Annotated in this window: 42 protein-coding genes; 23 read left to right on the forward strand and 19 right to left on the reverse strand. The window is 70.5% G+C overall.

Annotated elements, in window-relative coordinates; all coding sequences use genetic code 11:
* Both AB0B58_RS39960 and AB0B58_RS39965 read right to left on the reverse strand, forming a co-directional pair.
* A partial coding sequence (locus AB0B58_RS39960; protein WP_360235759.1) for an SDR family NAD(P)-dependent oxidoreductase occupies positions 1-6,113 on the reverse strand: 6,113 nt, incomplete at its 3' end.
* A 119-nt stretch (positions 6,114-6,232) separates the two neighbouring features.
* Positions 6,233-7,132 (reverse strand): ACP S-malonyltransferase, encoded by a 900-nt coding sequence (locus tag AB0B58_RS39965; protein WP_360235762.1) that lies wholly within the window; start codon positions 7,130-7,132, stop codon positions 6,233-6,235.
* A gap of 327 nt (positions 7,133-7,459) precedes the next feature.
* Here AB0B58_RS39965 and AB0B58_RS39970 point away from each other — a divergent pair, with 327 nt between their 5' ends.
* The 5 genes from AB0B58_RS39970 to AB0B58_RS39990 all read left to right on the forward strand — a co-directional run bounded on the left by AB0B58_RS39970 (position 7,460) and on the right by AB0B58_RS39990 (position 14,220).
* The gene (locus tag AB0B58_RS39970; protein ID WP_360235765.1) at positions 7,460-8,209 is read left to right on the forward strand and encodes an alpha/beta fold hydrolase; all 750 of its coding nucleotides are present in this window, start codon (positions 7,460-7,462) and stop codon (positions 8,207-8,209) included.
* A gap of 29 nt (positions 8,210-8,238) precedes the next feature.
* A complete protein-coding gene (locus tag AB0B58_RS39975; RefSeq protein WP_360235768.1) occupies positions 8,239-11,013 on the forward strand; it encodes a LuxR family transcriptional regulator in 2,775 nt (924 codons plus the stop codon).
* A gap of 260 nt (positions 11,014-11,273) precedes the next feature.
* Positions 11,274-11,900, forward strand: coding sequence for a thioesterase domain-containing protein (locus AB0B58_RS39980; protein ID WP_360235771.1), 627 nt, complete (start codon positions 11,274-11,276; stop codon positions 11,898-11,900).
* Between the two features lie 98 nt (positions 11,901-11,998).
* Positions 11,999-13,432 carry a class I adenylate-forming enzyme family protein gene (locus AB0B58_RS39985; RefSeq protein ID WP_360235774.1) on the forward strand — a complete coding sequence of 478 codons (1,434 nt, stop codon included), beginning with the start codon at positions 11,999-12,001 and terminating at the stop codon, positions 13,430-13,432.
* Positions 13,429-14,220: a carbon-nitrogen hydrolase family protein gene (locus tag AB0B58_RS39990; protein WP_360235777.1), complete on the forward strand. Its 792-nt coding sequence runs from the start codon at positions 13,429-13,431 to the stop codon at positions 14,218-14,220. The genes AB0B58_RS39985 and AB0B58_RS39990 overlap by 4 nt, the downstream gene beginning before the upstream one ends.
* A gap of 4 nt (positions 14,221-14,224) precedes the next feature.
* Here the strand turns inward: AB0B58_RS39990 and meaB are convergent, their stop codons facing one another.
* The 3 genes from meaB to AB0B58_RS40005 are packed head-to-tail and all read right to left on the reverse strand — an operon-like array spanning position 14,225 to position 19,199.
* The gene (gene meaB, locus AB0B58_RS39995; RefSeq protein WP_360235780.1) at positions 14,225-15,226 is read right to left on the reverse strand and encodes a methylmalonyl Co-A mutase-associated GTPase MeaB; all 1,002 of its coding nucleotides are present in this window, start codon (positions 15,224-15,226) and stop codon (positions 14,225-14,227) included.
* Positions 15,223-17,388 carry a methylmalonyl-CoA mutase gene (scpA, locus tag AB0B58_RS40000; protein ID WP_360235783.1) on the reverse strand — a complete coding sequence of 722 codons (2,166 nt, stop codon included), beginning with the start codon at positions 17,386-17,388 and terminating at the stop codon, positions 15,223-15,225. The genes meaB and scpA overlap by 4 nt, the downstream gene beginning before the upstream one ends.
* Positions 17,385-19,199 (reverse strand): methylmalonyl-CoA mutase family protein, encoded by a 1,815-nt coding sequence (locus AB0B58_RS40005; protein WP_360235786.1) that lies wholly within the window; start codon positions 19,197-19,199, stop codon positions 17,385-17,387. Before AB0B58_RS40005 ends, scpA begins: the two co-directional genes overlap by 4 nt.
* 370 nt (positions 19,200-19,569) lie before the next feature.
* Between AB0B58_RS40005 and AB0B58_RS40010 the strand changes: the two genes are divergently transcribed.
* Positions 19,570-20,547 carry a hypothetical protein gene (locus AB0B58_RS40010; protein ID WP_360235789.1) on the forward strand — a complete coding sequence of 326 codons (978 nt, stop codon included), beginning with the start codon at positions 19,570-19,572 and terminating at the stop codon, positions 20,545-20,547.
* 90 nt (positions 20,548-20,637) lie between these two features.
* A complete protein-coding gene (locus AB0B58_RS40015; protein ID WP_360235792.1) occupies positions 20,638-21,447 on the forward strand; it encodes an META domain-containing protein in 810 nt (269 codons plus the stop codon).
* Positions 21,448-21,513: 66 nt separating this feature from the next.
* Here AB0B58_RS40015 and AB0B58_RS40020 read toward each other — a convergent pair whose 3' ends face one another.
* Complete coding sequence (locus AB0B58_RS40020) at positions 21,514-22,251, reverse strand: hypothetical protein (RefSeq protein WP_360235795.1); 738 nt, start codon at positions 22,249-22,251, stop codon at positions 21,514-21,516.
* Positions 22,252-22,363: 112 nt separating this feature from the next.
* Here AB0B58_RS40020 and AB0B58_RS40025 point away from each other — a divergent pair, with 112 nt between their 5' ends.
* From AB0B58_RS40025 to AB0B58_RS40040, 4 genes are read left to right on the forward strand one after another with little or no spacing between them, the layout of a single operon-like run.
* Positions 22,364-23,062 (forward strand): DUF3592 domain-containing protein, encoded by a 699-nt coding sequence (locus tag AB0B58_RS40025; protein WP_360235798.1) that lies wholly within the window; start codon positions 22,364-22,366, stop codon positions 23,060-23,062.
* Between the two features lie 46 nt (positions 23,063-23,108).
* Positions 23,109-23,333 carry an AlpA family phage regulatory protein gene (locus AB0B58_RS40030; RefSeq protein WP_360235801.1) on the forward strand — a complete coding sequence of 75 codons (225 nt, stop codon included), beginning with the start codon at positions 23,109-23,111 and terminating at the stop codon, positions 23,331-23,333.
* Positions 23,334-23,392: 59 nt separating this feature from the next.
* The gene (locus AB0B58_RS40035; RefSeq protein WP_360235804.1) at positions 23,393-23,608 is read left to right on the forward strand and encodes a hypothetical protein; all 216 of its coding nucleotides are present in this window, start codon (positions 23,393-23,395) and stop codon (positions 23,606-23,608) included.
* A gap of 14 nt (positions 23,609-23,622) precedes the next feature.
* Positions 23,623-24,162 (forward strand): putative immunity protein, encoded by a 540-nt coding sequence (locus AB0B58_RS40040; protein ID WP_360235807.1) that lies wholly within the window; start codon positions 23,623-23,625, stop codon positions 24,160-24,162.
* A gap of 51 nt (positions 24,163-24,213) precedes the next feature.
* On the opposite strand, the gene AB0B58_RS40045 is transcribed toward AB0B58_RS40040, so the two are convergent.
* Positions 24,214-26,364, reverse strand: a complete 2,151-nt coding sequence (locus AB0B58_RS40045) for an esterase-like activity of phytase family protein (protein ID WP_360235810.1) — start codon at positions 26,362-26,364, stop codon at positions 24,214-24,216.
* 229 nt (positions 26,365-26,593) lie between these two features.
* Between AB0B58_RS40045 and AB0B58_RS40050 the strand changes: the two genes are divergently transcribed.
* The 5 genes from AB0B58_RS40050 to AB0B58_RS40070 all read left to right on the forward strand — a co-directional run bounded on the left by AB0B58_RS40050 (position 26,594) and on the right by AB0B58_RS40070 (position 30,464).
* The gene (locus AB0B58_RS40050) at positions 26,594-27,109 is read left to right on the forward strand and encodes a hypothetical protein (RefSeq protein ID WP_360235813.1); all 516 of its coding nucleotides are present in this window, start codon (positions 26,594-26,596) and stop codon (positions 27,107-27,109) included.
* Between the two features lie 102 nt (positions 27,110-27,211).
* On the forward strand, positions 27,212-27,745 hold the full coding sequence (locus AB0B58_RS40055) for a ribbon-helix-helix protein, CopG family (RefSeq protein ID WP_360235816.1): 534 nt from the start codon (positions 27,212-27,214) through the stop codon (positions 27,743-27,745).
* 73 nt (positions 27,746-27,818) lie between these two features.
* Positions 27,819-28,664: a DUF4097 family beta strand repeat-containing protein gene (locus AB0B58_RS40060; protein ID WP_360235819.1), complete on the forward strand. Its 846-nt coding sequence runs from the start codon at positions 27,819-27,821 to the stop codon at positions 28,662-28,664.
* A gap of 28 nt (positions 28,665-28,692) precedes the next feature.
* Entirely contained in the window at positions 28,693-29,652 is a 960-nt protein-coding gene (locus AB0B58_RS40065; RefSeq protein WP_360235822.1) for an ATP-binding cassette domain-containing protein, read from the forward strand.
* Entirely contained in the window at positions 29,649-30,464 is an 816-nt protein-coding gene (locus tag AB0B58_RS40070; protein WP_360235825.1) for an ABC transporter permease, read from the forward strand. The genes AB0B58_RS40065 and AB0B58_RS40070 overlap by 4 nt, the downstream gene beginning before the upstream one ends.
* 129 nt (positions 30,465-30,593) lie before the next feature.
* Here AB0B58_RS40070 and AB0B58_RS40075 read toward each other — a convergent pair whose 3' ends face one another.
* From AB0B58_RS40075 to AB0B58_RS40090, 4 genes are all read right to left on the reverse strand, one after another.
* Positions 30,594-31,916: an SMI1/KNR4 family protein gene (locus AB0B58_RS40075; RefSeq protein ID WP_360235828.1), complete on the reverse strand. Its 1,323-nt coding sequence runs from the start codon at positions 31,914-31,916 to the stop codon at positions 30,594-30,596.
* Positions 31,917-32,111: 195 nt separating this feature from the next.
* Entirely contained in the window at positions 32,112-32,345 is a 234-nt protein-coding gene (locus AB0B58_RS40080; RefSeq protein ID WP_360235831.1) for a TM2 domain-containing protein, read from the reverse strand.
* A gap of 488 nt (positions 32,346-32,833) precedes the next feature.
* The gene (locus tag AB0B58_RS40085; protein ID WP_360235834.1) at positions 32,834-33,133 is read right to left on the reverse strand and encodes a hypothetical protein; all 300 of its coding nucleotides are present in this window, start codon (positions 33,131-33,133) and stop codon (positions 32,834-32,836) included.
* Between the two features lie 29 nt (positions 33,134-33,162).
* Positions 33,163-35,373, reverse strand: a complete 2,211-nt coding sequence (locus tag AB0B58_RS40090) for an ATP-dependent RecD-like DNA helicase (protein WP_360235837.1) — start codon at positions 35,371-35,373, stop codon at positions 33,163-33,165.
* A gap of 483 nt (positions 35,374-35,856) precedes the next feature.
* On the opposite strand from AB0B58_RS40090, the gene AB0B58_RS40095 reads away from it, so the two are divergent.
* Positions 35,857-36,978, forward strand: coding sequence for a hypothetical protein (locus tag AB0B58_RS40095; RefSeq protein WP_360235840.1), 1,122 nt, complete (start codon positions 35,857-35,859; stop codon positions 36,976-36,978).
* Positions 36,979-37,283: 305 nt separating this feature from the next.
* On the opposite strand, the gene AB0B58_RS40100 is transcribed toward AB0B58_RS40095, so the two are convergent.
* The 3 genes from AB0B58_RS40100 to AB0B58_RS40110 all read right to left on the reverse strand — a co-directional run bounded on the left by AB0B58_RS40100 (position 37,284) and on the right by AB0B58_RS40110 (position 38,603).
* On the reverse strand, positions 37,284-37,595 hold the full coding sequence (locus AB0B58_RS40100; protein ID WP_360235843.1) for a hypothetical protein: 312 nt from the start codon (positions 37,593-37,595) through the stop codon (positions 37,284-37,286).
* 83 nt (positions 37,596-37,678) lie between these two features.
* Positions 37,679-38,278, reverse strand: coding sequence for a hypothetical protein (locus tag AB0B58_RS40105; protein ID WP_360235846.1), 600 nt, complete (start codon positions 38,276-38,278; stop codon positions 37,679-37,681).
* Complete coding sequence (locus tag AB0B58_RS40110; protein WP_360235849.1) at positions 38,265-38,603, reverse strand: PadR family transcriptional regulator; 339 nt, start codon at positions 38,601-38,603, stop codon at positions 38,265-38,267. The genes AB0B58_RS40105 and AB0B58_RS40110 overlap by 14 nt, the downstream gene beginning before the upstream one ends.
* 398 nt (positions 38,604-39,001) lie before the next feature.
* Here AB0B58_RS40110 and AB0B58_RS40115 point away from each other — a divergent pair, with 398 nt between their 5' ends.
* Together AB0B58_RS40115 and AB0B58_RS40120 are read left to right on the forward strand one after the other, a co-directional pair.
* Positions 39,002-39,340 carry a hypothetical protein gene (locus tag AB0B58_RS40115; protein WP_360235852.1) on the forward strand — a complete coding sequence of 113 codons (339 nt, stop codon included), beginning with the start codon at positions 39,002-39,004 and terminating at the stop codon, positions 39,338-39,340.
* Between the two features lie 366 nt (positions 39,341-39,706).
* On the forward strand, positions 39,707-40,150 hold the full coding sequence (locus AB0B58_RS40120) for a hypothetical protein (protein ID WP_360235855.1): 444 nt from the start codon (positions 39,707-39,709) through the stop codon (positions 40,148-40,150).
* A 547-nt stretch (positions 40,151-40,697) separates the two neighbouring features.
* Here the strand turns inward: AB0B58_RS40120 and AB0B58_RS40125 are convergent.
* The 3 genes from AB0B58_RS40125 to AB0B58_RS40135 all read right to left on the reverse strand — a co-directional run bounded on the left by AB0B58_RS40125 (position 40,698) and on the right by AB0B58_RS40135 (position 43,014).
* A complete protein-coding gene (locus AB0B58_RS40125) occupies positions 40,698-40,931 on the reverse strand; it encodes a hypothetical protein (protein ID WP_360235858.1) in 234 nt (77 codons plus the stop codon).
* Between the two features lie 223 nt (positions 40,932-41,154).
* Complete coding sequence (locus tag AB0B58_RS40130) at positions 41,155-41,964, reverse strand: LuxR C-terminal-related transcriptional regulator (RefSeq protein ID WP_360235861.1); 810 nt, start codon at positions 41,962-41,964, stop codon at positions 41,155-41,157.
* A gap of 663 nt (positions 41,965-42,627) precedes the next feature.
* A complete protein-coding gene (locus tag AB0B58_RS40135; protein WP_360235864.1) occupies positions 42,628-43,014 on the reverse strand; it encodes a hypothetical protein in 387 nt (128 codons plus the stop codon).
* 273 nt (positions 43,015-43,287) lie between these two features.
* Here AB0B58_RS40135 and AB0B58_RS40140 point away from each other — a divergent pair, with 273 nt between their 5' ends.
* From AB0B58_RS40140 to AB0B58_RS40150, 3 genes are all read left to right on the forward strand, one after another.
* Positions 43,288-45,279: an ATP-binding protein gene (locus AB0B58_RS40140; RefSeq protein ID WP_360235867.1), complete on the forward strand. Its 1,992-nt coding sequence runs from the start codon at positions 43,288-43,290 to the stop codon at positions 45,277-45,279.
* Between the two features lie 143 nt (positions 45,280-45,422).
* Entirely contained in the window at positions 45,423-47,258 is a 1,836-nt protein-coding gene (locus tag AB0B58_RS40145) for a sensor histidine kinase (RefSeq protein ID WP_360235870.1), read from the forward strand.
* Positions 47,255-47,914, forward strand: coding sequence for a response regulator transcription factor (locus tag AB0B58_RS40150; protein ID WP_360235873.1), 660 nt, complete (start codon positions 47,255-47,257; stop codon positions 47,912-47,914). Before AB0B58_RS40145 ends, AB0B58_RS40150 begins: the two co-directional genes overlap by 4 nt.
* A 358-nt stretch (positions 47,915-48,272) precedes the next feature.
* Here AB0B58_RS40150 and AB0B58_RS40155 read toward each other — a convergent pair whose 3' ends face one another.
* Positions 48,273-48,497 (reverse strand): hypothetical protein, encoded by a 225-nt coding sequence (locus AB0B58_RS40155; RefSeq protein WP_360235876.1) that lies wholly within the window; start codon positions 48,495-48,497, stop codon positions 48,273-48,275.
* A 223-nt stretch (positions 48,498-48,720) separates the two neighbouring features.
* Between AB0B58_RS40155 and AB0B58_RS40160 the strand changes: the two genes are divergently transcribed.
* Positions 48,721-49,830 (forward strand): hypothetical protein, encoded by a 1,110-nt coding sequence (locus tag AB0B58_RS40160; RefSeq protein WP_360235879.1) that lies wholly within the window; start codon positions 48,721-48,723, stop codon positions 49,828-49,830.
* Positions 49,831-50,017: 187 nt separating this feature from the next.
* Here the strand turns inward: AB0B58_RS40160 and AB0B58_RS40165 are convergent, their stop codons facing one another.
* The gene (locus AB0B58_RS40165; protein ID WP_360235882.1) at positions 50,018-50,218 is read right to left on the reverse strand and encodes a hypothetical protein; all 201 of its coding nucleotides are present in this window, start codon (positions 50,216-50,218) and stop codon (positions 50,018-50,020) included.
* Positions 50,219-50,411: the final 193 nt, after the last annotated feature.

The following is a 50,411-nucleotide window of genomic DNA, read 5'->3' on the forward strand; positions in this document are numbered from 1 at the left end:
TCCGACCGGCGCTCCAGCACCAGCATCCCGACGCCCTCGCCCCACGCGGTGCCGTCGGCGGCCGCGGCGAACGACTTGCACCGCCCGTCGGCGGCGAGGCCGCGCTGGCGGGAGAAGTCGACGAAGGTGTCCGGGGTGGCCATGACGGTGACACCGCCGGCCAGCGCCATCGAGCACTCGCCGCGGCGCAGCGACTGCGCGGCCAGGTGCAGCGTCACCAGCGACGACGAGCAGGCGGTGTCGACGGTGACCGCCGGCCCCTCCAGCCCGAAGGTGTACGACACCCGGCCGGAGGCCACGCTGTACGAGTTCCCGTTGCCGACGAAGTCGGCCACCTCGGCCGGCAGGTCGCGGATGCGGGAGGCGTAGTCGCCGTACATGACGCCGACGAACACGCCGGTCTGGCTGCCCCGGACCGTGGCGGGGTCGATGCCGGCCCCCTCGAACGCCTCCCACGACGTCTCCAGCAGCAGCCGCTGCTGCGGGTCCATCGCCAGCGCCTCCCGCGGGCTGATCCCGAAGAACGCCGGGTCGAACAACGCGGCGTCGTGCAGGAACCCGCCCTCGCGCACGTAGCTCGTACCGGGCCGGTCCGGGTCGGTGTCGTAGAGCCGTTCGATGTCCCAGCCACGGTCGACGGGGAACTCGGTGATGCCCTCGCCCGCGGCCGCGACCATCCGCCACAGGTCCTCGGGTGACCGGACGTCGCCCGGGTAACGGCAGCTCATGCCGACGATGACGACCGGGTCGTCGTCCGCGACGCCGGACGGCGCGGCCGTCGCCGGCACCGCCTCCAGCCGCCCGGTGAGCTTGGCGAGCAGCTCGCGGGCGACGGCCGCCGGGGTCGGGTGATCGAAGGTGAGGGTGGCGGGCAGCCGCAGCCCGGTGACCTCAGTGAGCCGGTTGCGCAGCTCCACCGCGCTCAGCGAGTCGAAGCCGATCACCCGGAACGCCTGGTCGGCACCGATGGCGGCGGCCTCGGAGTGCCCCAGAACCAGCGCCACCGTGCGCCGGACCAGGTCCCTCAGGTACGGCGCGCGGGCGTCCTCGTCGAGCGCGGCGAGGCGGCCGGCCAGCGACCCTGGTCCGGCCGATCCGTCGGCGGCGGCCCGGCGGGCAGCCGGGCGGACCAGCCCGCGCAGCACCGCCGGCACCCGACCCGTCGCGCGCACCGCCGCCAGGTCCAGCGGGACGGGCGCGACGACCGGCCGGCCGGTGGCGAGCGCGAGGTCGAACAGTTCGAGGCCCAGGGCGGTGCTCAGCGGCAGCGCGCCGGTGCCGGCGATGCGGCGGCGGTCGGAGTCGGTGAGGTGCGCGGTCATGCCGCTGCGGTGGTCCCACAGCCCCCACGTCAGCGCGACGGCGGGCAGGCCGTCGGCGTGCCGGTGCCGGGCCAGGCCGTCGAGGAAGGCGTTCGCGGCGGCGTAGTTGGCCTGCCCGGGACCGCCGAACAACCCGGCGTCGGAGGAGAACAGCACGAACGCGGCGAGCGGCAGCTCGCGGGTCAGCTCGTGCAGGTGCAGCGCGGCGTCCACCTTGGGCCGCAGCACGGCGTCGACCCGTTCGCCGGTCAGCGCCTCCAGCACGCCGTCGTCCAGCACGCCCGCGGCGTGCACGACGGCGGTCAGCGGGTGCTCGGCCGGCACCGCGGCGAGGGTGCGGCGCAGCGCCTCGCGGTCCGCGGCGTCGCAGGCGGCGATCTCGACGGCGGCGCCGAGCCCGGCCAGCTCGGCGGCGAGCTCCGTGGCACCGTCGGCCGCCGCGCCGCGGCGCCCGGCCAGCAGCAGGTGCCGTACCCCGTGCTCGGTGACGAGGTGGCGGGCCACCAGGGCGCCGAGGCCGCCGGTGCCGCCGGTGATCAGGACGGTGCCGGTGGCGTCGAGGCGCGGATTGCCCGGCGCCGGGTCCGCGGGGATCCGGGCGAGGCGGCGCGCGTACGCGACGCCGTCGCGGACCGCCACCTCCGGCTCGCCGGTGCCGATCGCGAGGGCGACCCCTGCCGACACCGTCGTGGTGTCGTCAAGGTCGACCAGCAGGAGCCGGTCCGGGTGCTCGGCCTGCGCCGACCGGAGCAGCCCGCGCACGGCGGGGCCGGCCAGGTCGTCGGTGGCGCCGCGGTTCACCAGGGCCAGCCGGCTGCCGGCGTTCCCGTCGTCGGCCAGCCACCGCTGTAGCCGGTCGAGCGCGTCGCGGACCGCCCGGTGCACGTCGTCGGCGGTGTGCCCGGCGTGCTCGAGCTCGAGGATCCGCCACCCGTCGCCGACGGCCGCCGGGGCGACGCCGGCCAGCCGCACCTCCTCCAGGTGGTACAGCGACTCGTGCAGCACTCCGGCCGGGGCGGCGAGCTGATCGGCCGAGACCGGCCGCGACGTCAGGGCGTCGACGACTGCCAGTACGGCGCCGGAGCCGTCGAAAAGGGTCAGCGTCACCGTGTCGGTGCCGGCGGGCGCCATCCGTACGAGGGCCCGGGCGGCGCCGGACGCCCGCAGCGAGACGCCGCCGAAGGAGAACGGCACGCGCACGCCGTCGTGGCCGGCGAGCAGGCTGGTGGTGTGCAGCGCGGCGTCGAGCAGCGCCGGGTGCAGGCCGTACCCGTCGGCGGCGACGCCGTCGGGCAGCGCGACCTCCGCCAGGACCTCCGCGCCGCGCCGCCACGCCGCCCGCAGTCCCTGGAACGCGCGCCCGTACCCGTATCCGGACTCGGCAAGCGTGGGATAGAAGCCGGACAGGTCGATCGGCTCGGCGCCGTCCACGGACCACGGCGACGGCTCGCTGCCGCCGGCGGCGTCGGGCGCGAGCGTGCCCGCCGCGTGGCAGGTCCAGACGTCGCCCGCCGAGGAGTAGATCTCGACCGGGCGCCGCCCGTGTTCGTCGGCGCCGCCGACCACCACCCGCACCGCCGCGCCGTCCCGGCCGGTGATCATCAGGGGTGCCTGCAGGGTCAGCTCGGTGACCGCGCCGCAGCCGACCTCGTCGCCGGCGCGGACGGCCAGTTCGACGAAGGCGGTGCCGGGCAGCAGCACCTGACCGAGCACGGCGTGGTCGGACAGCCACGGCTGGGCGGCCGCGGAGACGCGGCCGGTGAGCACGACGCCGTCGGAGTCCGGCAGCGCCACCACGGCGGCGAGCAGCGGGTGCCCGGTCGCGGCCAGGCCGAGCCCGGCCGGGTCGGTGCCGGCGGCGGCGCCGTCGAGCCAGAACCGGCGGCGCTGGAACGCGTACGTCGGCAGCGGCACCCCGGCGGCCGAGGCGCCGGGCAGCACCCGGTCCCAGTCCGGGTCGGCGCCGCGCACATAGGCGGTGCCCAGCGCGGTCAGCGCGGTGGTCACCTCCGGGCGGCCGGACCGCAGCACCGGCACGAACACCGCGCCGTCGTCCGGGTCGACGCACTGCTGGCCCATCCCGCTCAGCACGGCGTCCGGTCCCAGCTCGACGAAGGTCCGCACGCCCTGCCCGGTCAGGTAGGTCACCGAGTCGGCGAACCGCACCGCCTCCCGGACGTGGCGCACCCAGTAGTCGGGCGAGCAGATCTCCTCGGCCGTGACCTCCCTGCCGGTCAGGTTCGACACGATCGGGATCCTCGGCGCGGAGTAGTCCAGCACCCGCGCCACCCAGCGGAACTCCGACAGCATCGGCTCCATCCGGGACGAGTGGAACGCGTGGCTGACGGAGAGCCGCCGGGCCCGCCGCCGGCGCGCCTTCCACAGCGACACGAGCTCGTCCACCGCGGCGGCCGCCCCGGAGACCACGACCGCCGTGGGACCGTTCACCGCGGCGATGTCCACGGTGGCGGACAGCAGGGGCCGCACCTCGTCCTCGGAGGCCTCCAGGGCGGCCATCGCGCCGCCGGCGGGAAGCGCCTGCATCAGGCGGCCGCGCAGGGCGACCAGGGCGGCCGCGTCGGTCAGCGACAGCACCCCGGCGACGTGCGCGGCGACGATCTCGCCGACGGAGTGCCCGGCCAGGAAGTCGGGCCGCACGCCCCACGACTCGAGGAGCCGGAAGAGCGCGACCTCGACGGCGAACAGGCCGGCCTGTGTCCACACCGTCTGGTCGAGCAGGTCGCCGCCGTCGAACACGACGTCCCGTACCGAGCCGCCGAGGTGCAGGTCGAGCGCGGCGCAGGCGGCGTCGAACGCGGCCGCGAAGACCGGGTACGCCCCGTGCAGTTCGCGTCCCATCCCGGCGCGCTGTGCGCCCTGGCCGGTGAAGAGGAAGGCGACCGGGTCCTCGGACCGGACGCCGGTCACCGTGCCGGCCGCGGTGCCGTCGGCGGCGAGTTCGCCGAGCGCGCGCCGCAGGTCGCCGGTGCCGTCGGCGATGACGGCGGCGCGGTGACCGAGGTGTGCCCGGGTGGTGGCCAGGGCGGCGGCGAGGTCGCCGGGCGCGGCCTCGGGCAGGTTGCCGGCGAGCCGGGCGGCCTGTGCGCGCAGGGCCGGCTCGCCGGTGCCGGACAGCGGGAAGAGCAGGGGGCCGGTGAGCGGCCGCGAGGGTACCGGGTCGGTGTGCGGCGCCTCCTGCAGGATCAGGTGGGCGTTGGTGCCGCTCATGCCGAACGAGGACACCGCGGCCCGGCGCGGGCGGTCGCCGGCCGGCCAGGGCCGGGCGGCGGTGAGCAGCCGCACCGCGCCGGCGGACCAGTCGACGTGCGGGGTCGGCTCGTCGACGTGCAGGGTGGCGGGCAGGGTCTCGTTGGCCAGCGCCAGCACCATCTTGATCACGCCGCCGACGCCGGCCGCCGCCTGGGTGTGCCCGAGGTTCGACTTGAGCGAGCCGAGCCAGGCCGGCTCGGACCGTTCGCCGCCGTACGTGGCGAGCAGCGCCTGCGCCTCGATCGGGTCACCGAGCCGGGTCCCGGTGCCGTGCCCCTCGACCGCGTCCACGTCGGCCGGCGCGAGGCCGGCGTCCGCCAGCGCGGCCCGGATGACCCGGACCTGGGCGGGGCCGTTCGGCGCGGTGAGCCCGTTGGACGCGCCGTCGGAGTTGATCGCGGTGCCGCGGATCACGGCGAGCACCCGGTGGCCGTGCCGCTCGGCGTCGCTGAGCCGCTCCAGCACGAGCACGCCGACGCCCTCGGACCAGGCGGTGCCGTCGGCCGCCGCGGCGTACGGCTTGCACCGCCCGTCGGGGGCCAGGCCCCGCTGGCGGGAGAAGGCGAGGAAGCCGGCCGGGCTGGCCATCACCGCGACGCCGCCGGCCAGGGCCGTGTCGCACTCGCCGCGGCGCAGCGCGCTGGTGGCCAGGTGCATCGCGACAAGCGAGCCGGAGCAGGCGGTGTCGACCGTGACGGTCGGCCCCTCCAGGCCGAAGGTGTACGCCAGCCGTCCGGAGACCACGCTGGCCGCGTTGCCGGTGAGCAGGTAGCCCTCGAGACCGTCGGTCGCGTCGGCGAGGCGGGGGCCGTACTCCTGGGTCTCGGCGCCGATGAACACGCCGGTCCGGGTGCCGCGCAGGCTGTGCGGGTCGATGGCCGCGTGTTCCAGCGCGGCCCAGCTCGTCTCCAGCAGCAGGCGCTGCTGCGGGTCGGTGGCCAGCGCCTCGCGCGGGTTGATGCCGAAGAACGCCGCGTCGAACTCGTCGGCGTCGTGCAGGAAACCGCCGTGCCGGGTGTACGTCGTACCGGGGTGCTCCGGATCGGGATCGTAGAGAGCCGCGACGTCCCAGCCGCGGTTCGCCGGGAATTCGGTGATCGCGTCGCCGCCCGCCGCCAGCAGCTCCCAGAGCCGGTCCGGCGAGTCCACGCCGCCGGGATAGCGGCAGCCGATGCCGACGACGGCGATCGGTTCGTCCGCGGCGGGGGCCGCCGGCGCCGGTTCGCCGGATTGCACCGGCGGCGCGCCGAGTTCGGCGGCGATCCGGTCGGTGACGGCCCGTGGTGTCGGATGGTCGTAGGCGAGGGTCACCGGCAGCGCCAGCCCGGTCGCCTCGACGAGCCGGCGGTGCAGGTCCACCGCCGCCAGCGACGCGAGCCCGAGGTCCATGAAGGACTGGTCCGGTCCGATGTCCTCGACCGCGTCGCCGAGGGCCGCGACGGCCTGGGCGCGGACGAACCGGAGCAGCCGGCGCCGGGAGTCGTCGGCGTTCGCACGGAAGTTGCCGAATTCGCGCGTCATGTTGTCTACCCCGCAGCTCAGGCGAAAAGGTCTCGGACAGCGGTCGATCACGAGGCTAGGCAGGCATTTCGGCCCGCCCCACCCCTAGCGCCCCCTGATCTGAGGGGGCGGGTGGCCGGTCAGCTCGCGGGCACGAACAGCTCGCGGGCGACGCCCTTGGGGTCCAGTGCGATGACCTCGAAGGCGCGGGTGGTGACGCCGAGCCGCCGGAACAGGTTGTCCGGGCCGGCGAAGACGAGCCGGTTGACGCCGAGCCCGAGCAGGCCGTCGACGACGGCCGGCCACTGGACCGGCCGGTCGAAGGTGTCCAGCAGCATGGCGCGCATGTCCTCGGCGGTGCGCACGACGCTGCCGTCGGTGTCGGAGAGCAGGGTCTGCCGCGGTGCCCGCACGTCGTAGCGGTCCAGCACCTCGAGCTCGGCGCGCAGGCGCAGCCGGCCGAACGCCCTCGCGTGCACCGGCGGGCGCATGGTGTACATCGAGTACCCGCCCATGGCGCCGACCGCGGCCTTCAGCTCGTCCAGCAGTCCCTCCCGGACGGAGAGCATGAGCATGCCGTCGTCGAGCCGCCCGGAGAGGTCGTGGAACTCACCGCGGTCGGTGAGCGTGGCGAGGTACTCGGCCAGCGCGTCCCCGGGCACCCGGGTGACGGTGTGGGTGACCACGTCGGTGTACTCGGTGCGGAAGTAGTCCAGCTCCAGCTCGGCGAGCTGGGCCGTCATCCGGATCACGTCCGGGAAGCTCAGCGCCCCGACGTACGCGGCCGCCGCCTTCTGCCCGAAGCTGGGCCCGGCGCAGATCTCCGGGCGTTCGCCCAGGCTCTGCTCGGCCCGGTCGGCGAGGGCCAGCGAGTTCACCACGAAGGCCAGCTGGGTGTAGACGGAGTAGTCCTCCTCGGCGTCGTAGAACCGCTGCAACAGGTCGTACCCGAGGACGTCGCTGGCCTGCTCCAGGCGGCTGCGCGCATGCGGGTCGAGTACCATGAACCGGCCGACGGCGGCGAAGCTCGACGGCCCCATTCCGGGAAATACAATGGCGGTTCTCTCGGGCATCGGTCCCCATTTCACGTACGCAGGAATGACCGACCCTAGGCGACTCCGGCACCACCATTCAGCCCCTAGCCGCCCCTACCGTCGGGTTGACGACCGTCCCGGCCCGGTGCCCGATTCACGTCAGCGAACGGGTAAAGCAGCAGCTCAGCGCGCCATCCGTTAACTACACTTACACTGAAAATAGTTTCGCGTTTTTCTGGGCTTACAACATAGGGGTTCCCCCTGATCATCCCCGCTCCCTAACATCCACGGTGCTGCATGTCAATTATTCGGTGGTCCGGGGGCTGAGTCACGATGACAATCAATACAGCGAAAAATACAGTCGTACGTCAATTCCATCCGGCGCCGCAGGCACCGGCCCGGCTGGTCTGCCTGGCACACGCGGGCGGCTCAGCGTCGGCCTACCTGCCGCTCTCGCGCGAGCTGTCACCCCGCGTCGACGTACTCGCCGTGCAGTACCCCGGGCGCCAGGACCGCCGCGCCGAGCCCTGCCTGACCGACATCAGCGACCTCGCCGCCGAGGCGGTGACGGCGATCCTGCCGTTCCTCGACCGGCCCACCGCCCTCTTCGGACACAGCATGGGCGCGACGGTGGCGTTCGAGGCGGCCCGGCTGCTCGAGCGCGAGCACGGCCACACGGTGACGCGGCTGTTCGTCTCCGGGCGGCGGGCGCCCTGCACCACCCGGCCCGAGAGCGTGCACCGGCGCGACGACGACGGCCTGCTCGCCGAAATCAGGCTGCTCAGCGGCACCGACTCGGCGATCCTCGCCGACGACGAGATCATGCGGATGGCGCTGCCCGCGCTGCGCGGCGACTACACGGCCATCGAGACGTACCGCCCGGAGCCGGGTGCCGTCACCGCGGCGCCGATCACCGTGCTGACCGGCAGCGACGACATCCGCACCTCGGCCGACGAGGCGGCGGCCTGGGCGCGGCACACCACCGCCGGGTGCGCGGTGCACACGTACACCGGCGGGCACTTCTTCCTCACCGGGCACCGCGCCGCCGTCGCCCGGCTCGTCGCGCGCCACCTGCTGGGCTGACCGCCAACCCCTGAGCCGGACGGACACGAATGTTCACACCTGCCAAGCTGGCCGACCGGGAGGAACACCAGCACCGCCTGCACGCGCTGCTACGCGACTCCCTGCACGGCCGGGGCCACACGATGCTGGTCACCGGCGCGGTGGCCAGCGGCAAGACCGCAATGCTCACCGCGGTCGCCGACCAGGCCGCCGCCATCGGGGCGATGCTGCTGGAGACCTCCTGCGCACCGGCCGAACGGGAGCTCCCGTTCGGACTGATGAACCGCCTGCTGGACAGCGCGAGCGAGGCCTCGGCCGAGTTGGACGACTGCCGCAGGGCGCTGGAGCGCCAGCACGGCCGGGAGTCCGGGGACTGCGCGATCCGCGCGGCGGCGGAGCTGGCCGCGGCGCTGCTGCGGCTCACCGCCGCCCGCCCGGTGGTGATCACCGTCGACGACGTCGACCACGCCGACGACGAGTCCGCCGGGGTGCTGCTGCAGCTGAGCCGCCGTACCCGGCACGCGCCCCTGCTGCTCGTGCTCTCCGAACGGGTCCGGCCCGCGCGCGACCGCCTGCCGCTGCACGCCGAGCTGGCCCACCAGCCGCACTTCCGGCAGCTGCGCCTGGGCCTGCTGACGCCGTCGGGCACCGAGGGGTTGCTCGCCGAGCACCTCGCACCCGACGCGGCACAGCGACTGGCCCCCGAGCTGTACGCCAGCACGGGCGGAAACCCGCTGCTGGTCCGCGCGCTGGTCGAGGACAGCACCCGGGAACCCGGGACACCCGAGATCCGGCTGGTCCGCTCCGACGGCTACAGCCAGGCGGTACTCGGCTGCCTGCACCGGCACGGCCCACAGACCGTGGCGGTGGCCCGGGGACTCGCCGTGCTCGGCCCGTCCGGGCGGGCGCAGACCCTCGCCGACCTGCTCGGCCTGCACCCGCGCTCGGTACTGGACGAGTTGACCGCGCTGCGGCTGTCCGGCCTGGTCGACAAGTGGGCCTACCGGGACGCCGCCGCCCGCGACGCCGTCCTCGACGCCGTGCCGCCCGCAGAACTCGCCGCCCTGCACCGCCGCGCCGCCGACCTGCTGCACGGCGCCACCGGCGCCCCGGTCGACGTGGCCCGGCACCTGATCGGCGCCGACGCGGAACCGGCCGGGTGGATGACACCGACGCTGCGCGACGCGGCCGGGCACGCCCTCGCCGGCGGCGATCCGCGGCTGGCCCGCGACTGCCTGGAGCTGGCCCTGCGCTCCTCCGGAGACCCGTCCGAGCGGGCCGCCATCCGGATCCGGCTGGCGGGGCTGATCTGGCGCAGCGCCCCGGCCGCTGTCGCGGAGCATCTGGACGCCCTGGCCGACGACGCCCGCGCCGGCCGCCTCGAGGGCCCGGACGTCGTGCTCACCATCGGCTACCTGGCCTGGCTCGGCCGGATGGACACGGCGGCCGGGCTGGTGTGCGAACTGGTCGGCGCCGGAACCGTACCGGTCGGTGCGCTGGCCGCCGCCGCCCGGTGGCTCGCCATGTTCAGCCCGCCAATGCGGCCGCGCCTCGAGGAGCTGCGCCTGCTGCCGGACGGCCCGCTGACCGCGGACGGCGCCGCGGGCACCCCGGACGACGCGTACCTGCACGCCGCGCACGCGGTCTCCACGGCGCTGGCCACGGGCTCCTCCGCCGAGGCCGTGCTGGTGCTGCAGCGGTACCACCTGAACGACGCAACCGTGCAGCCGCTGATGTTCGCCCTGTGTGCGCTGATCTACGCCGGCCGGCTGGACCTGGCCGCCGCCTGGTGCGACCGGCTGGTCGGCGAGTGCACGGCCCGGCACGCGCCCGCCTGGCAGGCGATGCTGACCGCGACCCGCGCCGAGATCCTGCTGCGCCGCGGCGAGCTCACCCAGGCGGTGCAGCAGGCCCGCACCGCGCTGGGCCGGCTGCCGGTGCAGAACTGGGGAGCCGGGCTGGCCTTCCCGGTGGGGACGCTTATCGAGGCGTACACCGGCGTCGGGCGCCCGGACGACGCGCTCGGCCTGCTGGCGCTGCCGGCGCGGGAGCTGCTGCAGACGCTGCCCGGGGTGCGCTACCTGCGGGCCCGCGGCCGGTGGCGGCTCGCCACCGGGCGCAGCCACGCCGCGCTCGGCGACTTCATGGCCTGCGGCGAGTTCCAGGAGCGGTGGGGCATCGACTCCTCGGGGCTGGCAGCCTGGCGCCTGGACGCGGCGGAGGCCTGGCTGGCGCTCGGCGACGCCGACCGCGGGTCCAGCCTCGGCGGCCGCCAGCTGCGCCGGGTCCGGCCCGGCCAGGACGGGCTGCGGGCGGCGGTGCTCGGGGTGCTCGGGCGTACCGGCGACCCGCACAGCCGGCTGCAGGCGCTCGGCGAGGCGGTGGAGATCCTCGAACGCGACGGCGACCGGGTTCAGCTCGCCACGGCGCTGGGCGAGCTGGGCCGGGCGTACCGCGAGTTGGGCAACTTCCACCGTGGCCGGACGCTGATCGGCAAGGCCTGGTACGTCGCCAAGGCCTGCGGCGCCGAACCGCTGTGCGACCTGCTGATGCCCCAGCACGCCGAGGCCGAGCTGGAGGCGGCGGCCGGCGATCCGGCGGAGGCGGAGGGGCTCACCGAGGCCGAGATGCGGGTGGCCGTCCTGGCGGCGCACGGGCACACCAACCGGGAGATCTCCGCGAAGCTGTTCATCACGATCAGCACCGTTGAGCAGCACCTCACGCGGGTGTACCGCAAGCTCAACGTGAAGCGGCGGCGCGATCTGCCGCTGAGCCTGGCCGGCAGCGGCGGCGAGCCGGCCGGGGCGCGGCTCGACGTGGGCTGACCCGCGATTTGTTTCGAGGGCGCCGTCGCCGGAGAAGATCCGGTGACGGCGCCCTCGTCGTGTCCGGAACCCCCTATCGGACCCCAGAACAGATGCTTACGAGTAGGGCCGGCGGCGGCATATCGGAAATAATATCTCCACCCGGACCTCCTACGCCGGACGGAGGCCGCCGGCGCACCTCCCGGGTTAGCGTCATCGAACCCCAAGCGGAAAGCGTCGCCCGGCGGCAGACCGCCGCCGGGCGACCGGAAGGAACCAACGTGCCCGAAGCGTCCCCGGACGATGTGGAGATCCTGCTGGCGATGCCGTCCGGGCGGCGCTCCAGTTTCCGGCTGGTCTGCTTCCCGCACACCCTGGAGACCACCGCGTCGTACCTGGCGCTGGCGGATCTGCTGCTGCCCACCGTCGAGGTGCTGGCGATCCGCTACCCCGGGGTGTCCACCGGGCCGCAGCGGCGCATCCCGGACACCGAGGACCTGGTGGACAGGTGCTGCGCCGCGCTGTCGCAGTGGACCGACCGTCCCCTGGCGGTGCTCGGGCACCGGGCCGGCGCCTACCTGGCGTACCGGGTGGCCGGCCGGCTGGCGGCCGAGGCCGGCGCGCACATCTCCGTGCTGTTCGCCGTCGACCGCGCCGGCCCGCCCCGCACCGCCGGCGAACCGATGCTCAGCGAGCGCGTCGTCGCCGTGCTGAGCGACCGGGACGCGGCCGCCGCCACCGCCGCCGCCGGCTGGGCGGCCTGCACCACCGGCACGGTCGACGTCGAGCGCGTCGCCGACGCGCAGCGGTACCTGCACGGCGATCAGCGCGCCCTGGCGAACCTGATCCACGACGAGTTGCTGGCCGCACCCGTAGCCGGGGCACCCGGGCAAGAGCAGGGCCGATAGGGGCGCGGCAAGGGTGCTGCGCGGTTCACGCACTCCCTAGCGTCATTCTCGAACCCGCTGCGCCGGGCGGCCGGGTACGAGGAGGAGTCGTGCGCCGCATGGAACCCACCGTTTTCGCCGCCGACAGCGTGCAGACCCTGACCGAGTTCGAGGGCGACGCGCTGCGCGTGGCCGAGGTGCTGCGCGAGCGGGGCGTCGCGCTCGGCACCCGGGTCATCCTGAAGGCCGACAACTCGGCCGCCTACCTCAAGACGCTCTTCGCGCTGCTGCACGTCGGCGCCTCGGTCGTCCTCGCCGACCAGCAGGAGCACGTCGCCGACACCCGGGCCGTCGCCGCGCAGAGCGGCGCGAAGCTGCTGCTTGTCGACGACGACGCGCCGGTCGCCGAGGACCTCGCCCCGGTACGCCTCTACGAGCTGCTGGTCGACGCGGCCGGCCTGGCGGGCGCCGACGGCCGCCTCGACTTCGACGACTGGGCCGCGCTGCCGGACGGGCTGATCATGCGAACCTCGGGCTCCACCGGCACCCCGAAGTGCGTGGTGAAGTCCGGCGGGGCGTTCCTGCGCAACCTGGAGCGCAACGCCGCCCAGGTCGGCCACGTCGGCGACGACGTGCTGCTGCCGCTGCTGCCCTTCGCGCACCAGTACGGCCTGTCCATGGTGCTGATCGCCTGGCAGGTGCGCTGCTCGCTGGTCATCGCGCCGTACCGGCGGCTGGACCAGGCCCTGCGGATGGCCGGCGACGCCGGCGTCACCGTCATCGACGCCACCCCGGCCAGCTACCGCAGCATGCTGAACCTGGCCACCCGCCGGGCCGCGCTGCGCGCGGGCCTCGACGGCGCGCGGATGTTCTGCGTCGGCGCCGCCCCGCTCGACGCGTCCCTCGTGGGCGGCTACGTCGCCGAGTTCGGCCGGCCGCTGCTGGACAGCTACGGCAGCACCGAGCTCGGCAACGTCGCCTTCGCCACGATCGACAACCCGGTCGAGTGCGGGCGGGCGATGCCCGGCATCGGCGTGCGCGTCGTCGACGACCTGGGCCGTCCGCTGCCGGCCGGTGAGGCCGGGGAGATCGAGGTCGACACCCCGGACGGCCTGACCGGGCACCTCGCCGACGACGGGGCCCTGCTGCCGGCCCCGGGCGGCTGGGCGCGGACCGGCGACCTGGGGCGGCTGGACGCCGACGGGAACCTGTCGGTGCTGGGGCGAAAGCACGCCGTGCACCGGATGGGGTACACGCTCTATCCCGACCTGATCGAGCGGCGGGTCGCCGACGCCGGGCACCGGGTGCGGGTGGTGGCGCTGCCCGATCAGCGCGCCGGCGTGACGCTGACGTTCTTCGTGGAGGACGAGGCCGGCAACGACGCACAGCACTGGCGCGACGCGCTGCACGGGCTGCTGCCGGCGTACGAGCGGCCGAACCGGGTCGCGGTGCTCGAGCGGTTCCCGCTCAACCGCAACGGCAAGGTGGACAAGCTCCAGTTGCGGAAGCTGGCCGCCGAGGCGGAGGCCGTACCGGCGGCGGCCGGGCGATGAGGATCGCGTGCTGGCAGGCCGCCTGCGAGCCCGGCGTGCCGCGGATGCTGGACCGGCTGCGGCAGGCCGCCGCGAGCGCCGCCGCGGGCGGCGCCGAGCTGCTGATCACCCCGGAGATGTCCGTCGGCGGCTACCCGCTGGGCCGCGACAGCATGGCCGCGGCCGCCGGCCCGGCCGACGGTACGGCGTGCCGCGCGGTCGAGGGCATCGCGCGCGCGGCGGACATCGCGATCGTGCACGGCTGGCCAGAGACCGCCGGCGCCGCGCTGCACAACTCGGTCCGGCTGGTCGACCGCAACGGCTCCGGTCTCGCGGCCTACCGCAAGACACACCTGTACCGGCCCGCCGAGCCGCACTTCACCCCCGGCGGCGACGGGGTGGTGCAGGCCCGCCTCGGCGCTCTCAAGGTGGGGCTGCTCATCTGCTACGACGTGGAGTTCCCCGAGGCGGTACGCGCACACGCCCTGGCCGGCACCGACCTGCTTGTGGTGCCGACCGCGCTGATGACGCCCTGGGAGTTCGTGGCGCGCACCCTGGTACCCGCCCGGGCCTTCGAGAGCCAGCTGTACGTGGCGTACACCAACTGGATCGGCGTCAACGAGGGCATCCGGTTCTGCGGGCTGACCACGGTCGCCGCGCCCGACGGCGGCCTCACCACGGTCGACGAGCCGGGGGAACGGCTGCTGTTCGCCGACGTGGATCCGGCGGTGATCGCCGCCGCCCGGGCCACCACCACCTACCTGCCGGACCGCCGCCCCGAGCTGTACGGCCCGGTCACCGCGCACTGACCGGCTACCCGCCGGTCCGCCGCCCGCAGGCGGCGACGATCTGCTCGCAGCCGTGCGCGACGTCCACCGTTCCGGCGCTCACCGCCGCCTCCACCCGGGCCACCACGTCCGCGACCTCGGGATCGGCGGTGAGCACGTCCAGCAGCGCGGCCCGTACCGTCGCCCGCAGCCGCGCCACCCGGCGGTGCCGCCGGCGATCCGCCAGGACGCCGGACGCCGCCTGGCCGTCGCGGTGGGCGCGGAGCTGTTCCCACAGCTCCGCGATGCCGGAGCCGTCCGCCGCGCTGCAGGTCAGCACGCTCGGTGCGGTCACACCGGACCCGCCGTGCACGAGCCGCAGCGCCGCGGCCAGTTCGCGGGCCGCGACCCGGGCGCCGGCGAGCTGGGCGCCGTCGGCCTTGTTGACCGCGACCACGTCGGCCCGCTCCAGCACGCCCCGCTTGATCGCCTGGAGGTGGTCGCCGGTGCCGCCGACGGTGACGAGCAGGAAGGTGTCGGTCAGGTCGGCGACGGCGGTCTCGGACTGGCCGACGCCGACGGTCTCCACGAGCACGACGTCGTAGCCGGCGGCCTCGACGACGACGATGACGTCGTGGGTGTCGCGGGCGACGCCGCCCAGCGTCCCGGCGCTCGGCGAGGGGCGGATGAAGGCGGCGGGATCGGCGGCCAGCCCGGCCATCCGGGTCCGGTCGCCGAGAATGCTGCCGCCGGTACGCGGCGACGACGGATCCACCGCGAGCACGGCGACCCGGTGACCGAGCGCGGTCAGCCGCCGGCCGAGGACGTCGATCAGCGTGGACTTGCCCGCGCCCGGCACCCCGCTGATGCCGATCCGGTGCGCCGTCCCCGCGTACGGGCTCAGCAGCCGCAGCAGCCGCCGGGCCCGCGCACGGTCGGCCGGCAGGTTCGACTCCACCAGGGTCAGCGCCCGCGCGACCGCGGCCCGGTCACCCGCGCGGACCGCGTCCGCGTACGCCTCGGCGTCGACCGTTCCCGGTGCGGTCACGCCCGGCGCAGCCGGCGGGACAGCTCGGCGAGCACGCTCGAGGCGGCGTCGGCGAGAACCGTGCCGGGCGTGAACACCGCGCTCACCCCGGCGTCGCGCAGCGCCGCCACGTCGCCCGGCGGCACCACACCGCCCACGACGAGCATGATGTCGTCGCGGCCGGCGCCGGCCAGTTCCCCGCGCAGCTGCGGCACGAGCGTCAGGTGGCCGCCGGCCAGCGAGTTCACGCCGACGATGTGCACGTCGGAGTCGACCGCCTGGCGTGCCACCTCGGCGGGGGTCTGGAACAGCGGGCCGACGTCGACGTCGAAGCCGAGGTCCGCGAACGCCGTCGCCACCACCTTCTGACCGCGGTCGTGCCCGTCCTGCCCCATCTTCGCGACGAGGATCCGCGGCCGCCTTCCGTGCGCGGCGGCGAACGCGTCCGCGGCGGCGCGGGCCGCGAGGATGCCGGCGGTGTCCCCGGCCTCGGCGCGGTACACCCCGGCGACCGTGTGCACCTCGCCGGCGTGCCGGCCGAAGGCCCGCTCCAGCGCCGTCGACATCTCCCCGACGGTCGCGCCGGCGCGCGCCGCGTCGATCGAACGGGCCAGCAGGTTGTCGGCCGGCCCGCCGTCGCGGCGCCCGGCGGCCGTGGCGGCGGCAGCGGCCTCGAGGGCGGCGAGCGCCTCGGCGCAGGCCGCGCCGTCGCGCCCGGCGCGCAGCGCGCGCAGCCGGTCGATCTGCCGCTGCCGCACCGCCGTGTTGTCCACCTTGCGGACCTCGAGCTGCTCCTCCGCCTCGGGCGGGTACAGGTTGACGCCGAGGATCGGCTGCGTGCCCGCGTCGATGCGGGCCTGCGTGCGGGCCGCCGCCTCCTCGATGCGGCGCTTGGGGATGCCGGCGGCGATCGCCCGCGCCATCCCACCGGCCGCACGCACCTCGGCCAGGTGCCCACTCGCCCGCTCGGCCAGCTCGTGGGTCAGCCGCTCCACGTACGCGCTGCCGCCCCAGGGGTCGATCACCCGGGTGGTGCCCGACTCGTGCCGCAGCAGCAGTTGCGTGTTGCGGGCGATCCGCGCCGAGAACTCGCTCGGCAGCGCCAGCGCCTCGTCGAGCGCGTTCGTGTGCAGCGACTGGGTGTGCCCCTGCGTCGCGGCCATCGCCTCCACGCAGGTGCGTACCACGTTGGTGTAGACGTCCTGCGCCGTCAGCGACCAGCCGGAGGTCTGGCAGTGTGCGCGCAGCGCCAGCGACTTGGGATCGGTCGCGCCGGACGCGCCGACCAGGCGCGCCCAGAGCAGCCGCCCGGCGCGCAGTTTGGCGACCTCGGTGAAGAAGTTCGTGCCGACGCCCCAGAAGAAGGACAGCCTCGGTGCGAAGTCGTCCACCGCCAGCCCGGCGCGGCGGCCCGCCTCGAGGTACTCGGCGCCGTCCGCGAGTGTGTAGGCGAGCTCGAGGTCCGCGGTGGCTCCGGCCTCCTGCATGTGGTAGCCGGAGATGGAGATCGAGTTGAACCGGGGCATGCGGGCGGCGGTGTACGCCAGCACGTCCGAGACGATCCGCATGGACGGGCCCGGCGGGTAGATGTAGGTGTTGCGGACCATGAACTCCTTGAGGATGTCGTTCTGGATGGTCCCGGCGAGCCGCTCCGCCGGCACGCCCTGCTCCTCGGCGGCCACCACGTAGAGCGCCAGGATCGGCAGGACCGCGCCGTTCATGGTCATGGAGACGCTGGTGCGGTCGAGCGGGATGCCGGCGAACAGCTCACGCATGTCCATGATGGAGTCGACGGCGACCCCGGCCATGCCGACGTCGCCCGCGACGCGCGGATGGTCGGAGTCGTAGCCGCGGTGCGTCGCCAGGTCGAACGCGACCGAGAGGCCCTTCTGCCCGGCGGCCAGGTTCCGGCGGTAGAAGGCGTTGGACTCCTCGGCCGTGGAGAAGCCGGCGTACTGCCGGACCGTCCACGGCTGGGTGGTGTACATCGTCGGGTAGGGCCCGCGCAGGTACGGCGGCAGGCCCGGCAGCGTGCCGAGGTCGAGCCCCTCGAGGTCGCCGGCGGTGTACCGGGGTCGCACGGCGATGCCCTCGGGCGTCCGCCATGGTTCCCCGGTCGTCCACCGGCCGGCCGCGGCGGGCGGATCGCCGAGCGGCACGGTGGAGAAGTCCGGAATGGTCATCGCACCCCCAGGTCGTCGAGCGTCGCGCCGAGCGCCTCGGCCGCGTCGCATCCGTCGTGCAGGTAGCCGGTGACGCCGTCGTGGCCGGCGGGCGTTCCGGCCGCCCAGACCCGGACCGCGCCCGCGGCCCGCAGTGCCCGCGCGAGCGGCCCGGCCGCCGTCTCGTACGCGGCATCCGGTCCGCACAGGCAGGCGACCGGCGTTCCCGAGGCCCGCCAGGCGGCCACGGTGGTCTCGACGTCACCGCCGTCCGGCGCCGCGGTGGTCAACAGGCCCGCGGCGGCGAAAAGGTCCGCCGCGGCATCGGTACGGGCGGTACGCGCGGCGGGCGGCCCGAGCGGCACCAGCAGCACCGACGGCCGCACGCCGGTGGCGGCGGCGTGCTGGTCGACGCGCAGGCGCAGCGCCTCGAACACCTCGGCGTACCGGCGTTCGGGCAGGCCGGGGCCGGGTGCCGCCGCCGGCCGGACCGGACCGGGCAGCCGCTCCTCCGGGTCGGCGAACCGGCTGACCCCGACGATCGGTGCCCGCCGCCGGGCGATGTCGTCGCGCCGGGCGGCCCACGCCTCGTCGAGCCAGCCGGCGACCAGCCCCGCGTCCAGGGCGGCCGCCATGCCGCCGGCCCGCTCGATCGTCCGGAACCGGTCCCAGGCGCGGACCGCGAGGTCCTCGGTGTACCGCTCGACGAACCAGGAGCCGCCGGCCGGGTCCGCGACCCGGTGCAGGTGCGCCTCCTCGCGCAGGACGGCCTGGGTGTTGCGGGCGAGACGGCGGGCCGGTTCGCCGGAGCCGCCGAGGCAGGCGTCGAACGGCCGCACGGTGACGGCGTCCGCGCCGCCCAGCACGGCGGCGAAGCAGGCGACCGTCGTACGCAGGATGTTGCTCCACGGGTCCCGCGCGGTCATCATCGCGAGCGAGGTGACGGCGTGCTGGCGCTGGGCGCCGGCGTCCGCGACGCCGCATTCCCGGGCCACCCGGGCCCACAGCCGGCGGGCGGCGCGCAGCAGCGCGATCGTGTCGAACTGGTCCGCCCCGGCCGGGTAGCGGAACTCGAGCTGTCCCAGCGCCCGCGCCGGTTCCAGCCCCGCGTCCGCCAGCCGGCGCAGGTACGCCACCCCGGTGGCGATCGAGCAGGCGAGCACGTCGGCGTTCGAACCGCCGGCGTCGTGGTACCCGGTGACGTCCACCGTGGACGCCCGGACGCCCGGCAGGTCGGCGTCGCAGCGGACGGCGAGGTGGGTGAGCACGCCGTCGTCCGCCGGCGCGCCGGTACGGGCCCGCAGCGCCAACGGATCGGCGCCGAGGTTGCCGGTCAGCGCCGCCGGGGCGATCCCGTGCCGGCGGGCCGCGTCGAGCAGCAGCCCGGCGGCGCGCTCGGTACCGGCGCCGGCGTCGAGGACGACCGCGGTCGAGTCCAGCGTCACGGCGTCGAGCAGGCCGGGAAGCGATGTGCCGGCCCGTTCGACGGCGAGCCAGACCGCGGTGACACCGTTCGCGGTGTCCGACCGCACCGCCGCGGCGTCGGTCCCGTCGTAGCGCTGCCGCACCTGCCACGGCGCACCGGGGGCGCGGCCCCATTCGGCGAGCGGCCAGGTCCCCGCCTCGGGCCCGTACAGCGGCTGCACCGTGAGGCCGTCGTAGGTGGTGGCGGCGAGCAGCTCCGCGACGTCAGCCGGCGTCGCGCCGTCGGGCGCCCGCCCGGCCTTGCGCAGCACGCCGAGGCAGAGCCGCCGCCACCGCTCGTGCGCCGTGCCGCCGGTCTCCGCGCCGCCGCGCTGAGGCGGGCTCGCCTGCTCAACAGTTGCCGTCATCCGCGGCCGCCCCCGGTCGGTCGAAGTCTTCTCAGGACCTGCGATCCGACTGTTTCAACGGGGCAACGGGGCGGCAACCCCTACCGATCCCCTATTCCCCGGCGGTCACATTGATCGATTTACGACCTGTTCACCCCTTCCGGCCCGAGTCGAATATCTGGCACATCCCACCATTCAAGATTGGGGGCGTCCTTTTGGGTGGATTACCCATGTCACGTCCGGTCTTTTCGAGATCCATAAGGGGCCTGTATCGACATCGCTTGAAGCGGTTAATAAGAATGTCTTTTCGTGTCTCCACCCAGAAACCTTTCATCCAAATTGATCTATATGCTCGGAGAGTCGAATACCACTCGGGGAAAGGGAAAACCGAATGAGATCTATTGTCAGATCGGTGACCGTGGCGGGAGCCGGCCTCGCGCTGATGCTGGCCGGCGGTGTCGCGGCGCAGGCTCAGCCGTCCCCGGCGGCGTCCGGCAACGTCAGCACGGTCGCCCGCACGGCCGACGGCAAGGCGGTGACCAGCCCGGCGGCGATCGCCGAGGTGGAGGCCTTCTGGACGCCCGAACGCATGGCGGCCGCGGTGGACCTGGACCTGAAGGTCCCCGACGCCGACCGGCCGGCCGCGCCCGCACCGCAGGGCAAGCCCGGCAGCATCGCCCCCGCGCTGCCCGCGCGCGGCATGGCCGCGCTGAACCAGTCCATGACCGTCGGCAAGGTGTACGTCTCGGTCCCCGGCGGCACGGGTCAGTGCTCGGCAAGCGCCCTGAACAGCGGAAAGCGCCGCCTGGTCATCACCGCGGGCCACTGCGTGCACGCCGGCGCGGGCGGCGGCTGGTACTCGAACTTCATCTTCGTACCGGGCTTCCGGCAGGGCGTCTCGCCGGTGGGCAGCTTCGTCGCCGGTAACCTCACCGCCCGTACCGCGTGGATCAACAGCAGCAGCAGCGATGAGGACATGGCCATCGCGATCATGAACAACGGCGGCATCTACGGCGCCAAGGTGGTCGACACCGTCGGCGGCATGGGCCTGCGGTGGAACTGGGGCTACTCCGTCGCCGTGACCATCCTCGGCTACCCGGCCGCGGGTGGCTTCCCCGGCGACCTCCAGTACTTCTGCCAGGGCACCACCTGGAACGGCCACGGCCAGCAGGTGCGGGCCTGGTGCAACATGACGCAGGGGTCCAGCGGCGGACCTTGGCTGCAGGAATACAACGATCAGAACGGCCTCGGATACACCAACAGCGTGGTCAGTCATCGCCATGGTGACGCGAGCCAGATGGACGGCCCGTACTTCGACAACGACGTCAAGAGCCTCTTCGATTTCGCGGAGGGCCTCTCCCCGGCATGATCCGAGAATAGTGAATGGCGGAGGCCCCGGTATTCGCGCCGGGGCCTCCCCCGATCCGCGATAAGAAGAGATCAAGGGAACGATGGGCGGATGAATATCGTCTCAGCCGGCATGACGATCAAATGGTGGCACTTCCTGACGGTGGTGACGGTAATGTCGATCACGGGATGCGGCCAGGGCGGCGCCGCGGCGCCGCCTCCCGCGGCGGCGGACATCTGGGGACGGACGTTCGTCTCCGCGCCGACCGCGCCGGACGAGGAATCGAGGGAACTCGTCGAGGGCACCCGCCTGCGGCTGGGATTCGAATCGGGCACCGTCACGGCCGAGGCCGGATGCAATCACCTCACCGGCCGCGCCGCCGTCGACGGTGACCGGCTGGTGGTGTCCGACGTCGGCGGCACGATGATGGCCTGCTCGACGGAGCTGATGGATCAGGACACCTGGCTGACGGACTTCCTGCAGCAGGAGCCCCGCTGGCGACTCGACGGCGACACCCTGGTGCTGAGCGCCGGAACGACCCGGCTGCGACTTGTCGACATCCGGTCCGCCGAGCCCGACCGGCCACTGACCGGCACCCGCTGGTCGGTCGAGTCCCTCCTCGACGGCGAGGCCGCCGCGTCGGTCCCGGCCGGCGCCGACGCCCACCTGAGCTTCCAGGGCGGGCGCGTGACGGGCTCGACGGGCTGCGCCGACCTCGACGGCGCGGCCTCCATAGGCGACGGCTCGATCACCTTCTCCCGCCCGACCACCCGGAAACGGACCTGCACGCCGGACCTCGAGTCGCTGAACCGCGCGGTCCTCGACGTGCTCAAGGGCAAGGTGGCCTACAGCATCACCGGCGCCCGGCTGACCCTGACCCGCGCCGACGGCGGCGGCCTGGACCTGCGCGCCACCTCCTGACCCGCAGACGGTCGCGGGGAGTCCCGGCGAACAGTCAGGACTCCCCGCACGCGCGCGGCGCGTCGTTCAGCGCACGGATGCCGGCTCGTCGGCCACGCCCAGCATCTGCCGGAACTCGGCGAACTCGGCGAACGGGAAGTCGTGGCCGTCATTGCGGTTGGAGTAACACCCGTAGTCCCCGCCGAAGGTCCAGCCCTTCTCGGCGTCCCAGCGCCAGGCGTAGTCGTCCTCGGACACCGCCACCAGCAGACCCGCCGCCATCCGCGCCGCGTCGTCGCCGTGGAACAGGCCGGGCCGCTCCAACGCGCCGGCGACGCTCCGCCGCCGCGCCACCAGCAGATCCTGCTCGTCCGCGCCGTGGCCGACCCAGCGCGCCAGCAGCAGCATCGCCTGCTCCGGGGAGACCTGCTGCCGGTCCGGCTCGGCGCGCATCCGCCGCACCACCGCCTCCAGCTCCTCCCAGCGCAGGCAGAACGGATGCCACCGCGCCTGGTCCCAATGGCCGAGCTCGAGCTGGCTGTCGACGGGGACGTCCTCGTCGTCGTCCTCGTAGTCCTCGTAGTCCTCGTCCGGGTCGAGGTCGCACAGGTACAGCGTGTGCAGATTGACCTCGAAGCACAGGCTCAGGCGCAGGAACCAGTCCGGGCGAACCGGAAGATCCAGGTTCGGTTCGCCGATCTCCTCGGCGAGCCGCTCGCCCGTCGCGTCGACGTCGAACCCGTCGGTGCCGTCGAGTGCGTAACACCGCCAGAACTCCGGCGTACGCAGTGCGGTGTGCAGCGGTGTGTCGCTGGTGCGCCCCACGCGGAGACCTCCATTTCGGCGATGCCAGGCGTGGGCGACGCTAATTCGGCATCGCAACATCGCCACCGCCTCGGGATCGCCGCCGCGTGCACGCGTCCGACAGCATGGTCACATGCAGCTGCTCGCCTCGTCGGCCGACCCGGCCCCCCGGCCCGCCCTCGATGTCCTACTTGGACTGGTCGGCGTCGCCGTCCTCGTCCTGATCCTCCGCAGCGGGGTGCGGCGAGCCGGTCGCGACCGGCGGATGAGACTGCGCGCGCGGCCCGCCGTCGCGACAAGCACCGACTGGGACTGGGACCGCGGCGAGGACGGCGACGACCTGCACCGGCCGATCGTGCGGTTCACCACGGCCGACGGCCTCGACGTCGAGGGCGTCACCCTCGGGTGGGAGGCCCGCCGCCGGCCCGGCGAGGTCGGCGAGTCCTTCGACGTCTTCTACGACCCGCACGACCCCCGGACCGTCGTCGGCGACGCCGCGCCGCGCCACTACCCGGTCGTTCGGGTCGCCCTCGCCTTCGGCGGCATCGCGCTGTGTGCCTGGTACGTCGCGGCCGCCGGCATCGGCCTCCCGTCGCCCGCGACGCTCATCGACGGCGTCGACCGCGACCGCTGGGCGTTGCTGGGGCTCGTCGGGGTGGGGCTGAGCCTGCTCGGAATCTGCGCACACCTCGTCTCGGAGGTGCGGGCGCGGCACCGCTGGGGCCAGGGCCGGTTCGGGACCGTCCTGACCGGCATCGGCGCCGCGCTCGCACTCCCCCTCGCGTTGTACCTGCTTGCGCTCGCCTACCTCATCTGGCGGCAGGCGGGATAGCAGGCACCCTTCTCGGGATGGTAGTCGCGCGACTATAGTCGTCTGCATGGACGGCGAGTCTCCGCGCCTTGTCGGCGCTCACGAGATCCGGGACCTGCTCGGCGTGAGCCGGCAACGGGTCTACCAGATGGCCGGGCGATCCGACTTCCCCAGACCGGTCGCCACCCTGGCGCAGGGCAAGATCTGGGCGTTCGACGAGGTCGAGGCGTGGATCGGCACCCACCGTTACCCGGGCGGGGCGGGCCCGACCGGTGCCGGACACGTGACCTGAGCGTTCAGCGCGCGGGCGCACAGACATGAGCTCGCCGACTCAGGTGATCGAGCGTGCGGGTGAGAACGCTCGAGGCCATGCCGACAAACCTGCGTATCGCCGTGGGCACGCTCATCGCCGCCGTGCTCTGCACCCTGGTAACGGTGGCGTTGTGGATCCTGCCGTTCGTGCTGTCGAACGGCCGCGATCCCAACGAAACCGGATGGGTCGTCCTGGTCCTGTTCTCCATCCTTCCGGCCGATCCGCGCAGTGTGGCCAGGCGTCCAGGGTGGTAGGTGAGGTGATACCCGTGGCGAACGAAACCAGCGAGATCGTGCTGAGCAAGCAGGATCTCCGTGCGGTCACCGGTTACGCCGCCGAGATCGCGCAGGAGGTCCTGGAGATCTTCGAGGACGTACACCCGGCCGACCCGCGGCCCCGCGACGCGGTCGACGCCGCATTGGCGTTCGCCCGGGGCGGCGAACGCGGGAGGGCACTGCGCGACGCCGGATGGGCGGCGCACAAGGCGGCCCGGGAGGCGGACACCGAGGCCGCGGGCAATGCGGCGCGGGCGGCGATGTCCGCGGCCGCGGCCGCGTACCTGCATCCGCTGGCCGACGCCAACCAGGTGAAGCACATTCTGGGTGCGGCGGCCCACGCGGCGAGGGCGGCCGAACTGGTGGCGGGCGATGTTCGAGACGTCGGCGCCGATCAGCTCGAGCGGGCGCGGAGGCGCGCGACACCGGCCGTCGTCGACGTGCTCAGCCGCTATCCGGCGGCGCCGCGCGGTGGCGGGCGCGTCGGGGAGCTGCTCCGGGAGCTGGATGGGGCCCTCCGCGGCCGATCCTGAAGCCCGCGTGGCCCGCGCCGCGCCGGGCGACGCGGGCCGGGTGGGCCCGACTCAGAACAGGCGGCCGAGACGGAGGAACACCGTCTCCCCGGTGGCGTCGTCGACGGCGTCGTTGTCGGTCACCGCGTACGCCTGGCCGTCGGCCGCGACGGCGAGGCCCTCGACCTTGTCCTGCACCCAGCCGCGGTCGGCCCTCAGGGCCGGGAGGAGGTCTCTGACCAGCCGCTTGCCGACCACGGGGACGCCGGTCCAGGTCTTCGGGACGTCGAAGCGGTAGATCTTCTTGATCGCCGCGGCGGGTCCGCGCTGGTTGTCGCGCTCGACGACGGCGAACGTGTCCCGGTCGACCGCGACCAGTTCGGACAACCCGGTCCAGCCGGTCTTCGCGGTGTCCAGCGGGTAGGCCAGCCAGCTCCAGGTTCCGTCGCGGTAGCGCCCGATGCGCGCGGTGTCCTCGCCCCTGAGCGGGCGCTGGACGGCGACCCACACGTCGGAGCCGGCGACCGCGACGCCTTCGAGCCCGTTGGAGGTCACCGCGGACGCCACGTCGGCCGGCAACGGGATCTCCTGCTGGACGGCGCCGCGCGCGTCTGTGCGTACCAGAAGGTTGGGTTTGGTGGCGGAACCCTCGACGGCCAGCCAGTAGCCGCCGGACGGGAGCGCGGCGACGCCCTCGGCGTCGTAGCCGACCGGCGTGCCGTTCCTGGTCACGGTGAGCTCGGCGGTGATGGCCGCGGGCCGCGCGGCGGTGTCGATGGTGAGCAGCCGGGTCGGGCTGTATGCGCTGTCGGTGACCGCGACCAGCCGGCCGGTGTGGCCCGGCACCGCGGACAGCCCGGAGAGCGTGCCCCAGGCGATGTCGCCGCGGGAGACCAGCGACGGGAAGGCGCCGGCGGAATCGCCGAGGCCGTAGATCTGCACGGTGCCCCGGATGCCCTCGTCCGGGATCTCCTCCTCGCTGGAGACCACGATCAGGTTCCGCGACGGTACGGCGACGACACCCTCCGGCCCGTTCGTCGTGGGCAGCAGCTGGCGGAATCTCGGCGCCCACGGCCGGGACACGTCGTAGACGGCGGTGAAGTTGCCGCGCTCGGCGTTCACGAACACGTGCGGGACGCCGTGGAAACGGCCGAACGCCACGTTCTCCGGCTCGATACCCTTGGCGTCGGAGCGCTTGTCCGGGTAGAGCCCGTGCGCGATGGCGAGGTGCTCCAGCGAGTTGCCGGCGTCCCAGACGACCCTGCCGCCGCGATCGAAGATCGTCCAGCCGCGGGAGCCGCCCTGGTAATCGCCCTCGTTGGCGGTGGCGAACAGGTCGTCGGTGAGCCAGGTGACGCCGTCGGGCTCACGCTTGGCGGTGATCGTGCCGGTCGGCGAGATCCGGTCGTCGTCCTGGGTGTCCACGCCCGGCACGGTGACCGTACCGGCGCTGAAGTGCCTGATCACCGTGCGCTTCGCGAGCGAGACGATCGCGAGGTGGTTGTTCTCCTGCAGGCTGACGATCGCCTCGTCGCGGGAGTTGACGCTGACGTACTCGGGCTCCGGGTCGCCGGGTGCGACCTCGGCAAGACCCGTCAGGTCGACGTGGCCGACCGTCCAGGTGCGGGTGTCGACCACGGCGAGATCACCGGCCGGGGCCTGCGGGATCGCGCCGTCGTCGACGTCCTCGTCGCGCTCGTTCTCGATCGCCACGGCGATGTAGCGCCCGCTCGGCGCGACGGCCACGGAGTCGGGCTGGCCGCCGAGGTCGAGGCTCCCGCGGATCGCGCGGGTGCGGGCGTCGATCACGACGAGCTTGCCGGACGGGTCGGTGAAGCCGGCGCTGGTGTTCACCGCGGCGAGCAGCAGGCCGCCGAGGTGCGCGACCGAGGTGGGCTCGCCGCCCATCGCCAGGGTGCCGGCCGGCCGCGGCCGGGCCGGGTCGCCGATGTCGACGAAGCCCAGGCGGCCGCCCGGGCTGTCGGTGTAGACCACGGTGCGCCCGTCCTCGGTGACGGTCGAGATCTCCGCGGCGGCGGTGTCGTCGACGCCCGAGTTCAGGTATGCCGGAACGGTCGCGAGGCGCCGCCAGGACTGCGGCGCGGATTGCCCGTGGGGGTGCGCGGCCGCCGTCGTGGGTGGGGTCGCGAGCGCGGCCAGGGCCGCGATGCCGACCAGGGAAACGGCCTTTCTGGTACGGCCGAAGGGTGTCGTGGAACGCATGGTGACTGCCTACGGGCCGGGTACGACGCTGAGGTGGCCGGCTCGAGAACGTCTGATGTCACCGGCTTGCCGATCTTGGTCCCGCGGGCGGTTCGACCGCGATCGCCCTGATTGGAGCTTGCGCCAGGGCGACCGCTCCGACTGGAGGCCGGCGCCGCGGAAGCGGCCCGATGTGAAGGTTCGGTGTGCGGGGTCGCGCGACGGGGGCTGCCGGCCCTAGTTTTCGATCATGAACACGGTTACCCGGATCCGCGCCTGGCTGTCCGTCGTCGTCGTCGGCCTGGTGATCAGCGGCGTGACGGCCTTCCCGCTGGTCACCGAGCTTCGACTGCTGACGGATCTGCTGCATGCGGCGCCCGCCCCGGACGCACTGGTCGCGTGGATCGACCGGGTGCACGAGGGCGTCGCCGCGACGGACCGTGACTACCCTTTCATCGCGTACGGCACCGACTGGCTGGCCTTCGCCCACCTGATGATCGCGATCGCCTTCTGGGGCCCGTGGCGCGATCCGGTCCGCAATGCCTGGGTGATCGAGTGGGGCATGATCTGCTGCGTCGCGGTCATCCCGCTGACTCTGATCGCCGGGCCGATCCGCCACCTGCCGTGGGGGTGGCAAGTGATCGACATGTCGTTCGGCGTTTTCGGCATCATCCCGCTACTCATCGCCCGGCGGCTGATCAGGCAGCTCGCCGCGGCCCAGGCCGGTCCGGTCGAGAGGGTGGGCGACGGGGAGCCCACCCCGTAACGGCGGCGGCCGGCCGCCCCTCCAGGCCCAGTGGCACCATCATGGCACCCAACTGAGCCAACATGGCTTGCGTGTGTGCCATCGGTGTGCCATCATGGCACCATGGACTTGACCTCGTACGTGAACAACCTTGGACGTGAGTTCGCCACGCTTGCCGAAGCCGGCGGTGACGACGCGCGTGCGCTGGTCGAGCGCCTCACCGGGCCGCTCGAGTCGGCGATCCGGATGACGCTGCTGGACGCGCTCTCGGCCGCCGCCGACGAGATCACCCGGGACCTGGCGCCGGGCTCGGTGGAGGTGCGCCTGCGCGGACGCGACCCGGACTTCGTCGTGACCTCGCCACCCGCCGACCCATCCGGGTCCGCGGTCGTGGACGCCGCGGCGACGGTCGACGGCGCGCCGGACACCGACCTGCTGATCGCCGAGGAGGGCCCCGCCGCGCGGATCAACGTACGCCTGCCCGAGCAGCTCAAGGCCGCCATCGAGGAGGCCGCGGCCAAGGAGGGGCGTTCGGTCAACGCCTGGCTGAGCCGGGCGGCGGCCGCCGCCCTGCAGCGCTCCGACCGCGATCAGCGTCCCGAGCCACGCGGCCGCGCCAAACGGGCCAGGCAGGGCTTCACCGGCTGGGTGCGCTAGCCGCACCGCACGTCCACACACCACATCCCCGACCTGCGGGGACGGCTCACCCACCCATGACGAGGGGACAACCATGCCTAATTTCGATACGCCCGAACCGATCTCCGTCACGCTCGAACTCGGCGTCGGCGACCTGCGGATCGCCGCGAGCGACCGCACCGACACCGTCGTCGAGGTCCGCCCGAGCGACGAGGCCGACGAGTCCGACGTAGCCGCCGCCCAGCAGGTCCGGGTCGACTACGCCAACGGCGTGCTCCGGGTGACCGGCCCGAAGGCGCGCGTCTTCGACTTCTCCCGCAAGACCAGGTCGGTCGACGTGTCCATCGAACTGCCCAGCGGCTCCCCGGTGTCCGCCGAGATGCAGCTGGGCGACTTCCGCTGCACCGGCCGGCTCGGCGGGTGCCGGCTCAAGACCTCCGCCGGGAACGCCCAGCTCGAGCGGACCGGCCCGCTGCGCCTGAGCTCGGGCGCCGGCCACCTCACCGTTGACGGCGTCGCGGGCGACGCCGAGATCTCCACCGGCAACGGGAAGGTCCGGGTCGGCGAGATCGACGGCACCGCGGTCATCAAGAGCTCCAACGGCGACCTCGTGATCGACAGGGTCGCCGGCGACGCCCGGCTGCGTACGGCCAACGGCGAGATCTCCATCGACCGGGCCGGCGCGGGGGTCGACGCGAAGACGTCCAACGGCCGCATCCGCCTCGGCGAGGTGGTCCGCGGCTCGGTCGCCCTCGGGACCGCCGCGGGCGATCTCGAGATCGGCATCGCCGAGGGCACCGCCGCCTGGCTGGAGCTGAACACCGGATTCGGGCACCTGCGCAACCTGCTGGAGCACGCCACCAGCCCCGACGACGCCAACGAGACCGTCGAGGTGCGCGGCCGCACCTCCTACGGCGACATCACCATCCGCCGCGCCTGACCCACTTCTGCCCCCGGAGAAGGAAACCATGACCATCAAGCAATCCTGGCCGGCGATCGCCGCGACCGGGCTACGGAAGTCCTTCGGCGACCAGGTCGTGCTCGACGGACTCGACCTCAGCGTGCAGCGGGGAACGGTCTTCTCGCTGCTCGGCGCGAACGGCGCCGGCAAGACCACAGCGGTGAAAATTCTGTCCACATTGCTCAGTGCCGACGCCGGTGACGTCCGGGTCGCCGGGCACGACCTCGCCCGCGAACCGGACGCCGTGCGCGCCGCGATCGGTGTCACCGGCCAGTTCTCCGCGGTGGACAACCTGCTAACCGGCGCGGAGAACCTGCTGCTGATGGCGGACCTGCACCAGCTACCGCGGCGCGAGGGCCGGCGGCGCACCGCCGAGCTGCTCGAACAGTTCGACCTGACCGAGGCGGGCCGGAAGCCGGCATCGACCTACTCCGGCGGCATGCGCCGGCGGCTCGACCTGGCGATGACCCTGGTCGGCAGCCCGCAAGTGATCTTCCTCGACGAGCCGACCACCGGACTGGACCCGCGCAGCCGCCGCAACATGTGGCAGATCGTCCGGGACCTGGTGGCCGGCGGCGTCACCATCTTCCTGACCACGCAGTACCTGGAGGAGGCCGACGAACTGGCCGACCGCATCGCGGTCCTCGACCACGGCCGGATCGTCGCCGAGGGAACCGCGGAGGAACTCAAGCGCCGCATCCCCGGTGGACACGTTCGCCTGCGGTTCGCCGACCGGGACGGCCTCGACGCGGCCACGGGCGTACTGGGTCAGGCCTCGCGCGACAACGACGCGCTCGCCCTGCGGGTGCCGAGCGACGGCAGCCTGAGCTCGCTGAAGACCCTGATCGGCCGGCTCGACGACCACGCCATCGAGGTCGACGAGCTGTCCGTGCACACCCCCGATCTCGACGACGTCTTCCTCGCCCTCACCGGCAACCCCACCGACGAGAAGGTGACCCCCCGATGACCACCACCCCCGCCGCCCTGCGTTTCCATCCCGTACGCGACTCGGCGACGATGCTGCGCCGCAACCTCAAGCGCATGCTGCGGTACCCGTCGATGACCCTGACGCTCGTCGGTATGCCCGTCGTCTTCCTGCTGCTGTTCGTCTACGTGTTCGGCGGCACGCTGGGCGCCGGGCTCGCCGGCGCGGCACACGTCGACGCGGCCGACGGGCGCGCGGCGTACGCGAACTACGTCGTGCCCACGATCCTCCTGATGACCGTGATGTCCACGGTCCAGGGGACGTCGATCTCGATCGCCATGGACATGACCGAGGGCATCATCGCGCGCTTCCGCACCATGCACATCGCCCGCGTCTCGGTGCTGACCGGGCACGTCCTGGGCAGCATGATCCAGGCGGCGTTCAGCCTGGTGATCGTGATCGGCGTGGCGCTGCTGGTCGGCTTCCGGCCGACCGCCGGGCTCGGCGGGTGGCTGGCCACGGCCGGCTTCCTGGTGGCGGTGACGTTCGCGCTCGTGTGGCTGGCCGTCGCACTCGGCCAGGTGAGCAAGAGCGTCGAGACCGCGAGCAACGTGCTCATGCCGCTGGTACTGCTGCCCTTCATCGGCAGCGGTTTCGTACCCACCGACTCCATGCCGGCCGGTCTGCGCTGGTTCGCCGAGTACCAGCCGTTCACGCCCATCATCGACACCCTGCGCGGCCTGATGATGGACACGCCGATCGGGAACAGCGGGTGGATCGCGCTCGCCTGGAGCGGCGCCATCGCGCTGGGCGGGTACCTCTGGTCGAAACGACTGTTCAACCGCGAGTCCTGAGTCGGCACCGGCGCTCTCACCCGTACCGGATAAGCAACCGTTCCCGGTGCCGCCGCTCACCGCGCTCCTCGGGCACGCCGCGCGGTGGCCCGGGCACGGCGGACGTCGGCCGGGCCGAGGTCGAGCTGATCAGGCGATCGTCAGCTCGACCTTGGTCACCTCGAGCCGTGGCCGACCCCAAAGGGCGAGTAGAGCGTCGACGACATCGACGGACGCGGCCCAGTCCGCGCGACCGTTCATCCCGGCGGACAGCAGGGTCGGCGGAACCCGACCGGAGCCGAGCAACTGCTGCCAGCGCGGAACATCGCACTCCAGATACTCCAGCGCGGGCAACGAGGTGACCACGTCCAGGTTCGCGACCGCCGCGGACCGGTTCACCACCAGGGTGCGGATCCCGCGATGGCCGGCGAGAGCGGCCAGGTCCACCGGCTCCGGCGCGGCACCGACGAACAGCACCTCGGCCTCGGGACCGACGTCGGCCACGGTCCTGCCGCGCGGCCCGACCCGGCACACCAGACCGCCTTCCGGTCCGAGGCTCGCGGGCCCGCCCGGGCGGTGGGTGAGCAGTTCGGTCAACGACGGCGCGAGCCACCGGGCGCCGGCGGGTATTTCGTGGTCCACGTAGAGGACCTGTCCGACGTGCCCGCGAGGGCCGGGCCGGAGATCGACGACGAGCAGGTTCCCGCCGAAATCATCGCCGACGACGAACCACGCCGGCGACGCGGCCAGCGCCTGCACCCGCAGTTGCGGATCGGCGGCGACCACCTCGATCGCGCCGTCCGGCCAGGACCCGTACCGGGCGCGCGGCTCGAGATACTCCCGGGCCGCCGCATCGTCCAGCGCGACGATGCTCATGCCGTAGAACAGGTCCGATCCGGTCGCCGGCAGCACCAGGTCCCCGGCACCGGCGGTCAGATAAAGCGCCCGTACGTCCTCGGGCAGCGCGATGCCCAGCGCGGTCTCGGCCGCCGCCAGCGCCGATCCGGTCGCCGGCTCCGCGTCGGGCAGGATCCCGCGCACCAGCGCCCGCACCGCGTCCGGGTCGGCGTCCGGCGAGGGCCCCACCCCGTCGCACCGCTCCGGCAGCCGCCGGTACGGCTCCGGGTCCGAATCCGCGACGAGCAGTACCGATTCGAGGATCCCGCCGCCCATCCCGAACGACACCTGCGGTGCGCCCGCGACGATGTCGACCCGAGCAGCGCCCCCATGGGTCACCAACACGCGGACCGCGATACCCCGGCCGTCGACCAGGGCGCTGAGTGCTTTCAGCTCGCCGATGCCCGAGCGTCCGCCTTCACGCGAGTCGCCGTCGTCGAAGGTCGAGCCGCCGTACGAACCGGGATGTACGGTGCCGCGGAACTCTGTCTCTCTGGTACCCGCCGGCGCGTCGTCGCGCAGGGCGGACAGGAACGGTCGCCAGATGTCCGGCTGCTGCAAGGCGGCATCGATCACCGGCAGATCGTAGCGGCCCTCCGCCTCTGCACCATGCCGACCGCCACCGGAGCCCTCGGCCCGTCCTTCTGCTGCCCCGGCTTTTGACAGAGCCGCGCCAGGAGCCCGCAGACGCGAACCGGGCGCCCCGGGGAGGCCGAATCGGCATGTCACCGATACTTCCCCCGGGGCGCCCGGTCGTTGCCGGGAGGCAGGTCAGCGCGCGAGCGCGAGACCCTGCTTGTCCGAGAACTTGCCGATCGCGATCATGATGAAGTCGATCAGCGTCCAGATGCCGAGCCCGCCGAACGTGATCAGCATGAGGATGCCCGTGCCGACCTTGCCGACGTAGAAGCGGTGGATGCCGAGCGCGCCCACGAAGAAGCAGAGCAGGAGCGCGGCGATCCAGGACTTCGAGCCCGTGGCGGTGGCAGCTTGGGTGGCGGTCATGAAGCTATCTCCCCTGTTTTTGAATGCGTGAAAATCGATGCACGATAGCGGGACACCGCATCGGTCGGCAAGATCCCAAATCTGGTGACCCCGCTCAGGCCGAAGGTGACGAGTTGGCCGGGGCGGCCGATCGCGGCATTGCCGAGACTCTCCGGCATATCCCGGTGACAACCGGTCGATCTTGCACGGATCTGGCACGCGGTGCCTCCGCCGCTTGCAGTGCACTGCCGCGTAGGGATACGGACCCGGTTGGGTCGGCAACAGCGACTGGCCTCCCTGGTCGGCGGGCAGCCCACGGAGCTTGCCGCACCGATCGCTGAGCGACCGTCGGACAAGGCATACCTACTCCACATCTGTCAGAGAAGAGCTCGTGCGGATCTGGGCCATGCCGAATAGAAATTGCAGCCACCCTGTCGCACGACAACTGGTTGCATGCGGAGCGAACGTGAAGGCCGGATTGGCGAGCTAAACGGTGGTCGACCCGGTCCTCAACGATGGAGGATTTCCACCTCTACGCCTCCCGTGATGCCATCTGCTGGAATTTGCACATGTGCACGAAATGATTCATCGGATTTCGAACGCACCCAGGTGCTCCGTCCGAGATATCCGGTGCTGGCGCGCTTGCGCTTGGATGACCCGGCGGAGCGACTTCCGTTGGCCGGCCGGTACCCGTAGTTTGGCAGCCAAGAATCGACGATCATGTCGTCCATCCTGGGAGGCTTGATGGAATTGTCTTCGCACAGCTCTACGACTGCGGCTTTCGCGAAGTAATCCAGTTCGGAGGCCACGGAATGAACCCCGAGGGCGGCATCGTCGCCTACGCAGTAAGGCGGTGGGTGAGGGCGGTGTGGCGGCGGCCGGCTCCGACGGTTCGGATTGCGGCGGCCAGGGCGCGGCGGGAGCCGACGAGGACGACGAGTTTCTTGGCCCGGGTGACGGCGGTGTAGAGCAGGTTGCGCTGCAGCATCATCCATGCGCTGGTGGTGATCGGGATGACCACGGCCGGGTATTCGGATCCCTGGGAGCGGTGGATGGTCATCGCGTACGCGTGGGCCAGCTCGTCCAACTCGTCGAAGTCGTAGCCGATGGACTCGTCCTCGTCGGTGCGGACGGTCAACGTTTGCTCGTCGGGGTCCAGAGCGGTGACCACTCCGATCGTGCCGTTGAACACCCCGGCCTGGCCCTTGTCGTAGTTGTTGCGGATCTGGGTGACCTTGTCGCCGACCCGGAACACCCGGCCACCGGCCCGCCGCTCCGGCAGTCCCTCCCGGCCGGGGGTGAGTTGCTGTTGCAGCAGCGTGTTCAGAGCGCCGGCACCGGCCGGGCCGCGATGCATCGGGGCGAGAACCTGGATGTCGCGGCGCGGGTCGAGACGAAACTTGCGGGCGATCCGGGTGCAGGCAACCTCGACGGTCAGCGCGGCGGCAGCCTCAGTGTCCTCACACGGGAACAGGAAGAAGTCGCTCATACCCTGTAGCTGCGGCGGCCGGCCGGCGTTGATCCGGTGCGCGTTGGTGACCACCCCGGAGTCGGCGGCCTGCCGGAACACCTGGGTCAGCCGGACCCGCGGCACCGTGTCAGCGGCCAGCAGATCTCGCAACACCTCCCCGGCGCCGACCGAGGGAAGCTGGTCGACGTCACCGACCAGCAGCAGGTGGGCGCCGGGCGGAACGGCCTTGACCAGCTTGTTGGCCAGGATCAGGTCCAGCATCGACGCCTCGTCGACCACCAGCAGATCCACGTCGAGGGGGTTGTCCCGGTCGTAACTGGCCTCCCCGCCGGGTTGCAGCTTGAGCAGCCGGTGCACGGTCGCGGCCGGCTGCCCGGTCAGCTCGGCCAGGCGTTTAGCGGCCCGCCCGGTCGGCGCGACCAGCAGCACCTTGGCCTTCTTCGCGGCGGCCAACTCCACGATCGAACGCACCGTGAAGCTCTTGCCGCAGCCCGGACCGCCGGTCAGCACCGCCACCTTGGAGGTGAGCGCGAGCCGTACGGCCTGCTGCTGCTCCGGCGCCAGGTCCGTGCCGGTGCGCGTGCGCAGCCAGGTCAGCGCTTTGGCCCAGTCGACGCCGGCGAAGGCCGGCATCCTGTCGGCTCGCTCCCGCAGCAACGTCAGCAGCGCGTTCGCCAGGGACATCTCGGCCCGATGGAACGGCACCAGGTAGATTGCCGGGATCGGGCCGTCCGGACCGGGCAACACCTCGCGGACCACGCCCTCTTCGCTGACCAGCTCATCCAGGCAGCGGTCGGCCAGCCCGCCCGGAACGTCGAGGATTTTGGTCGCCTCGGCGATCAGCTGATCGGTAGGCAGGTAGCAGTGTCCGCTGTCGGTGGCCTGCGACAATGTGTACTGCAGGCCGGCTTTCACCCGCTCGGGGCTGTCGTGCGGGATCCCGACGGCCTGCGCGATCGTGTCGGCCGTCTTGAAGCCGATGCCCCAGACATCCGCGGCCAGCCGGTACGGCTCAGACTTCACCACGCCGATCGACTTCTCGGCGTACTTCTTGTAGATCCGCACCGCAATCGACGTCGACACCCCGACGCCTTGCAGGAAGACCATCACCTCCTTGATCGCCTTCTGCTCCTGCCACGCCACAGTGATCTTCGCTGTACGCTTCGGCCCCAGCCCCGGCACCTCGACCAGCCGGCCAGGCTCGTCGTCGATCACCTCCAAGGTTTCCAGGCCGAAGTGCTCGACGATACGTTCGGCGAACACCGGCCCGATTCCCTTGATCAGCCCGGAGCCGAGGTAGCGGCGGATGCCCTGGATCGTCGCGGGCAACACCGTCGTGTACGACAGAACCTCGAACTGCCGCCCGTACTGCGGATGCGACGACCACCAGCCCCGCATCCGCAAACTCTCACCAGGCTGCGCCCCCAGCAGCGACCCGACCACGGTCAGCAGATCCGACCCACGACCGGTCGCCACCCGCGCCACCGTGTAACCGGTCTCCTCGTTCACGAACGTCAACCGCTCCAGCACCGCCTCCAACACCTGCGGCGCCGGCCGGGACGACACACCCGCAGACACCAGCCCATTCTCCCCACCACCACCTGACTCGCCGACGCCGGACTGCGGAGCACCCCGCTACGCCCGCCAAGGCAAGCGAGGGTGCTGTCGGCAGGCCGAGACAAAGAGCCTGATCACCTGCTCGTGGCGGTCATTCGTCCGGCGGGCGCTATGCGCGCAACCCGCTGTCGATTCAGGAAGCGCCCACTCAGGCGTCGGCCTCCCGCATAGCCACTGCTGTGCGAACCCCGCCGAGTGAGGCGTAGGGGCGGCAACACCCGTCACGACGACCCGCGCCCGTCGTGACGGGCCTACCAGATCGCCGCAGCGGCGAGTCGGGGCGTTCTTCAGTACCCGATGCGGACCCGTCCGGATTCAGGCCAAGACGTTGATCACAAGGCATCGATGAGTGCCGTTCCCCACCCGACATAGGACATCTAACAAGTCGAACATTGCCATAGTCTGTGCGCGATCACGCACCGATCGGGATGCAAGGATCAGACTGTGGCCACCCCCAACGGCTGGCTTGCGGACCGCTTCCGCCAGTGCATCCGCGGCATGATCGACGGCATCGTCGTCAACAACGGCACCGACGCGGTGGCCGGATCGATCAGGTTCGACTACACGATTCTCGTCTGGGCCGACCGGGCCACCCGCCAGACCCAGGTGCGGCTGACCATCCCCGGCAGGGACGCCGTCGTCTCGACCATGCCGGCTAACCAGATCGACTGGCCGAACCAGCACATCGACCTCATCCCGGTCGGCTGCATCCCGTCGGCGACGATGAACTGCCCGACCGAGCCGAACCGGACGCTGGACCAGTGGGCCAACAACCCCGACTCTGACATGTTCTTCACGAGCCCGCCCGGCACCGGAGCCGCTCCGGACACCAACGTCGTGAGCAACCTCGCAACGTACAGCTTCGAGGTCGGCACGCTTCCGGTCCGGCCTGGCTTGTTCCCGACCAACTTCAAGACGAACATGCGCTTCGACAGCGGCCGGACGATGTCACCGGCCAATGGCGCCGCGCTTGTCGACTTCACGCCGACGGTGTCGTTCTCCCTGAGCGATTCGGAGGTGAACCAGAGCGCGCTGCACATCCGCGACGCCCAGCTCAATCCGAGCCGGACCTTCCCCAGCTGGCCGAACAAAACCATCCCCGGCCGGGCCGGTGGATCGGAACCCCTGCACCGGCTGGTCGACAGGCCGCTGCAGGACGCCAACCGCAGCGCCTCCATCGCCTTCTGCAAGCAGACCTGGGGGCCCAACTACGCCACCGGCGGCCGGCAGTGTGACGAGTACCCGTTCTGCAGCACCTACGAAGGAGCGGCGACCAGCAGCGCCGACAACCGGGACTTCCCCCGCGGGTGTCGGTTCGCCCGATCAAGGGCCTCGATAACTACACCTCGGGTCGCGGCTCGACGCGTTCTACAACGCGCAACGTGTGATCGACGGACCTCGGCCGCTGCGTCGCTGACTCGGAGGAAACGATCATCGGCGGCAGCCGCTGGCGGGTGGCCGTCAAGGCCGATCAGGACACCCTGGCGATCGCGGTCAACCTCGAGCTGTGGAACACCACACCGGACACCGAGGTCGACGGCGGCTGGGAAGGGCGCCGGGAACTGACCGTGGAATTCCCGCAAGGGGGGCTCTGCGTGGAGAACATCTCCGCCTGGCCGATTCCGCTTTCACCCGGCGACGTCGAGCGAGTGACGCTGCCGTCGAGCAACCAGCTGATACGGCGTGATCAGATCCCACCGAAACGGCATGCTCTCCGGCACCGACGTCACCCCGTCATGATGGCAACCTGATCTGGACAGCCCGCGCTCGGTCGGCAACCGAAACCGAGTCGTACCGACCATGACGACTACGCCGGCAACCGCGCACGACCGGCGGCAAGTCAGGGCGCCGACCGACGGGATGGCTGCATTTCAATCGGCGCCGATCGTGTTCGCGTTGCGCCGAGACTCCCGCCACTCGGCCTGGTCGCGCAGTAACCAGGCAAGACCGTAAAGCGCAAACGAAACCAAGAACCAAGCGAACGCGAATCCGGCCCCGAACTTCGCGTACTGCCCTCCGATGCGGAGGAACAGAACGCCTATCACGACGGACACCACCATCGTCAGTGGCAGCAAGGGCTGCTGACTGGGGTGCGGGTAGCGGTCACGCATCGATGTTCCTTCCAGTGAGCCGTAGCCGATGATGATCGCATGGCCCGCCAGCCAGTCTGGCGCGAGGAGCAACGGTGACTGTGTGTAGCGCCCTGATCGCGGCAAATGAATGCGCCTCGGGCGGACCTGCGGATCGGTAGTTCCGTCTCTTTGCATCAGAGGACGGATCGCACGGCTCCGTATCCGAGCAGTACCAGGACAATGCCAAGGCTGACATAGCTTAGGCGCCGCAGAGTCGGGCGCCCGTGCGGTGACCGGCCGAGGTATGCCCCGGTGGTCAACTGTCCGATAAGGACAGATAGTAGCGGGAAAAAGACCAAGCCGGCTCGGTGCGAGCCGAGAAGCCGCGGCACCGGGTATACCGACTGAAGTGCCGAGTCGACACTCCACCACGACCAACCCTTGGGCAATTCCCACACAACCAGCGCCACGAGGACGATCGCGCCCCCACGGACGACCGATTCCCACCACTCCAGCGGTGTGGGCCATGAGGCCGACCGGAATCCGGACAGGAGCCCGCCGGGGACGGCTCCAGCGGCGGCGCGCAGTTCGGCCGCGTAGTCCTGGGGCTGCTCGACGGTGATCTGGTCGGGATGTTCCCGGAGGTGTTCCTGCAGGTCGGCGATGAGCTCACGCCGATGACGCCACGGCACATCCAGGAGGAAGTTATCCACCGCTGTGACGTAGTTTTGGATGTCTTCCGCTGAGACGGAAGGGTTTTCGCCGGCAGAAGCAGACGGCTCAGCGTTGCTCACGTTCATTCCTCATCTCCAGGAGTCGGTTGACGACGCGGGCGAGCCGTGACCACTCTGCGTCGGCGGCGTCTAGGTCGGCTCGGCCTTTCGGGGTGATGCTGTAGTACTTGCGGGCGGGGCCGCTGGCCGAGGGCTCCAGCCGGGAGGTGACTAGCCCGTCCTGCTCGAGTCGGCGTAGCACTCCGTAGACGGATGGGTCGCCGAGCGGGGTGAGGCCTTCGCCCCGGAGTCGTTCGAGCAGTTCGAGGCCGTACAGCTCGCGACGTGACAGGGCTGCCATGACGGCGATGTCCAGCACGCCCTTGAGCAGTTGACTCGATCTCACCTAGTCTGTATAGCAGAGAACCGTGCATCACACACAACCGCCACGTCGCGCCGTCACGGGGGCGGTCGCGGCGTGGCGGGCGTATCGGCGTGGGAAACATCCGACTCTCGGCAAAAGCGGAGGCATGGAGGCCACCGGCGGTGACGCTGAGTAGCGAGCGCTTCGCGGCAGAAGAGCGCACGTGATCTTGTGGCTCGTGGCGAAGTATCCTGCGCCGATGAAATTGCCCAGTGACGAATACCAGCGTCTGCTCCAGATGTACCGGGACCGGGTAGGCACCTACGTTGCCGTGGATGCGTCGTATGGACAGCGATGGCGGAGCTGGTGCCGGACCCTGCTGTCGTTCGGAGGCTCACTGGTCGTGCCGCCGCGTGGGCCCCGACTCTGATCTTGAGGCATTGCTCGCGAGCGCGTCGACGTTCGTGGCGAGAGTCCGCCTCGCCGATGGGGACGTCGGTGAATGTCATGGCAACGTCGCGGCGCTGTGGATTGACGGTGCTCTCGCGTCAATCGGTACGGGGTATGCGTTGTCCGAGGACCAGCTCTGGCGCCAGCACTCCTGGGGCGTGGACACCGACGGTGCACTGGTCGAAACCACCGAGGAGCGGCGCGCATACGTCGGCATCGTGTTGTCGGAGAGGACGGCGAGTATTCAGTTCGCCGGAAGCAACGCCCAGGAGCACCTGAAACGGTCCTACGGCAACGCGGCCCCCGCGCCGCAGAGCTCATCTCCATGATCCGCGAACTGGCGATCGTCGGTGAGGTCGCGCGGGCTGAGGCCACCTGGCATGTTCCTAATGACTCCGCAGAGCATGTTGCTGATGGGGCACTCTCATCGGATGTCCGAATACCTCCCCGGCGAGCGGGGGGCAGCCCTCCGTAAGGCGCGGTTGCGGCTATGAGGGTGCCGGCTCGTGTGAGTGTTCAAGTGGCAGCGGAGCGCGACACCGGTCGACTACCGGTACCCGAGTGTCCAGCGTGTTGCGGCGTTAATGGCGGCCCTCGTCGGCCGGAACGGTAGTGTCGTTGATATGTCCGGATTGACGGACGAGGGTGGTGGTCCGCCGATCAGGGAGCCCCGGATCCCTTCCGATGTGCGGCACGTGGAGCTGCGAGCGGCTGCCGTCGGTGGGGTTCTGTCTGTTCCTGTGCACCGGTTCTGGTTGTTCACCGAGGACTGTCCGGGACTTTGCATCATCGAGGTTCTCGGTGGCGGGTTGTTCTTGGCCGTTGTTGTGGGTCTGGCTGCGTGGCTGGGCTGCCGGCTCGCCCGAGTGCCACGGGCCAGCGTCGTCGCCGTGGCCGGCCTGCTGCTCGGAGCCTCGTGGTCCTACCTCATGGGCGGTCTGGTCTGGGACCAGAGGACGCCCATGGCCAACCCGCCCCCGCCGCTGGTCATGCTGGTGTTGGTCGGGTCCAGTGGCTATTGGGCTGCGGCGCTCGTGATCGGGCTACGCCGTCGTGCAGCTGTCAAGGTGGCCCTGCTCGCCGTTATTGCCGTCACGCCGTTGCTCGCTGAGTCGCTGGTGCGCGGTGCGCTCGCCTGACCTGCCGTGGTCGTGTACTCCGACGTGGGAATGAAGGGTTTATCGCTCTTTACGGCTGTCCACCCGCATCCAGGGGTCGGCGGGGCGCATCATCCTCATACTCCGATCCCTTTGGCGATCCGAGGCTATACGCGCTCCTCGGCAAAGGCGTGCGTCAGCGCCCGGGCAGCCCATGACACTGCGTAACCCACTGATCGCGGCTATGAGAGTTTGCCGAGCCCGCGCACTGAGGGCTAAAATAGTTGATTCGAAGAGTATCTGTCCGGCAGCGTTCTCAGGGCCGGCTAACAGGACAACGAAGTCTCCATCCAGATGCGCCTTCGACGGTTTGAAGCAAGCTCTCTACGGCGGCGCTACGACGCACGCGCTACTGTGCTTACGGTTCCGAAGGTGCATGCACTCGGCATTCCAGTCGAGATGAACCTGCCGAGGGTGCCCCTCGGTCAGCCGCTTAGCCGCGACAATTCGTCGCCGAGGCGTCGCGCCTCTGCGCGGAGATCCTCAGAGAATCGGTGAATTCTGTCGTCGCCCTCGGAACCGTCTCTCCTCAGGTGATCAGCCAAGCCGATGACGTATTCACGAGCCCGGTGAGCATACGCGAGGCCCGCTCCCAGTGGACGTTCGCCGAGTAGGTGCAGGAGGCGGTGATTGGACTCTGGTCGATCGCGTGCAGCACCGGATCGTTCACTGACGCCGCTGCCGGGCTGGCTGCGCCGACTGTGGCAATACCACTCGCCAGCAGGAGAATGGCGACTGATCGCTTGACGGATCGAGTACTCATGGGTGGTCTCCTTCGACTTGGACCGAGCATCTTTGTCGGACGCTTCCGAAGAATCCACGTGGAGCGACCTGGCCGCTATTACAAGATGTCAGTAGAGCTTCTGGGCGAGTGCCAGGCGTTCCACCTCCACCAGGGAGTTTGCCGCGTCTGGATGCGTCCCATGTCGGGCCGGCGAGTGCCGGGGAGTCGGGTCGTTACTGCCCTCCCCGCCACTCGGCGGCGTTCACGGGTTGACTGTGGCGGTCTGTGGCAGCAGTCCTTGGCGTTGGGCCTCAAGAACGGCAGTTACCCGGTCCGAGACCCGGAGCTTGCGGTACAGGTTGTCCTTGTGCTTGACGACGGTGTGTTCAGAGATCGCCAACCGCCGCCCGATGGCTGCTGCGGTGAGCCCCTGTGCGAGAAGAGCGAGTACGGTCAGTTCACGAGGAGTGATCGAGCACGCCGAGATGCGTGGCTCTAGGTCACTTCTCATAGAGGCAGGCAGAGCCTGTCGCAACCTGCGTAGCTCCATTGTGAGTCTGTCGATCTGGATCAACAGTGGCTGGAGGCGCAGGGCAAAGGCCCGGTCGCGGTCACTGTAGTCTCGTCCGTCGCGACTCACGCTCAGAAAACGAAGAGATCCGGGCACCCCTGGCAGTGGCACCGCAAGTTGGCGAGAGACGCCCAAGTACGACCGGAGTTCAGAATAGGTAGCACTGTTGCGCCAGGTACGTCCGTCGACCAGGTCTCCTATGGTCACCGGACTGGTGCCCCCGCGAAGAACGTGTTCAGTCAGAGGATGCGTCCTCATGTGCATTGCTACCGCCCACGCCGGGAACTGCATCGCAGACGACGGCCACGTCACACCGACTGTCGCGCCACTAGGCCACTGCACGCTGAAGATTCCACTTGCGGCACTGCCAGCAATCGAGCCCGCGAGTCCTTCGCAGATAGATTGCCAAGGAGTCTCGGATTCCCCCGACGAGACCCTATCCAGGGACATCATCGTTAGGTCAATGATACGGTTGTAGTCGCGGAGCGAGAGATTGCCCATGATTCATGCCCCTAACGGGCTCTATCCGGACGGGAGTCACGCGAGTCCCTCGGCTGGCCAGGAATTTGGCACGGATTTAGAATAAATTTCATTTCAACTGGCCCGCGGTGCAGTCGGGCCCAGGGGCGCGCCAGCCGCCGTTGAAGTTGATTTGGCCTGGTCCCGGGTTGTGCGAACGAATCGGCGCCGGCGCCCAAGGTGAGACAGTCGGTCGCGAGGATTGGACGGTCGCCGACCGCGGTACGTATTGGCCGATAGCTGGGTGCGTTGAGTGCATCGATGGACTACTTGAAGACCAGTCGTATAGCGCCCTGGCAGCGACGCCCGTTGCTTGCCACGCTGCACTGCTCCCTTCCTGCGACTTGGTGTGCTTCAATCTCATTTCGTTCACAGCGACTGCACCGAGCCAAATCGTGGCAGCCCATTTGAGGCCGGTCTTGATACGTTGGTCCATGAACCATTCACCACCTTTGGTTGCCTTACGCCGTCAAACGCCCTCCGCGTTCCTATCCGAATCTCCGTCAAGGTATGGAGCCGGAGGGACTCCCTCGACCGCCGTAATGGCATGGCTTATTGATGGCTGTGCCAGGCGGTTGCGACCAACGTCTCAGGGGGGTTGACCCTGTAGCCGGCATTTGTGCAAGTTGGCGGTACTGGGACCATCTAATAGCCGCCCTGAACACAGGTCTGGACCATGTTTGCCAGTGCTGGTCCCAGTGTCAGTTCCGGTGCGCTCCCTCGATGCGATTCTCCGACCTGCGACGCCCCGTACAGCATTACCGGATCTCCGGACTGCACGGCGGCGTTGAGAAAGTCCTCCACGGCGAGATAGGTCCGCTGGGATGTGCCTTCCAGCTCGACGGCCTCGAGTGCTATGCGCGCTTTACCGCACACGATGGCGACGGGGTCCGTCTCGGGAATCGTCGGCTGTGGGGCGGTTGGACCCGGTCCGGGGGTCGGTGGTGGCGGCGGTGTAGGACCGCAACCTGCGATCGAGACGGAGATCAGCGCGGCGGTGGCCGCGATAGCGATGAAACGACGTGCTGACATTGATGCCCCTCACATGTCGGCGGGATCGAAGACCCCTGCTCCGAGCGGAGCGAGATACGACGTCAGCCTGCGCCGCCCGATCGGTGGTCCGCGCGAGGTGGCGGTCCTGAGTGGTCCGGGCACATTGCCGGGCACCGGCGGGACATCGCAGGTAGTAACCGGGACGTCGGGGAGTTCAGACTGGGCGGGTACTCAGAGGCGGTCGCCCGTCGCACGATGCGTCCGGGCCGATGCACACCGTTCTGGGGCAGGCTTGCGACAGGGGTGGTCACCATGAGGGGCAGCACCGCTTCCCGGACCGCCTGGGCTCTGTGGATTCTGGCGGTTGCCTCGACGGCCGGCGCAATGGCGCTGCTGGTGGTGACCCGCTCGGTGCCGGACGACGAGGGTAGGAAGGCCTGGCTGTCGACACTGATCCAGATGCCTGGATCTCTCGTCCTGCCGACGGTCGGGTTGGTGCTTGCGGCCCGCCGGCCTGCCAACCCGATCGGCTGGCTGTTGTTGGGCATCGGACTGGCGTGGAACTCCAACGAGTGCATGCATCTCTACGCCGTGTACGCCCTTACCTATTCGCCGGGGTCGTTGCCGGGCGGGTTGGTCGTTGGCTGGGTGGCCTGCTGGAACTGGGCGATCGCGTTCCCGTTGATGCCGTTCGTGTTTCTGCTGTTTCCCCACGGTCGGTTGCCGTCCCGGCGGTGGCGCCCACTGGCATGGGCGGCCGGGACGAGCGGCGTGGCGATCCTGCTGCTCGCCCCGTTCCGCAGCGGCCCCTTGGAGTACTTCCAAGACATCGAGAATCCCGCCGGCGTCAGCGCGATCCCGCCGGACCTTCTGCGCTTCGCGGGGCTCCCGTACTTCTTGCTCCTGTTCACGTGCACGGCGTCTCTGGTCGTGCGCCTTCGCCGGGCTCACGGCGACGAGCGGCAGCAGCTGAAATGGGTGACCGCCGCAGCGCTACTTTTCGGGGTCGAACTGGTCGTCGGACCGGCGTTCCTTCCAGTGCCTGTTCACTCGGTCCTCGACGGCCTCGTGGTCGTTGTGTTCGCCGGTGCCATCGCGATCGCGGTCCTCAAGTACCGGCTGTACGACATCGACGTGCTGATCAGCCGTTCGGTGGTCTACGGGACGCTGACCGCTGCGGTGGTCGGCGTATACCTGCTGGTGACCGGGTTGGGTGGGGCGGCTCTGAACGGCAGCACGCCGCTACCGGCTGTAGTGGCGGCCGCGGTGGTAGCCATTGGTCTGGCTCCGGCCCGGGACCGGCTGCAACGGGCAGTGAATCGGCTGCTCTACGGCGAACGGGACGATCCACTGCGTGCGGTTACCCACCTCGGTGACAGCGTGGCCGAGACGGGTGAGCCGAACCTGCTCGCCGCGGTCCTGGCAAGCGTGAAGCAGGCCGTGCACGCCACCGGAGTAGCCGTGCTCGCACCCGATGGGCGAGAACTCGCCACGATCGGGGTCGAGGTGCGCAACGGCGAGTCGCTGCCGCTACGGGTCGGCGGCAACCATGTCGGCGTGCTGCGGGTAGCGGCCCGCGGGCCCCGGGACACCTACAGCGACGCCGACCGCACATTGCTCACCGCGTTGGCGCCATCAGTCGCGGTCGTGGTACGCGCGCTGGACCTGACCGAGGCGCTCGCGGTGGAACGGGACCGGGTCGTGGCGGCGACTGCGGTGGAGCGCGATCGACTGCGCCGGGACCTGCACGACGGCCTGGGGCCATCGCTGTCGGGCGTCGGGCTCGGGTTACAGGCTCTCGACGACGCGACCCGCATCCACGACACCACCAGATCCCTCCACCTGCTGGAACGCCTCCGCGCCGAGGTCAGCACGGCGGTCGGCGAAGTTCGCCGGATCCTTGACGAGCTACGCCCAGCCACCCTGGACGACCTGGGATTGGTGGCGGCAGTGCGCCGCCACGCCGCGACGGTGGCAGCGTCGTTACCGGTCGATGTGACCGCAGCCGCATTGCCGGTGCTGTCTCCACAGGTGGAGACTGCCGCCTACCGCATCGCGCAAGAGGCCCTGACCAACGCCGCTCGCCACGCCCAAGCGCACCACGCCCGGATCGACCTGGCTCCTGCCGACCACACCCTCATCGTCACCATCACCGACGACGGGGTCGGCCTCGGCGCGGCGCCCGCCGGCCTCGGCCTGGCGTCGATGCGTGACCGTGCCGAAAGCGTCGGGGGGCATTTCCGCATCGACACTGGACCCGGCGGGACCACGGTCACCGCCGCCCTGCCGTTGGAGCTGTCGTGAGCAGCGAGTCGCGACGCCGCGTCGTTGCCGCCTGGGCTGTGGCACTGTGGTCCACCGTGATAGCAGGTCCTGTGATCTGGGCCGCCTGGCGATATGGCAACCGGGCTTCTGCCAGCGACCTAGATCAAATCGTGGGTCAGGTCATGGCGGGTGTGCTGTGGACCGTGCCCGGTGCCGTCCTGGTCACGTACCGCCCACGGAACATCATTGGCTGGCTGCTCCTCACCGCCGGTGCGTGCAACGCCTTGTTCGCCGGGCTCATGGTCTATGCCTGGTACGGCCTCGTGATCGCCGATCCGTCATGGTCGACGGCGCGGTGGGCGTTGACTGCCGGCGGGGGGCTGTTCGTGCCGGGTTGGCTCGTTCTGCCGACTCTGTTGATCGCCTTCTACCCAGACGGCCGGCTGCCCGCGCGGTGGTTGCGGTGGCCCGTCGGCGGGGCAGCAGCGGGAATCCTGCTGTTCACCGTCATGGCGTCGTTCGATCCTGACGGCGGGCTCGGGGAGGGCGCTGTGGTGTCAGCTCCGATCGTGTTTCCCACCGCAGTGCGCCAAGTGTTCATCGTGGGCGTCTGCCTGCCGTTGATTGCGATTTCGACGGTGGCCATCTGGGCCGGCGCGGTGGTGCGTTTCCTCAGGGCGCGTTCGCCGCAACGCGAGCAGCTCGCGTTGCTGGCGTGCGTTGCCGGAGGATTCCTGGTCGGGGCAATTCCCGACTGGCCGCCCGTGGTGCTGACGATCATCGGTTCCTTGATTCCGGTGGCAATCGCAGTCGGGGTGCTGCGATACAGATTGCTGGGCATAGCGATAGTTCTTCGGCGTGGCCTCGTGTATGGGGCGCTGACCGCCGCGGTGGTCAGCGTCTACCTACTGGTCAGCGCATTCACTGTCCGAGCGATAGGCGGTACGCCGGTCCCTGGTGTGGTGGCCGCCGCGGTCGTGGCGGTGGGCCTGACGCCGGCGCGTGACCAGCTGCAGCGGGTGGTGGACCGGTTCGTCTACGGTCCTCGTGCCGATCCCGTGCAGGCGGTCAGCCACCTCGGCGGCCAAGTCGCCGAGGCTGAGCCAACCAGGCTGCTGCGCACCGCGCTCGAGAGCGTGGCCGAGTCGGTCGGTGCCGTTGGCGCTGCGGTTGTCGCCGTGGACGGCCACGTCGTCAGCAGCGCGGGGGGACACACGGCCGACCAAACGATCGGGTCGCTGCGCATCGGCGGCCGCGACCTCGGCGTGCTGCGACTCGCCACCCGCTACCGCCCACCGCGCTCACTCACCGTATCGGAACGCCGACTTCACGCCGCGCTGACCACCCAGGTCGCCGTCGTGGTCCTGGCGGTCAACCTCACCGACGAGTTGAAAGCCGAGCGTGACCGAGTCGTAGCCGCTACCCGCGCGGAACGCGACAGGCTGCGCCGCGACCTCCACGACGGGCTCGGACCGTCCCTGTCGGGTGTCGGCCTGGGTCTTCAGGGTCTCACCGACCTCATCGCCGCTGACAACACAACCGCCTGTGCCCTCTTGCTGGAACGACTCCGCGCCGAGGTCATCACCGCCGTTAACGACGTCCGCCGCATCATCGACGACCTACGTCCTGCCGCCCTTGACCGGCTCAGCTTGACAGACGCTCTCAGGCGGCAAGCCGCGTCGCTCTCGGGGTCGATGAACGTCACCGTGACCGCCGACGGCCCTCGTCCTCTACCGCCGTGCGTGGAGAACACGACGTACCGCATCGCGACTGAAGCACTCACCAACATCGCGCGGCACGCTCACGCCCGAAACGCCAAGGTCAGCATCGTCACCGACGATCAAGCACTGCGGCTCATCGTCGCCGACGACGGTACCGGCGGCGCGAACACCGAGGGACCAGGCGTCGGGCTCACTTCTATGCGTCACCGGGCCGAGAGTCTCGGCGGACGACTTCGCATCGACACCGGCGCCGCAGGCACCACCGTCACCGCCACTCTGCCGCTGGAGCAACCATGATCGACCCACCGCCGGTCCGCGTCGTCATCGCCGACGACCACCCCATGTTCCGCTACGGGTTGAAGGCAGCCCTCGCAGCATCCCCCGAAGTAGAGATCGTCGGGGAGGCAGCCGACGGGCAGGAACTGCTCGCCGTCGTCGACCAAACCCACCCGGACGTCGTCCTAACGGACCTAACCATGCCCGGCCTGGGCGGGACCGCAGCCACCCGCCAACTCCTCGGCCGATATCCCCAGCTCGGCGTACTGGTCGTCACCATGCACGAGGACGACGAGAATCTGTTCGGCGCGCTACGGGCCGGCGCCCGCGGTTACCTACTCAAAGGAGCCGACCGAGCCGACATCGTCCGATCCATCGTCGCCGTTGCCCGCGGCGAGGCCGTCTATGGCCCCGCCGTGGCCCGCCGGATCGTCGACTTCTTCACCAGCGCCAAACGTGAGTGCGTCGCCCAGGCGTTTCCCGAACTCACCGGCCGAGAACGCGACGTCCTCAACTACGTCGCGGCAGGCGCTGGCAATCATGAGATCGCCCGCCGACTGTTCCTCTCAGAGAAGACGGTACGGAACCATGTCTCCGCGATCCTGACCAGACTGCAGGTACCGAACCGCGCCGCAGCCGTCGCCAAAGCACGCGACGCCGGCCTTGGCCAACCGTGATGACGATCGCGGCTGCGCAGGCCCCGGATGATGCATCAGATAACGGCCCGTCATCCGGTGCACCGGACCGCCATCCTGGAGCAGGTTGTCCGGATCGGGCAGCGAGCGCAATGCTCGACTCAGGCAACGATTCAAGAAAGCTCACCGAAGCGGCTAACAATGGCGTGCCGAAATTCGACGAGGCGAATCAGCCAGGCAGTTAGCAGCGTGCGCAATGCGCACTATCATCGGCAGATCCGCCTGCTCAGCGAGACGCCCCGCCGTCACGCTGGGTAGCGCGAATCGCGGCAGATGAGTATGCGTTCAAGATCACCCTAGAGACAAAGAAGCTATTGTGTGGAGAACAGGAAGATTCGAGTTAGTGGCCTCTATTGTCGCCGTTCCAACTTGACTCCGCCGCGCTTTCGGCGTGTCGGCCAGTCCGCTCGTGTGGTAGCTCAACACTCGCCGACACGTCCTGCTTTCCGCCAGACATGCCTTGAAGGCATTTCCCGATCTCTTTGATGGTCAGTGCTGCCGCCAGCAAGCCTTGCATCAGGTTCCAGAAGTCTGTCAGCCATGCGAGGACTATCTCAACGGTCACGTCACGCTCCTTAAAGTTCAGTGACGCCCCCATTAAGCATGATCAGAAGTCAACTGTTCACTGTCCGGGACAGGCGCGGACAAGCCTGACTGGATGATCGAGCGACTAAGAGCCTGCTGACCAGGGAACTAGGTAGGGTGCAGGGTAGTGCTGCTGTTACACTGTCCCGGACTCAACTTCGACCGACACCGGGTAGTCTCGGACGCGTATAAGCGAGCGGCGAATGGATCACGGCGAGCATTTCGGCGAGGACAGACATCTATCTACTGCATCATCCCTGGCAGATTTGGTCTGGCTTCTTGCTCGAATTCGACTGCGGGCAGGCAACCCGGCATTACGGGACATTGAGAGCCGGGGCAAGAAATTAGGGATCGCATTGCCGCGCGCGACAGTGGCAGACGTCCTAAGCGGTAAGCGACAGCCTCGATTGACGCTCCTGCTCGACCTACTCCGGGTCCTCGGCGTTCCGGAGACCGAGAGACGCCAGTGGCGTGCTGCCTGGGAACGCGCCGCAGAAAACCATGCGCCGCTACGCCAGCCACAGTCCCGAGCCGTGGCGAAACTCCCACCCCATTCGGCCAATGTAGATCCGGCCCAATTCGGCGCGAGTCAGCCGCTTGGAATCGGGAGATTATGGACTCTCGACGGCCGGTGGCCAATGGTGCTGACATGTGGCGACCTCCCGCCTTCAATGTTTCAGAATGCATCTTTTGTAGATCCGGAAGACCCGGACTATGTAGAGCTGTATTCGTATTCGGATCCAGATTCTTTGCTCGAATTGTTTGGTCACATAAGAGCGTCGAATCCAGAGTGTGAAGTGCGCATTAGTACCGCCAACAGAATGCAACCCAGCGACTACTTTGGTCATCTTGCGATTCTTGGCGGCACAGATTTCAATGGTGCAGCAAGAGACTTTATTTCCCGCCTTGAGATGCCTATTCGGATGACTCATAGAAGCGGTGGACCGGAATCCGGAATATTCGAGACTCTGGGTGATTCCCGCTTGAAATTCTCACCGGTCCTGGGCGGGACGTTCGGGAACGGGCAAGCGGTACTTATCCAAGATGTCGCACTGTTCTTTCGTGGTATTAACCCCTTCAATGCGGATTGTAGTGTGACGGTTTGCGCTGGAATCTACGCTAGGGGGACACTCGCCGCAGTGAAGGCTTCGACAGATTCATCGGTAAGGGAGAAGAATGAGGCGTACATCATGTCCCGGTTCAAGGGGTGCCGGACCTTTGGAATCCTAGCCCGCGCACACGTCGTGAATGGCACCATCATGCCGCCGGATTGGAGCAGGGTAGGAAATGTACTTTATGAATGGCGGCAATAGTGATTTGTAGTTCCGTGCCGCAATGCAGTGTGGTGCCCACTGTCATCTGCTAAGAGGGCGCATTCACATCGGCATGTTCGGACGCTGGCCGCAGAGCCGGCCGCCGGCACGGAGGGCGACGAGCTGACGGTGGTCACCGCGCGCGATCAGCGCAGATCAGTGCGCTCTGGGAATTGCAAGACCGACGTCAGGAGTAGAAGCCGCTCCAGTACGACTCCTTGCCCGCCGTGAAATCTCCTGGTCGGTTCTCGCGTAGCCAGCGGTAGCGTTCAACGAACTCGTCGAGCGCCGTTGGAATACCGCATTCGCGACTGCCTCGGATGACTTGGATACCCTCAATAATACGATTTGTAACGATGAGCTCGTCAACTTCGGGCCATGCTTCCATGTAATCATCATGCCCGCCGGCTCGCTCACTGACATCGGCGGCACGCGCGTACGCTGGCCGAAACAGGGACTGCCGTGACTCTCCGCGAAGCGCGACTCGCGGCAGATCAGTGCACCTGATCAAGCACCATGCGTTACTGGTCTATCCGTGGCAGGAGCGACAAGATCGAGCAGATAGCTGCTGGCATCGCCGG

The organism is Actinoplanes sp. NPDC049118 (assembly GCF_040648555.1).
Taxonomy (GTDB): domain Bacteria; phylum Actinomycetota; class Actinomycetes; order Mycobacteriales; family Micromonosporaceae; genus Actinoplanes.

What these genes read in the sequence shown, in the direction of transcription:
- AB0B58_RS39965 (WP_360235762.1), bottom strand. Translation starts at nt 7,132, where the DNA reads ATGGGGCCGTCGAGCTTCGCCGCCGTCGGCCGGTTCATGGTACTCGAC.
- AB0B58_RS39970 (WP_360235765.1), top strand. Translation starts at nt 7,460, where the DNA reads ATGACAATCAATACAGCGAAAAATACAGTCGTACGTCAATTCCATCCG.
- AB0B58_RS39975 (WP_360235768.1), top strand. Translation starts at nt 8,239, where the DNA reads ATGTTCACACCTGCCAAGCTGGCCGACCGGGAGGAACACCAGCACCGC.
- AB0B58_RS39985 (WP_360235774.1), top strand. Translation starts at nt 11,999, where the DNA reads ATGGAACCCACCGTTTTCGCCGCCGACAGCGTGCAGACCCTGACCGAG.
- AB0B58_RS39990 (WP_360235777.1), top strand. Translation starts at nt 13,429, where the DNA reads ATGAGGATCGCGTGCTGGCAGGCCGCCTGCGAGCCCGGCGTGCCGCGG.
- scpA (WP_360235783.1), bottom strand. Translation starts at nt 17,388, where the DNA reads ATGACCATTCCGGACTTCTCCACCGTGCCGCTCGGCGATCCGCCCGCC.
- AB0B58_RS40005 (WP_360235786.1), bottom strand. Translation starts at nt 19,199, where the DNA reads ATGACGGCAACTGTTGAGCAGGCGAGCCCGCCTCAGCGCGGCGGCGCG.
- AB0B58_RS40010 (WP_360235789.1), top strand. Translation starts at nt 19,570, where the DNA reads ATGAGATCTATTGTCAGATCGGTGACCGTGGCGGGAGCCGGCCTCGCG.
- AB0B58_RS40015 (WP_360235792.1), top strand. Translation starts at nt 20,638, where the DNA reads ATGAATATCGTCTCAGCCGGCATGACGATCAAATGGTGGCACTTCCTG.
- AB0B58_RS40025 (WP_360235798.1), top strand. Translation starts at nt 22,364, where the DNA reads ATGCAGCTGCTCGCCTCGTCGGCCGACCCGGCCCCCCGGCCCGCCCTC.
- AB0B58_RS40030 (WP_360235801.1), top strand. Translation starts at nt 23,109, where the DNA reads ATGGACGGCGAGTCTCCGCGCCTTGTCGGCGCTCACGAGATCCGGGAC.
- AB0B58_RS40045 (WP_360235810.1), bottom strand. Translation starts at nt 26,364, where the DNA reads ATGCGTTCCACGACACCCTTCGGCCGTACCAGAAAGGCCGTTTCCCTG.
- AB0B58_RS40050 (WP_360235813.1), top strand. Translation starts at nt 26,594, where the DNA reads ATGAACACGGTTACCCGGATCCGCGCCTGGCTGTCCGTCGTCGTCGTC.
- AB0B58_RS40055 (WP_360235816.1), top strand. Translation starts at nt 27,212, where the DNA reads ATGGACTTGACCTCGTACGTGAACAACCTTGGACGTGAGTTCGCCACG.
- AB0B58_RS40060 (WP_360235819.1), top strand. Translation starts at nt 27,819, where the DNA reads ATGCCTAATTTCGATACGCCCGAACCGATCTCCGTCACGCTCGAACTC.
- AB0B58_RS40065 (WP_360235822.1), top strand. Translation starts at nt 28,693, where the DNA reads ATGACCATCAAGCAATCCTGGCCGGCGATCGCCGCGACCGGGCTACGG.
- AB0B58_RS40070 (WP_360235825.1), top strand. Translation starts at nt 29,649, where the DNA reads ATGACCACCACCCCCGCCGCCCTGCGTTTCCATCCCGTACGCGACTCG.
- AB0B58_RS40080 (WP_360235831.1), bottom strand. Translation starts at nt 32,345, where the DNA reads ATGACCGCCACCCAAGCTGCCACCGCCACGGGCTCGAAGTCCTGGATC.
- AB0B58_RS40125 (WP_360235858.1), bottom strand. Translation starts at nt 40,931, where the DNA reads ATGAGTACTCGATCCGTCAAGCGATCAGTCGCCATTCTCCTGCTGGCG.
- AB0B58_RS40130 (WP_360235861.1), bottom strand. Translation starts at nt 41,964, where the DNA reads ATGGGCAATCTCTCGCTCCGCGACTACAACCGTATCATTGACCTAACG.
- AB0B58_RS40135 (WP_360235864.1), bottom strand. Translation starts at nt 43,014, where the DNA reads ATGTCAGCACGTCGTTTCATCGCTATCGCGGCCACCGCCGCGCTGATC.
- AB0B58_RS40140 (WP_360235867.1), top strand. Translation starts at nt 43,288, where the DNA reads ATGAGGGGCAGCACCGCTTCCCGGACCGCCTGGGCTCTGTGGATTCTG.
- AB0B58_RS40145 (WP_360235870.1), top strand. Translation starts at nt 45,423, where the DNA reads ATGGCGGGTGTGCTGTGGACCGTGCCCGGTGCCGTCCTGGTCACGTAC.
- AB0B58_RS40150 (WP_360235873.1), top strand. Translation starts at nt 47,255, where the DNA reads ATGATCGACCCACCGCCGGTCCGCGTCGTCATCGCCGACGACCACCCC.
- AB0B58_RS40160 (WP_360235879.1), top strand. Translation starts at nt 48,721, where the DNA reads ATGGATCACGGCGAGCATTTCGGCGAGGACAGACATCTATCTACTGCA.
- AB0B58_RS40165 (WP_360235882.1), bottom strand. Translation starts at nt 50,218, where the DNA reads ATGGAAGCATGGCCCGAAGTTGACGAGCTCATCGTTACAAATCGTATT.